Source organism: Hymenobacter glacialis (assembly GCF_001816165.1).
In the GTDB taxonomy this organism is placed as follows: Bacteria; Bacteroidota; Bacteroidia; order Cytophagales; family Hymenobacteraceae; genus Hymenobacter; species Hymenobacter glacialis.
Genome location: NZ_MDZC01000101.1, coordinates 57672 through 115342 on the forward strand (window position 1 = coordinate 57672; position 57671 = coordinate 115342).

General features: G+C 59.1%; 44 protein-coding genes (2 of these 44 cut by a window edge). 22 read left to right on the forward strand and 22 right to left on the reverse strand.

Translation table 11 applies throughout. The features are described from left to right. The 3 genes from BEN48_RS15070 to BEN48_RS15080 form a co-directional block, all read left to right on the forward strand. Positions 1–367: the 3' portion of a 3-oxoacid CoA-transferase subunit B gene (locus BEN48_RS15070; protein WP_070735740.1), read on the forward strand. It extends 293 nt beyond the left edge of the window; only the last 367 of its 660 coding nucleotides appear in the window; its start codon lies off the left edge, out of view; the stop codon is at positions 365–367. A gap of 70 nt (positions 368–437) precedes the next feature. Beyond that, on the forward strand, positions 438–1556 hold the full coding sequence (locus BEN48_RS15075; RefSeq protein WP_070735742.1) for a T9SS type A sorting domain-containing protein: 1119 nt from the start codon (positions 438–440) through the stop codon (positions 1554–1556). A 120-nt stretch (positions 1557–1676) separates the two neighbouring features. Further along, positions 1677–2525 carry a hypothetical protein gene (locus BEN48_RS15080; RefSeq protein WP_070735744.1) on the forward strand — a complete coding sequence of 283 codons (849 nt, stop codon included), beginning with the start codon at positions 1677–1679 and terminating at the stop codon, positions 2523–2525. 14 nt (positions 2526–2539) lie between these two features. On the opposite strand, the gene BEN48_RS15085 is transcribed toward BEN48_RS15080, so the two are convergent. After that, positions 2540–3370 (reverse strand): hypothetical protein, encoded by an 831-nt coding sequence (locus BEN48_RS15085; RefSeq protein WP_070735746.1) that lies wholly within the window; start codon positions 3368–3370, stop codon positions 2540–2542. A 399-nt stretch (positions 3371–3769) separates the two neighbouring features. Between BEN48_RS15085 and BEN48_RS15090 the strand changes: the two genes are divergently transcribed. The 6 genes from BEN48_RS15090 to BEN48_RS19845 all read left to right on the forward strand — a co-directional run bounded on the left by BEN48_RS15090 (position 3770) and on the right by BEN48_RS19845 (position 12230). Next, positions 3770–5308, forward strand: a complete 1539-nt coding sequence (locus BEN48_RS15090; RefSeq protein WP_394330936.1) for a carbon-nitrogen hydrolase family protein — start codon at positions 3770–3772, stop codon at positions 5306–5308. 268 nt (positions 5309–5576) lie between these two features. Further along, the gene (locus BEN48_RS15095) at positions 5577–6197 is read left to right on the forward strand and encodes an energy transducer TonB (protein WP_125932678.1); all 621 of its coding nucleotides are present in this window, start codon (positions 5577–5579) and stop codon (positions 6195–6197) included. Positions 6198–6353: 156 nt separating this feature from the next. Continuing rightward, the gene (locus BEN48_RS15100; RefSeq protein WP_070735751.1) at positions 6354–7067 is read left to right on the forward strand and encodes an SDR family oxidoreductase; all 714 of its coding nucleotides are present in this window, start codon (positions 6354–6356) and stop codon (positions 7065–7067) included. Between the two features lie 465 nt (positions 7068–7532). Continuing rightward, entirely contained in the window at positions 7533–10715 is a 3183-nt protein-coding gene (locus BEN48_RS15105; RefSeq protein ID WP_206599872.1) for a SusC/RagA family TonB-linked outer membrane protein, read from the forward strand. Positions 10716–10728: 13 nt separating this feature from the next. After that, positions 10729–11733: a RagB/SusD family nutrient uptake outer membrane protein gene (locus BEN48_RS15110; RefSeq protein WP_241502289.1), complete on the forward strand. Its 1005-nt coding sequence runs from the start codon at positions 10729–10731 to the stop codon at positions 11731–11733. Continuing rightward, entirely contained in the window at positions 11730–12230 is a 501-nt protein-coding gene (locus BEN48_RS19845; protein ID WP_241502290.1) for a RagB/SusD family nutrient uptake outer membrane protein, read from the forward strand. The genes BEN48_RS15110 and BEN48_RS19845 overlap by 4 nt, the downstream gene beginning before the upstream one ends. 157 nt (positions 12231–12387) lie before the next feature. Here the strand turns inward: BEN48_RS19845 and phhA are convergent, their stop codons facing one another. Further along, positions 12388–13164, reverse strand: a complete 777-nt coding sequence (phhA, locus tag BEN48_RS15115) for a phenylalanine 4-monooxygenase (RefSeq protein WP_070735754.1) — start codon at positions 13162–13164, stop codon at positions 12388–12390. Positions 13165–13637: 473 nt separating this feature from the next. Here phhA and BEN48_RS15120 point away from each other — a divergent pair, with 473 nt between their 5' ends. The 3 genes from BEN48_RS15120 (at position 13638) to BEN48_RS15130 (ending at position 17754) form a co-directional block, all read left to right on the forward strand. Beyond that, a complete protein-coding gene (locus BEN48_RS15120; RefSeq protein ID WP_158010211.1) occupies positions 13638–15647 on the forward strand; it encodes a beta-N-acetylhexosaminidase in 2010 nt (669 codons plus the stop codon). 67 nt (positions 15648–15714) lie between these two features. After that, complete coding sequence (locus BEN48_RS15125) at positions 15715–17085, forward strand: hypothetical protein (protein ID WP_158010212.1); 1371 nt, start codon at positions 15715–15717, stop codon at positions 17083–17085. Between the two features lie 48 nt (positions 17086–17133). Next, a complete protein-coding gene (locus BEN48_RS15130; protein WP_083321104.1) occupies positions 17134–17754 on the forward strand; it encodes a 3'-5' exonuclease in 621 nt (206 codons plus the stop codon). Positions 17755–17972: 218 nt separating this feature from the next. Here the strand turns inward: BEN48_RS15130 and BEN48_RS15135 are convergent, their stop codons facing one another. The 18 genes from BEN48_RS15135 to BEN48_RS15220 form a co-directional block, all read right to left on the reverse strand. Continuing rightward, positions 17973–21785 carry a hypothetical protein gene (locus BEN48_RS15135; RefSeq protein WP_070735759.1) on the reverse strand — a complete coding sequence of 1271 codons (3813 nt, stop codon included), beginning with the start codon at positions 21783–21785 and terminating at the stop codon, positions 17973–17975. 73 nt (positions 21786–21858) lie between these two features. Further along, entirely contained in the window at positions 21859–25713 is a 3855-nt protein-coding gene (locus tag BEN48_RS15140; protein WP_241502291.1) for a sensor histidine kinase, read from the reverse strand. A 636-nt stretch (positions 25714–26349) separates the two neighbouring features. After that, positions 26350–26604, reverse strand: a complete 255-nt coding sequence (locus tag BEN48_RS15145) for a hypothetical protein (protein WP_070735763.1) — start codon at positions 26602–26604, stop codon at positions 26350–26352. Positions 26605–26677: 73 nt separating this feature from the next. Next, entirely contained in the window at positions 26678–27247 is a 570-nt protein-coding gene (locus BEN48_RS15150; RefSeq protein WP_083321105.1) for a DUF420 domain-containing protein, read from the reverse strand. Further along, positions 27231–27905, reverse strand: a complete 675-nt coding sequence (locus BEN48_RS15155; RefSeq protein ID WP_070735765.1) for a thioredoxin domain-containing protein — start codon at positions 27903–27905, stop codon at positions 27231–27233. Before BEN48_RS15155 ends, BEN48_RS15150 begins: the two co-directional genes overlap by 17 nt. Before the next feature lie 3 nt (positions 27906–27908). Beyond that, the gene (locus tag BEN48_RS15160; RefSeq protein WP_070735767.1) at positions 27909–28250 is read right to left on the reverse strand and encodes a cytochrome C oxidase subunit IV family protein; all 342 of its coding nucleotides are present in this window, start codon (positions 28248–28250) and stop codon (positions 27909–27911) included. Positions 28251–28348: 98 nt separating this feature from the next. After that, on the reverse strand, positions 28349–29122 hold the full coding sequence (locus tag BEN48_RS15165; RefSeq protein ID WP_070735769.1) for a cytochrome c oxidase subunit 3: 774 nt from the start codon (positions 29120–29122) through the stop codon (positions 28349–28351). A 22-nt stretch (positions 29123–29144) separates the two neighbouring features. Further along, positions 29145–29732 carry a cytochrome c oxidase subunit 3 gene (locus tag BEN48_RS15170; RefSeq protein WP_070735771.1) on the reverse strand — a complete coding sequence of 196 codons (588 nt, stop codon included), beginning with the start codon at positions 29730–29732 and terminating at the stop codon, positions 29145–29147. Between the two features lie 93 nt (positions 29733–29825). Then, complete coding sequence (gene cyoE / locus BEN48_RS15175; RefSeq protein WP_070735773.1) at positions 29826–30677, reverse strand: heme o synthase; 852 nt, start codon at positions 30675–30677, stop codon at positions 29826–29828. A gap of 66 nt (positions 30678–30743) precedes the next feature. Continuing rightward, positions 30744–31883, reverse strand: a complete 1140-nt coding sequence (locus BEN48_RS15180; RefSeq protein ID WP_070735775.1) for a COX15/CtaA family protein — start codon at positions 31881–31883, stop codon at positions 30744–30746. Between the two features lie 121 nt (positions 31884–32004). Further along, positions 32005–33882, reverse strand: coding sequence for a cytochrome c oxidase subunit I (locus tag BEN48_RS15185; RefSeq protein WP_083321106.1), 1878 nt, complete (start codon positions 33880–33882; stop codon positions 32005–32007). Positions 33883–33914: 32 nt separating this feature from the next. Then, positions 33915–34991: a cytochrome c oxidase subunit II gene (locus BEN48_RS15190; protein WP_070735776.1), complete on the reverse strand. Its 1077-nt coding sequence runs from the start codon at positions 34989–34991 to the stop codon at positions 33915–33917. Between the two features lie 91 nt (positions 34992–35082). Then, positions 35083–36396, reverse strand: coding sequence for a quinol:cytochrome C oxidoreductase (locus BEN48_RS15195; RefSeq protein ID WP_070735778.1), 1314 nt, complete (start codon positions 36394–36396; stop codon positions 35083–35085). Between the two features lie 2 nt (positions 36397–36398). Beyond that, on the reverse strand, positions 36399–37163 hold the full coding sequence (locus BEN48_RS15200) for a c-type cytochrome (protein WP_070735780.1): 765 nt from the start codon (positions 37161–37163) through the stop codon (positions 36399–36401). Continuing rightward, positions 37163–37690 (reverse strand): DUF3341 domain-containing protein, encoded by a 528-nt coding sequence (locus BEN48_RS15205; RefSeq protein WP_070728676.1) that lies wholly within the window; start codon positions 37688–37690, stop codon positions 37163–37165. The genes BEN48_RS15200 and BEN48_RS15205 overlap by 1 nt, the downstream gene beginning before the upstream one ends. Further along, positions 37683–39143: an NrfD/PsrC family molybdoenzyme membrane anchor subunit gene (gene nrfD, locus BEN48_RS15210; RefSeq protein ID WP_239691585.1), complete on the reverse strand. Its 1461-nt coding sequence runs from the start codon at positions 39141–39143 to the stop codon at positions 37683–37685. The genes BEN48_RS15205 and nrfD overlap by 8 nt, the downstream gene beginning before the upstream one ends. A 30-nt stretch (positions 39144–39173) precedes the next feature. Next, positions 39174–42245, reverse strand: a complete 3072-nt coding sequence (locus BEN48_RS15215; RefSeq protein WP_070735782.1) for a TAT-variant-translocated molybdopterin oxidoreductase — start codon at positions 42243–42245, stop codon at positions 39174–39176. A 99-nt stretch (positions 42246–42344) separates the two neighbouring features. Beyond that, on the reverse strand, positions 42345–43694 hold the full coding sequence (locus tag BEN48_RS15220) for a cytochrome c3 family protein (RefSeq protein ID WP_083321107.1): 1350 nt from the start codon (positions 43692–43694) through the stop codon (positions 42345–42347). A 623-nt stretch (positions 43695–44317) separates the two neighbouring features. Between BEN48_RS15220 and rpsF the strand changes: the two genes are divergently transcribed. The 6 genes from rpsF (at position 44318) to priA (ending at position 53276) form a co-directional block, all read left to right on the forward strand. Further along, on the forward strand, positions 44318–44695 hold the full coding sequence (gene rpsF / locus BEN48_RS15225) for a 30S ribosomal protein S6 (RefSeq protein ID WP_070735784.1): 378 nt from the start codon (positions 44318–44320) through the stop codon (positions 44693–44695). Positions 44696–44749: 54 nt separating this feature from the next. After that, positions 44750–44983 carry a 30S ribosomal protein S18 gene (gene rpsR, locus BEN48_RS15230; protein WP_035561439.1) on the forward strand — a complete coding sequence of 78 codons (234 nt, stop codon included), beginning with the start codon at positions 44750–44752 and terminating at the stop codon, positions 44981–44983. 92 nt (positions 44984–45075) lie between these two features. Beyond that, a complete protein-coding gene (rplI, locus tag BEN48_RS15235) occupies positions 45076–45519 on the forward strand; it encodes a 50S ribosomal protein L9 (RefSeq protein WP_070735786.1) in 444 nt (147 codons plus the stop codon). 97 nt (positions 45520–45616) lie between these two features. Continuing rightward, complete coding sequence (locus tag BEN48_RS15240; RefSeq protein WP_070735788.1) at positions 45617–48301, forward strand: GSCFA domain-containing protein; 2685 nt, start codon at positions 45617–45619, stop codon at positions 48299–48301. A gap of 67 nt (positions 48302–48368) precedes the next feature. Continuing rightward, entirely contained in the window at positions 48369–50474 is a 2106-nt protein-coding gene (locus BEN48_RS15245) for a thioredoxin domain-containing protein (protein ID WP_070735790.1), read from the forward strand. 258 nt (positions 50475–50732) lie between these two features. Further along, positions 50733–53276, forward strand: a complete 2544-nt coding sequence (gene priA / locus BEN48_RS15250) for a replication restart helicase PriA (protein ID WP_070735792.1) — start codon at positions 50733–50735, stop codon at positions 53274–53276. A gap of 76 nt (positions 53277–53352) precedes the next feature. Here priA and BEN48_RS15255 read toward each other — a convergent pair whose 3' ends face one another. Further along, positions 53353–53943, reverse strand: coding sequence for a hypothetical protein (locus BEN48_RS15255; protein ID WP_070735793.1), 591 nt, complete (start codon positions 53941–53943; stop codon positions 53353–53355). Between the two features lie 209 nt (positions 53944–54152). On the opposite strand from BEN48_RS15255, the gene BEN48_RS15260 reads away from it, so the two are divergent. From BEN48_RS15260 to BEN48_RS15270, 3 genes are all read left to right on the forward strand, one after another. Next, the gene (locus BEN48_RS15260) at positions 54153–54944 is read left to right on the forward strand and encodes a class I SAM-dependent methyltransferase (protein ID WP_241502292.1); all 792 of its coding nucleotides are present in this window, start codon (positions 54153–54155) and stop codon (positions 54942–54944) included. Between the two features lie 114 nt (positions 54945–55058). Continuing rightward, a complete protein-coding gene (locus BEN48_RS15265; RefSeq protein ID WP_070735796.1) occupies positions 55059–56357 on the forward strand; it encodes an S-adenosylmethionine:tRNA ribosyltransferase-isomerase in 1299 nt (432 codons plus the stop codon). Between the two features lie 79 nt (positions 56358–56436). After that, complete coding sequence (locus tag BEN48_RS15270; protein WP_125932679.1) at positions 56437–56793, forward strand: hypothetical protein; 357 nt, start codon at positions 56437–56439, stop codon at positions 56791–56793. Between the two features lie 228 nt (positions 56794–57021). Here BEN48_RS15270 and BEN48_RS15275 read toward each other — a convergent pair whose 3' ends face one another. Continuing rightward, a complete protein-coding gene (locus BEN48_RS15275; RefSeq protein ID WP_070735800.1) occupies positions 57022–57255 on the reverse strand; it encodes a hypothetical protein in 234 nt (77 codons plus the stop codon). Between the two features lie 136 nt (positions 57256–57391). On the opposite strand from BEN48_RS15275, the gene BEN48_RS15280 reads away from it, so the two are divergent. After that, a protein-coding gene (locus BEN48_RS15280; protein WP_070735802.1) for a hypothetical protein crosses the window boundary here: on the forward strand, positions 57392–57671 show its 5' portion. It continues 188 nt past the right edge of the window; the window shows 280 of its 468 coding nt (coding positions 1–280); its start codon is at positions 57392–57394; the stop codon falls past the right edge of the window.

Genomic DNA, 57671 nt, shown 5'->3' on the forward strand with positions numbered 1-57671 from the left:
GACCATCCTCGGGGCCATGGAAGTATCGGAGCGCGGCGACATTGCCAACTGGAAAATTCCTGGCAAGATGGTGAAGGGCATGGGCGGCGCCATGGACCTGGTGGCCTCCGCCAAGAACATCATCGTGGCCATGCAGCACGTGGCCAAGGATGGCAGCAGCAAGCTCCTCTCCGACTGCACCCTGCCCATCACGGGCCTGCGCTGCGTAAAGAAAATAGTGACCGAGCTGGCCGTGCTCGACGTGACGCCCGATGGCTTTGTGCTGCTGGAGCGGGCCCCCGGCGTAACGGTGGAGCAGATAGTAGCCGCCACGGCCGGCAAGCTGGTAGTTCCCGAAGGCGAAGTGCCCGAAATGCAGGGCGTGTAGCCGCGGCCGCGGGCAGTAGCTAAGGCACGGCGCTTTCTTTAATCCCCCTCTCTTTTAACCGTTTTGCCTTATGTTGCGCCACTCGCTACCGCTACTGTGTCTGCTTGCCCTGTTTGGCACGGCCCGGGCCCAGACGGCGCCGGTCATCACGGCCGCCGATATGCCGGTGCCCGGCGACACCCTGCGACTAAGCCTGGCCAGCCCGGTGCTGCCCGCCACCGCGCCGCCCCTCAGCCGCAACGGCGCCAACCAGACGTGGAACTACGCGGCCCTGCAGCCCCTCACGCAGCGCGTGGAAGCTTACAGCTCGGTAGCGGCCGCCGCTTCGGGGTTGCAGCTGCTGGCGTTCGGTCCATTTGGCGGGGCCAACCGGGCCACGGTGGCGACGCCGCGCACCTTTGATTTTAACGGGGCCACGCTGCCGGTTTCCGATGTCAAGGAGTTTTTCAACCTCTCGGCCAGCGACTTCCGGTCCGTGGGCTTCGGCGTCACGTTCAACGGCGTGGCCCTGCCGGTACTTTACACGGCTGGGCCGGATGTGGTGTACAGCCTGCCCCTGGTCTTCGGCGCCAGCCACACCAGCAATTCTGTGCTGGTGGCGTCGTTGCCGGGCGCCGGCTACCTGAGCCAGCAGCGCCAGCGCCGCAACGCGAACGATGCCTGGGGCACGCTCACCACTCCTTTTGGCACGTTCCAAACGCTGCGGGTGGTCACCACCATCATCGACCACGACAGCGTGGCCGTGGGCACCGGTCCCGGGCAGGGCGCTACCCTGCCCACCCGCCGCGAGTACAAGTGGCTGGCCACTGGCATACACGTGCCAGTACTGAGCATTACCACCATTGAAGTAAATGGCGCGCAGCAAGTGAGCGCCGTGGAATACCGCGACGTGTACCGCCGCCCCACGGCCTTGGCCACGCGCAACCGGGCGCTGGACGCGGGGCTGCGGGTGTATCCCAATCCCTCGGGCGTGGGCACGGCCCTGCAGTTGGCCGTACCAGCCGGCAGCGGTCCGCTCACGGTGGTGGCCACCGACGTAGTGGGCCGGCAGCTACTCCAGCGCCGGTTTTTGGGCAACGAGGGCGTGATGAGCATCAGCGGCGGCGCTTTGGGGGAATTCCGCGGGGTGCTGCTGCTGACGGTGACCACTGCGCAAGGTACCGTCACGCGCCGGGTGGTGCGGGAGTAATTCCGGTATCGGAACAAGGCTTAAATAGCGCCTAGGGCCCGGTGTGCAATTCATTCTCTGATGGCATCAGGTGAGTGGCTGTAGCTTTTGCAGCTTACCATTAGCGGTATACCCAACTTTATGAAAACCATTTTCCTACTCCTGTTTCTCGTTCTGCACTTGCCTGCCTGGAGCAGTCAGATTGTAGTAGGCCTGCGCTCCGAGCAACTGGTGAGCTGGAGCGTGTGGGAAAAGCAAGGCAGCACGCTGAAGCACTACTTATTGCTGTACAATAAGGGGTTGCAGGAAATGGATGTAAAAATCAAGCTACGGCGCTTCTCCTCCCACGGCACCGGGTTTAATGATGTGGCGACGAATAAGACGTTTTTCCACCTCAAGCTGGCGGCCCAACAGCTGGTTCGGCTCGAATACCCGAAAAAATTGCTGGAGTCGGATTTCACGGAGTACTTCGAGAACGGCCAAAGCATTGGACTGCTGCCAGCCAGCACAAACAAGCCGGGCAAAACGGTGCTGAGCGACCAGTACCGCTTTTACACAAGCGAAGGCATGAATGCGATGCCAATGGACTACTGGATGGCCTTTGAATCCATTTGCGCCCGGCCAACGAGCGTGGCCCTCACGGCGGCTCATACATTCTACCCACCCAGCGAAACCCTTAAAGAAGCGTATCACCTGGCAAAAATTTACCCCGTCTGGGCAGACCAGCACCCCCAGGCGGGCAGGCTGGATTCGCTGGTCACGGCGGGTGCCGATGCGTCTATTGTGCGGCTGGATGCGGCTCATTCCCACGCCGTGCTGCCCGTGAGCGCCGAGCCGGCGCCTCCGGGTTTCTCGGTGCTGGCCATCTACATTGAGCGCGTTGAGGACGGCTATTACTACAACGAGGCCCGGCAGCGGGTACCGCACAAAACGGTTGGCGGCAGCCTGGCGCTTATCCCCAGCTTTCCTTCGGGCCCGAGCCGTAAATGAGCCTCGTTAGCGGCCTAATATTTGGGCTGATAGGTGAGCCATAGGCCCACGCCGTGGGTTTCCAGTGCGGCCAGTTCCTTGCTCCTAAACTGGTTGCCTCGGATGCCGAAATCAGCTTCCAGCCGCACAAACACCTCCTGTTTATAGACCGCAACTTCCAACCCTATGGGGATGAAGAGCTGCCATTGGAAATAATTTTTGCCCTTTAAGTAAGGCAGTTGGGTTGTTTTACGCTCCCGCCGCAGCACCTGTCCATTTTGAACAACGAGCGTGGTGCTGTCCCACTGCGGCGTGTAGCCATGCACCACGGCCACGCTCCCCTGCCCGTGCAGGCCGGTGAGAAAGTGCAGCCGGTTGACCAGGCGGAAGCGGCGGTTAAGGCCCAGCGTGGCGCCCACGAACTGCTGCTGCTGCACCAGGGAATACACGTTGGTTTTGTAGGTGAAATCCGTCTGACTGCCGGGCGAGAGCAGGAATTCATCGTTGCCGATTGACAGGCCCGAAAGCTCGATTCTGTTGCTGAGCACCAGCCCCGCTTGCACGGTGTGGTTGCGCCAGAAGCGCGAGGCCGCCGCTGGCCTGTGAAATTCGGCCGTGAGGTAGAGCATGGGCACCCATTGATAGGCTCCTCCCCCACCACTGAGCCGGGTGTAGTCGATGCCGTCCAGAAATTGCTGGTAGGTGTACGGGTCCTGTAAAAACCGCCCCAAGCTGAGGGGAGTACCCAAGGCGGACTCCATTTCAAATAGCCGGTAGCCAATGTTGTAGTTTTTCAGCTTCAGCCCTTGGGCGTTTGCAGGCAGTGCCAGCACCGAGCAGGCGAAAAGAGCGAGTAGAAAGCGCATTCCAGTAGAAGAGACGACCAATTTGAAACAGCGCCGTGCGCATCGCTGCGTCCTGCCTCTGGCCGCACAAGGTAGGACCACCCGTGCCTTTAGTGAAGGTTTACTGAGCCTTTTTGCCTTCAAAACCGTTATGCAGTTTCATTAAGGCCGCTGCTGTTGCAGACGGCCGCATCTTTGCATTTCTGTTTCGACACCTTTATTACCTGATTTATGGCAACTTCTTCCAACGGCAAATCTGCTGCCCCAACTACTGGCAAAACGGCCGCCGGAGGCTCCCACGCCAAAAAAGTGGTCAAGCCCAGCCCGGCGCCGGCAGCCGCTGAGCTCCTTCCCCCTCCCGCCCACCGGCTGGTGCTGCGCACCCTGCGCCGCTCCGACTTCAAGGAGGTAAAGGAAATAATGGACAAGGTGTACTCCAACATGGAGGGCGCCTGGGCCGCCGATGAGTTTGCGGCCCTGCTGCGCAAGTTTCCCGAGGGCCAGATTGGCATCGAGGACAACGGCCGGCTGGTAGCCGCCGCGCTGGCCATCATCGTGGACTACGCCAAGTTTGGCGACAAGCACACGTATGCCAAAATCACCGGCAACGGCAAGTTTGACACCCACAACGACGACGGCGACACGCTCTACGGCGTCGACGTGTTTGTGGACCCCGAGTACCGCAGCCTGCGCCTGGGCCGCCGCCTCTACGACGCCCGCAAGGAGTTGTGCCAGAACCTGAACCTGCGCGCCATGGTGGCCGGTGGCCGCATTCCCGGCTACGCCGCTTATGCCAACGATATGACGCCAGCCAAGTACGTGGAGAAGGTACGCAACAAGGAGCTGCTCGACCCCATCCTCACCTTCCAGCTCAGCAACGAGTTTTACGTCCGCAAAATCATTCGCGGCTACCTGCCCTACGACTCCGAAAGCAAGGCCTACGCCACGCTGCTGGAGTGGATTAACGTGTACTACGAGGAGGAGGAAAAGCTCATCGGCAACCAGAAGTCTAATGTGCGCATCGGCATTGTGCAGTGGCAGATGCGGGCTACCACCAGCCTGGAAGACCTGCTGCAGCAGATTGAGTTTTTCGTGGACACGGTGAGCGGCTACAAGTCGGACTGCGTGATGTTCCCCGAGTTTTTCAACGCCCCGCTCATGGCACTGACGAATGAGGACTCGCCGGCCGTGGCCATTCGGGCCATGGCGGCGTTCACGGAGCCCATCAAGGCCAAGATGATGGAGCTGGCCGTGAGCTACAACATCAACATCGTGGCCGGCTCGATGCCGGTGTACGAGAACGAGAAGCTGCACAACGTGGCCTACCTCTGCCGCCGCGACGGCACCGTGGACGAGCAGTACAAGCTGCACGTGACGCCCGACGAGGCCAGCTACTGGGGCATGCGCGGCGGCGACAAGCTCAAGAGCTTCGACACCGACTTTGGCCGCATCGGCATTCTGGTGTGCTACGACGTGGAGTTCCCGGAGCTGGCCCGCATGCTGAGCGACGAGGGCGTGAAAATCCTGTTTGTGCCCTTCTGGACCGACACCAAGAATGCCTACCAGCGCGTGCGCATCTGCGCCCAGGCCCGCGCCATTGAGAACGAGTGCTACGTGGCCATCACCGGTTCGGTGGGCAACCTGCCGCGCGTGGAGAACATGGACATTCAGTACTCGCAGAGTGCCGTGTTCAGCCCCTCCGACTTTGCCTTCCCGCACGACGCCATCGTGGCCGAGGCCACGCCCAACACGGAAATGACCCTCATTGCCGACCTTGACCTGGACCTGCTCAAGGACTTGAACACCAGCGGCGCCGTGCGCAACCTGCGCGACCGCCGGAAGGACTTGTACTCGCTGGGCTGGACCATTAAGAAAACCGAGCGCGACGACGAGCTGCTGGAGCAGGGCGCCGAACGCCTGCCCCGCAGCAGCCGCCGCAAGGCCATTGCCGCTGGCTAAGGCTCACAACCTGCCAGCCTTTGCCTGTGCCGGCAAAAAAGAACGCCCCGGAGCTGTGCTGCGGGTCGTTCTTTTTTGCATAAACCAACTTCGATAGAAACCCTGATTGAGCGGCTATATTAGCGGCTTGCACTTCTACCCCAACCGGCCGGCTGGCTGCGTTGCCTACCGTTTTTCCGTGAAAACACCCTTCGTTATACTTACCGTTTTTTGCCTGTGGGCAACCAGTAGCCACGCACAGAAAAAGTCTGCCAAAGCGGGCGCTCCCGTGCAGTCTAAACTGGAGAAAGGCACCACCGGACCCGATGGCAACCGGGTGGGAAAATGGAATTTCTACAACCGCAAGGAAGAGTTGGAGCTGACCGTTGACTACGATTCGAGCCGCGTTTCCTTTATGCAAGAAGATACGACGCGTTACCTGGTGCAAGTGGGGGAAGAATGGCAGCCCAAACGCCTGGCGCGGGCGCCGCGCCCGATGGGCAGCGCCGACCATCGCCTGGCAACCCTGCAAGGCGCGTTGCGCTACCCCGTGAGCGCCCTTATGGGGCAGCAGCAAGGCACCATGCTGCTGTCCTACATTGTAGACCCCAACGGCCACACCCGCGATTACGTGGTTGAAAAGAGCGTGAGTACTGCTTGCAACAACGAGGTGTGGCGGGCCTTACAGACGCTGCCCGATAACTGGATACCCGCAATTTACCAAGGCCGCCCGGTGGCCGCGCGCTTCTATTTGACCGTTAAATTTCAGATAATGAGTTCGGCAGAATGGCGCAGATTCAAAGAGGAGTACGAGGGCCGCGGCCAGTCGCCCGCCAGCGCTGCCAAAGTTGCTGCTGCCCCGTCGCCTCACTATGTTCAGGAGGTAGTTATAACTGCTGTTGCTCAATAAAGAGGCAAAGGCCAACCCGATTCAGACAGGTTGGCGTGCTGCTTTTGGGCGCGGCTGCTAGCCGAACCCCGCTTCCGGCTGTTTACACGGGGAGCGGGCTTTTTTGCGTAAACTTCGGCCCCACTACTTCTTTCAGCAACTCCCCCAAACACTCTTATGCGCGTACTCATCACCGGAGCCAACCGGGGCCTGGGCCTCGAACTCGTTTGCCAGTACCTGGAGCGCGGCGACCATGTTTTTGCCGCCAGCCGCCACCCCGCCGATGCCGTTGAGCTGCAGCGGCTGCACCAGCAGTACGCCGACCGCCTCGTGCTGCTGGCGCTCGACGTTACCTCGGCGGCTTCCATTGCGGCCGCGGTGCAAGCGGTGAACAACGCCACCGATGCCCTCGACCTGCTCATCAATAACGCCGGCGTGTACCCCAACGCGGGCTCCGGCGATGCCCACCAGCGCCTGGGCCAGCTCACGCACGAAGATGCCATCGAGACCATGCAGGTGAACGCCATTGGGCCGCTGCTGGTGTCGCAGGCGCTGCTGCCGCTGCTGCGCGCCGGACGCAAGGGCCGCATCATCAGCATGTCGTCGGGCCAGGGCTCCCTCACCTGGAAGGCCACCGGCGACCCCTACCACTACAGCGCCAGCAAGGCCGCCCTGAACATGTACATGCGCAGCCTGGCCGCCGAAATCGGCCACATGGGTCTGATTTCGGTGATTGTGGACCCCGGCTGGATGCGCACCGACATGGGCGGCAACCACGCCACCCAGGAACCTGCCGACTCGGCCCGCGGCATCATTCGCCTGGCCGAGCAGCTGCACGCCGAAGAAAACGGCAGCTTCGTGACCTGGCAGGGTCAGCCCGTGCCCTGGTAAGCCCCGATAGGCACATTTTGGTGCTATCGCCCAATTGATAAAAGAAGCCCGCCCGGTTGAGTAATCACCGGCGGGCTTCTTCGTTTACGGGCCATTTTTTTGCCCGGTGCCAGCGGGGCCACGGGTAGCGCGCGCTCACTTCGGCACCTGCGAGCAGCGGCCCGCTGGCGCTACTGCTGCCCGTGACGCAAACGGTGCTGGGACACGCATGCCCTTCTTATGGCCGGCAATCCATCATCCACTGTATAGGTCCTGATTTTTATACGATAGGTATAATTAAAAAGGAAGTTATTTAATCATCTGATTTATAGTCTTTTGAATAACAATCAGTTAATTTGATATGCATTTATTTTAATTAAATGATGCTGATAGCCTTATTGCGCCATTACATTAGCGCAAATTGTATAAATCATTTTTCATTTACCAGTCAATAACATGAGAGGAAGAATTCTACTGTTTTTGTTGATGGTCTTCGCCGTTATGGCCCACGACCTACAGGCACAGGACAGGACGGTGTCAGGCACCGTGCTGGGCTCTGATGGCACGGCCATACCGGGCGCCACTGTTATTGTGAAGGGCACCAAGCTGGGCGCTTCCACCGACCCCGACGGCAAGTTCTCGCTCTCGGTGCCGACCACGGCCAGCGCGCTGGTGTTTTCCTACGTGGGCTACGACAGCAAGGAAGTGGCCATCGGCAACCAGTCGACCATCAACGTGAGCCTGAAGGTGAACACCACCGGCCTCGACGAAGTGGTGGTGGTGGGCTACGGCACGCAGGCCCGGCGCGACCTCACGGGCAGCGTGGCGTCCATCAGCGGCAAGGAAATAGCCACGGCGCCGGTGCAAAGCTTCGACCAGGCTTTGCAGGGCCGCGCTTCGGGCGTGAACATCACCACCCCCAACGGCGTGCTCAACAACCCGCCCGTGGTGCGGGTGCGCGGCGTGAACTCCATCACCCTGAGCTCGGAGCCGCTGTATGTGATTGACGGCATTCCGGCCTTTAGCGGCAACAGCTCGGCGGTGGGCAGTGTGCCCAACAACCCGCTGGGCAACGTGAACCCAAGCGACATTGAGAGCATTGACGTGCTGAAAGACGCCTCGGCCACGGCCATTTACGGCTCGCGGGCCGCGGGCGGCGTGATACTGGTAACCACCAAAAAGGGCAAGAAAGGCCAGAGCCGGGTTTCGCTCGATTCGTGGGCGGGCTGGTCGCGGCCGGTGCGTCTGTTCGACGTGCTTAACGCCGAGCAGTACATCGGCATCAAGAACGAAGCGGTGCGCAACCTCAACGCCAACCGCATTGCGCTGGGCCAGACCGGGACCAACGTGGAAGGATTTAAGCCTTACCTCGATGCCAGCGGCAACCCCGTGGACACCGATTGGTACGACTACATCTACCGCACGGGCTTTTCTACTTCCAACACGCTCAATTTCTCGGGCGGCACCGAAAAAACCAGCTACTACACCTCCGTGGGCTATACCAACCAAAATGGCATGCTGGAGGAAAACGAGTTTCGGCGCATTTCGGCGCGCCTCAACCTCGACCACAAGCTGTTCCGCAACGTGAGCATTGGCACGCGGGTGGGCTACTCCAACAGCCGCAACCAAGCGCCCAACTCCGGCTCCACGGCCGGTGGCGCGTTTGGCACGGCCGGCCTGGGGCGCCTGCCCCTGGTGCTGCCGCCCAACGTGCCCGCACGCAACCCCGACGGCACTTACAACACCAGCGGCGCCGGCATCGGGCCGGGGTCCAACCTGGAGCCTACCTCCTCCACCGGAGCCCGGCTGGGCATTAATTACTACAACCCGCTGGTGGATTTGGAAAACAACTACTTCACCTCCGAAGGCAACGAGATTCAAGGCAGCGTGTACGCCAGCTGGGAAATTGTGAAGGGCCTGACCGCCCGCACCAGCTACGGCATCAACAACATCCTGTTTGAAGACAAGTCCTTCAACACGCCCCTGGCCGGCGACGGTTTCTCCACGGTGGGCTCGGCGTCCAATTTCAACCGGGTGAACATGCGCTGGAACTGGCAAAACACGGTGCAGTACGACCGCACCCTGGGCGAGAAGCACAACGTGTCGCTGCTGGTAGGCAACGAGCAGCAGCACACCCAAACGGAGCGCTGGGGCGCCACCCGCACCGGCGTGGCCGATGCATTCCTGACCAACTACCAGGGCACCTACACCAACATTGCCGCAGCCGGCAACTTTCAGGGCGAAAACTACCTGCTCTCCTACTTTGGGCGTTTGAACTACGATTTTGGCAAGAAGTACCTGGCCTCGCTCAACTTCCGGCGCGACGGATATTCGGCCTGGGCCAACAAATGGGGCAACTTCTACGGCGCTTCGCTGGGCTACATCCTATCGGAGGAGGAGTTCTGGAAAAATGGGCCCTTGACCTCGGCGGTGAACTTCCTGAAATTTACGGGCAGCTACGGCGAAGTGGGCAACAGCCAGGGCGTGGACGACTTCGCTTCGCTGCTGACTTACGAAAACAACCTGTACGGCGACAACGCCACGCTGTACTTCAGCAACCCCGGCAGCCCGCTGCTTACCTGGGAAACCAGCAAGAAATCCGACCTCGGCCTCACGTTCGGCCTGTTCGGCGACCGGGTGACGGGCGACCTGACCTACTACCGCAACCTGGTAGACGGCCTGATTCTGCGCGTGCCCCAGGCCCCTTCCAAGGGCATTCCCGGCGCCGGCCCCGGCGACGTGGGCAACGTGAACAACAACTCCTACCTGGCCAACGTGGGCTCGATGCGCAACACCGGCATTGAGTTGAACCTGCGGGCCTCGCCCGTGCAAACCACCAACTTCACCTGGACCGTGAGCGGCAACTTCACCACCCTCAAAAACCGGGTGCTGAGCCTGGCTACTGAAGGCCAGCGCATTGGCACAGCCACGTCGCTGGAAACCGTGAACTACACGCAGGTGGGTCGCTCGGTGGGCGAGCTGCTGGCCGTGCCCTCGCTGGGCGTGAACCCGGCCAACGGCCGGCGCATCATTCAGAAAGCCGACGGCACGGTGGCGCAGTACAACCACCTGGGCGGCGGCTGGACGGACCGCGCCACGGGCCTGGCCACCGCCGCGCCCAACCAGCTGGTGGACGGCGTTTACTACGGCCCCACGCTGCCCACCTACTACGGCGGCTTCGACAACACCTTCCGCTACCGCAGCTTCGACCTGGGCGTGTTCATCCAGTATTCGGGCGGCAACTACATCTACAACGGTACCAAAGCCGGCCTGCACGACCAGCGCTTCTGGAACAACGCCGTGGACATTCTGGACCGCTGGACGGAGTCGAACACCAGCGGCTCCTGGCCGCGCGTGGTGTACGGCGACAACGTGTCCAACGGCTCGGCTCTGGTCATGTCGAACAACGTGGAAAAGGGCGACTTCGCCCGCCTGCGCAACGTGGCACTGGGCTACAGCGTGAAGCCCAGCTTCCTGACCACCTACAACATTGCCAGCCTGCGCATTTACGCCCAGGTGCAGAACGCCGCCCTCATCACGGGCTATTCCGGCATCGACCCGGAGATTTCCACCAACTCGGGCACCACGGCCAACACCGGCGCCGGCGTCGACCGCAACTCGGTGGGCCAGGCACGCACCTACACCGTGGGCTTCAACATTGGTTTCTAAACGCGACAGTCCCATGAAATCATCCATCACCAAGATACTGACCACCGGCCTCTGCGCCGCTACGCTGGCATTCGGAACTTTCTCGTGCCAGAACGATTTGCTGGACCCCGTTCCCACCACGCTCTACCCCCAGGATATCGTGTTCGATACCCCGGCCCGCGTGCTGCTGCAAGTCAACAACCTGTACGCCTTTGTGAAAGTGGGCACCTTTTTGGGAGGGCGCGTCCAGGTGTACGGCGACGTGCGCGCCAACGACTTCCTCAACATGCGCAACAACGGCGTGACCGCCCTGGGCGTATGGAACCATACCCTCACCGAGCAGTCGCAGAACGACGTAGTTAATACCTGGGCCGCCGGCTACCTGGCCATCAACCAGATTAACGTGTTTCTGGCGGGTCTGGAAACCAACGCGGCTAAGCTGGGCGCCACACCGTTCCCGGCCAACTACGTTACGACCACGGCCGTGAACTACCAGGCCGAGGCCCGGCTGCTGCGCGCCCTGAGCTACTACTCGCTGCTGCAGCTCTACGCCCGGCCGTTTATCGACGGCAACGGCAGCAAGCCCGGCCTGCCCCTGCGCCTGAAGGCGGAGGTGGATGGTACCGGCAACGACCTGGCCCGCAGCTCGGTGGCCGAAGTGTACGCGCAGATTCTGGCCGACCTGAACTTCGCGGAGCTCAACCTGCCCCTCACGCCAGCCACGGGCGTTTCGGCCGTGACACGGGCGCACCGCAACACGGCCATCGCCCTGAAAACGCGCGTGTACCTGAGCATGGGCCGCTACGACGACGTGATTCGGGAAGCCAACAAGCTGGTGCCCGCCACGGCGCCCTACGTGGCCCCCACCGGCGTGCGCCACGCCCTCAACCCCTCCATTGCGGCCGTATTTGCGGCGCCGCAGGAAACGTCCGAAAGCATCCTGAGCTTTCCCTTCACCGCTCAAAATGCCCCCGGCACCCAGAACCAGCTGGCATTCTACTACCGGCCGCGCCCACGGGCAATGGCGAGTACGCCATGAACTCAGGGGCCGGTGGCATTCTGACCAACCCCGGTTTCCGGGCCACCGACGTGCGGCGCACGGCCCTGACCACGGCCACGGGCAGCACCATTTACCTCAATAAGTATCCGAACGGTGCACCGTACATCGACAAAGCCCCGGTGATTCGCTATTCGGAAGTGCTGCTGAGCCTGGCCGAAGCGCGTTTCCGCACGGTGAGCCCCACCGACCCGCAGGCGGTGGCCTTGCTGAACGCCGTGCTGCAGCGCTCCAACCCCACAACCCCACTGGTGACGTACCCGGTTTCTGCCACCGTCACCGATGCCGTGAACGCGGTACTACTGGAACGCCGCATTGAGTTCCTGGGCGAAGGCATTCGCAACATCGACATCATGCGGCTGAACGCCACCATTCCCGGCAAAGGCACCGTGAGCGAGGTGAAGCCAAGCGACATCCTGTACGTGTGGCCCATTCCAGCCTCCGAGCTGGCTACCAACAAGCTGATGGTTCGCAACTAGGCATTGGCACTGCCAAAATGCGCAAACAAAAAGCGGCTTGCCAGTTTGGCAAGCCGCTTTTTGTTGTAATAGCACGGCGTGGTTCCGAGGAGCTCAGGCCGTACCGGGCGATGTGCAGGCAAATGGCACCCTTGCGGAATGCCTCACCAAACCGGATTTAGCCAATGGCAACCGGCCGCTGGGCCAGCAACCGCAGCAGCTCGGTTTCCAGGGCCGGCACCGAGGCGGCCAGCTGCTCGTAGGATTCGATGATAAAATACACGTCCTGCATGCGGTCTTTCACGTAGGGCGTGGCCAGAATATCGGCTACATCGAAAGCCCGACGAGCTGGCTCGTCGCTCAGGCAAAACCGCGTTTCGCCCGCCGAGGACAAAATCCCGGCACCGTAAATGCGCAGGTTTTCGTCTTCGCGGATGAGGCCAAACTCCACGGTGAACCAGTAGAGGCGCGAGAGCAGCTCCACGGCCAGGGCGTCGTGCAGGTGCTGCAGGGCCAGGGTACCCACGGCCTGCAGGAAGTCGGCAAAAAACCGGTCCGTGAGCAGCGGCACGTGCGCAAACACGTCGTGGAACATGTCGGGCTCTTCCAGGTAATCGAGCTGGGCCGGGGTGCGCAGCCAGGTGGTGGCGGGAAATTGCCGGGAAGCGAGCAGCTCGAAGAAGGTGCGGTCGTCCACGATGCCGGGCACGGCCACCAGGCTCCAGCCCGTGGCCTGGTCCAGCAAGGGGTTCACCTCGGCGAAATCAGGAATTTTACCGGCTTGAAAATCTACGCGCGGCAGGCCTTCGAGAAACCGGCCGGAAGCCACAGCGGGCAGCACCTGCATCTGGCGCTCAAACAAAGTGCGCCATACCCACTGGTCGTCGGCGGTGTAGCGGGCGTAATCCTGAACAGTGTCAACGGCCGTGGCGGAAGCAATGGGCGTGTGGTTCATAAAGAGATAATGGTGATTGGATTTTGTATAAACAAAAAATGCCGGCTTCCGGGTCAGGAAGCGGGCATTTGCAGGGTTGCAAAATGGAGTGCCGGGATTAACCACGCCACACCAGAGCCGCTTCGCACCGGGTTGGTGCGCAGAGGTAATGGCGGTAATAACGGCGGGCTAAGCGAGCGGACATGCAACAAAGATAAGCCGCGCCGTGGGAATTGGCCTTAACCGGCCTGCGGCCAGCGGCACCCTATCTTTCGGGCACCAAACACAAGCCATGCGAAAAGCCGCTGGCTCGGAAATTAACCCCGAAAATAGCAAGTCGGGCGCTCGCACCAGCAGCGGCATAGTATCTGCTTCCTGCTGACTACCCCAGTGATTTGACTGCAGACACCATCAACTAATAATTTAGAATTTAAACCAGGAGGACTGCTATGAGGAGATTGAAACGGAACGGTGCAAGACTATCAGGACTGCTGTTGCTGGTACTAACGTCGTTCGCGAGCCTGGCCCAGCCGTCCCACACGCTCATGCCGGTGCCGGCCGAGATGCGCTGGGGCACCGGCCGCCTCAGCCTGAAGGCGCCGCTCAAGCTGCAGCTTGAAAGCACCGCCGACCCGGCCGTGGCCCCCGCCGCCGCCCGTATGCTCGCCCGCCTGCAGGGCCCGGCCCCCGCCCGGCCAGCGGCCGGCCCGGTGCTGCAAATCCGCTACGGGCGCGTGGGGCAGGCTGAAAAGTTTGAAGAGGAGCGCTACAGCCTGCGCGTGACGCCCATGGGCGTGACCATCGACGCGCCCACCAGCCTGGGGGTGCTGCGGGCGTTTGCCACGCTGGAGCAGCTGGCAACCACCGAAAAGCAGCTGCGCTACCTGCCCGAAGTAGACATTCAGGACCAGCCGCGCTTTGCCTGGCGCGGGCTGCTGATGGACCCGGCGCGGCACTTTTTGCCGGTGGCCGTGATAAAGCGCAACCTCGACGCCATGGCGGCCGTGAAGCTGAACGTGCTGCACTGGCACCTGTCTGACGACCAGGGCTTTCGGGTGGAGAGCAAGGTGCTGCCGCGCCTGCACGAGGTGGGTGGCGCCGATGGCTACTACACTCAGGAAGAAGTAAAAGAAATTATTGCCTACGCGGCGGCGCGGGGCATTCGGGTGCTGCCCGAGTTTGACGTGCCGAGCCACACCACCAGCTGGATTGCAGCTTATCCCCGGCTGGCTTCCAACGACTCGACCTACGGCGTGTACCGCAGCTTTCGCACGTCCAACATTGCCATCGACCCCACCAAGGAAACCACCTATACGTTTCTTGATTCTCTGTTTACGGAGATGACGGCGCTGTTTCCGGACCCGTACTTCCACGTGGGCGGCGATGAGAACGACGGGCGGCAGTGGCGGCGCAGCCCGCGCATTGCGGCCTTCATGCGGGCCAAAGGCATGGTGAAAGCCGACCGCAAAACCGTGGACAAGCACCAGCTGCAAACCTACTTCAACCGCCGGGTGCTGGCCATGCTGCAGCAGCGCAACAAAGTAATGGTGGGCTGGGACGAAATCCTGGGGCCCGACCTGCCCAAGGAAATCATCATCCAGAGCTGGCGCGGCAAAAAGTGGCTGGTGGATGCCGTGAAACAGGGCCACCCGGCCCTGCTCTCAGAAGGCTACTACCTGGACCTGAACTACCCTGCCGCCGCGCACTACCTGCCCGACCCACTGCCCGTCGGCACCACCCTCACGCCCGCGCAGCAAAAGCTGGTACTGGGCGGCGAAGCGGCCATGTGGAGCGAGTTTGCCGATTCGGTGATTGTGGACTCGCGCATCTGGCCCCGCGCCGCCGCCGTGGCCGAGCGCCTGTGGTCGCCGCAGGCCGCCACGCAGGATGTGCCCGACATGTACCGCCGCCTCAACGCCGTGGCCGGGCAGCTGGAAGCCGTGGGCCTGCAGCACCGCCTGGCCCCCGAGCGGCTGCTCAGCCAGATGGCCGGCCCCGCCAACCTGCCTGCCCTGCGCACCCTGGCCGAAGTATTGGAACCGGTGAAAGAGTACAAGCGCCACTTCCAGGGCATGACCTACACTCCCCAAACGCCCCTGAACCGCCTGGTGGACGCTGCCCCGGCCGAGTCGGAAGTGGCCCGGCGCTTCGGCGTGCTCGTGGACAGCGTGCTGGCCAGTGCCGCCACGCCGCCGCGCCCGGTGTACTCGGTGCGCCAGCTGGCCGCCCTGCGGGCGCAGCTACTGCTGTGGCAAACCAACGACGCGCGCCTGCAAACGCTGCTGTTGCTGAACACAGCCTTGCGGGAGTACGCGCCGCTCTCCACCAAGCTGGCGGCTGTGGCCAAGGTGCTGCTGGAACGCCTGAACCAGCTGCAAACCGACCAGACGCCCTCGGCCGCGTGGCTGGCCGGGGCCCGGGCCACGCTCGATGCGGCACAAGCCCCGGCTGGGCAGGCCGAGCTGGCCATTGTGAAGCCCGCCCGGCGGCTGGTGGGCCTCTAGGCTTTTTTAATTTTCAACGGCCCTCGTTTTGCTGCCATATCCCAAGCTGCGCATTTTTTTATTACGGTTGAGCCTGCTGCTGGCGCTGGCGCCCTTTGTGGCACTGATGGCCTACACGCAGCCTTTTTTCGATGACTTCCGCAACGCCTATTGGACGCGGGAGCACGGCCTGTGGGGCGTGCAGCAGTGGCTGTTCCAGACCTGGACCGGGCGCTTCACTTCCACCTTTTTTATGACCGTGCTCAACCCCGTGACCTATGGCTGGCTGGGGGGCGTGAAGGTGGTGGCGGCGGGGTTATTTGTGGGGCTGTGGGCCAGCCTTGCCCATTTGCTGCGGGTGCTATTTGGCACGCTGCTGCGGGTGGCGTTCTCGTGGAGCATGGCGTTTTGGTGCAGCGCGGTGCTGCTGGCCTTGTTTTGCAATGCTGCCCCGGCGCCCTTCTCCTTTCTGTACTGGTTTTGCGGAGCGGTGGCCTATCAGATTCCGTTCATTGGCCTGCTCAATTTCACGGCCCTGGCGGTACTGGCCGGCTGGGGGCCTGCTGAAAAACAGTGGCGCTATGCCGGCTGGGCCTGCGTGCCGCTGCTGCTGGCCCTGGTGGGCAACGAACTGACCTTGTTGCAGGCCCTGCCGGTACTGGCTTTGCTGGGCTATGCCATGCCAGCGGCCGCGCGCCCCAAGTGGTGGCTGTGGGCCGTGGTGGGCGGGGCCGCCGCTGCGCTAGCCCTGGCAGCACCCGGCAACTGGGCCCGTGCGCAGGCCATGGCCCCGCCCACCGACCCGCTCCACGCCTACCGCTGGCTGGTGCTGGGGCCGCGCAGCCTGTACTCGGCCCTGCTCTTTATGGCGCGGCCCATGGTGGCATTCAGCGTAGCGGCGGCGGTGCTGTCGGGGCTGTGGCTGGGCTACCGGCACCGGGGCACGGGCGCGGGCCTGGTGCGACTGTCGCGGCGCGGGTGGCTGCTGGTGCTCGCGGCGTTTGGGGCGCTGAACGGGCTCGGGTTCGTGCTGTTTCGCTACGTGGTGGTGGGGCCACCGCTCACCCGCGCCCAGAACGAAATGCTGCTGGTGTTGCTGCTTTCCGTGGCCGCGTTGGCGTGGCTGGTGGCCCAGCAGCTGCCCCGGCACCCCGGCCGGGCCACGCGCTGTCTCCGCTCCGGAACCCTGGCGGTGGCGCTCATGGCGGGGCTGTTTGGTACCGGGCACGTGCCCGAAGCCTGGCGCGAGCTGCTCACCAGCGCCAAGCCTTTTGATGCCCAGATGAAGGCGCGGTTTGCGGCGTTGCGGGCCGCCCACGCCGCCAGCACTTTTATTGACTTCGACATTGACCTGACGCCCGGCTGTGATGGCACCATTAACGGCGTGATGGAGCGGTATTTCGAGGTGCCGCGGGTGTGCTGCAGTCCTGAGGCTCCATCCCTTCCGGCACCCAAATAAGCACTCCCAGCAGCAGATGTTTCCGGGCGGGTAAGTTATCTTGGCCCTATGCAAGCAGAAATCACCCAGGCCCTGGCGGGACTCAACTTTACGGCCATCGACTTTGAAACCGCCAACGAACGCCGGGCCAGCGCCTGCGCCGTGGGCGTGGTACGGGTGCGCAACGGGCAAATAACTGATACCTACCAAAGCCTGCTGCGGCCCCGCGAGCTGCGCGTGGATTGGCGCAATTTTGAAGTGCATGGCATTGCCGAAAAAGACCTGCACAATGCTCCTACCCTGGCCGACGTGTGGCACGACGTGCTGCCCTACCTGCACCATCAGCCCGTGGTGGCCCACAATTCGGCTTTCGACGTGAGCGTGCTGGAGCACACGCTGCGCGACTTCGGCCTGGCCATTCCGGCCTTCCACTGCCTGTGCTCGGTGAAGCTGAGCAAGCTGCTGTGGCCACAGCTGGAGCGCCACAAGCTCAATTACGTGGCCGCTCACTTCGGCATTCCCCTCAACCACCACGACGCCCTTTCCGACGCCCGGGCCTGCGCCGAAATCACAGTGCACGCCCTGCGCTCGGGGTTGCCGCTGCCGCTGTGCTACAAGCAGCGCGAACTCACGGCCGGGCTGGCTGCCCGCGCCGCCCGCATGGCATTTGCACATGCTCGGGCCAACTAACGCTTCATTGCAACATCCGTTCACCAACGGAGCCCGGTTACCTGCGCAGCATTTTCAACAACACAAAGCGCTATCTGCTAAAGTGAAATTAGAACGTCATGCTGAGCGTAGTCAAGCATCTCTACTGCGTGAGTAATTCATTTACTAATGCGGTAGAGATGCTTCGACTACGCTCAGCATGACGTTCTTGGTGATTACGGTTACTGCTTCGCAACCACTTAAAACAACACGGCTACCTGCATGCGGCCGGTGTGCACAGTGTTCAGCCCGCTGGCTTTGCGGCCGTCGTATGCCACGGTGATGTTGAGGCCATTGCTCAGGCGCTGCTCCACGTTCAGGTTCCAGGTGAAGTTGCTGCCGGGGCGCAGGGCATTCAGGATTTCAATAGCTACTACCGAATTGGGGTCGGTGCCCTTAAACTGCACGTTAGTGAAGCGCGTGCCGGCGGTGAGGGTGCGCTTGTTTACCTGGCTGAGGCGGGTTTCCAGGCCCAGCTCGTCAAACACGCCGGGGTTTAGCTCGGCGTTTTCTATGGCCAGGGTGTTGCGCTTGCGGGTGTGCAGGTAGGTGCCCGTGAGGCGCAGCGCAGGCGTGGGCTGGTAGCTGATTTCGGGCTGCACGGTGTAAATGAGCAGGCGGTAGTTGCGGGTGAGCAGGTAGTCGCTGGTGGCTTCGCGAATGTCGCGCGAGCCCGTGAGGCGCGCCGTGAACGTGCTGGCCAGCGTGCGCCGCACCAGCAGGCTCTGGGTGCTCAGGTTGCGCAGGTCGGAGCCCTGGGCCAGCAGGCTTTTCTGCTGCGTTTGCTGCACCGTGAACTCCGAGCCGAAAATGGGATTGGAACGATTGAAATACAGGGTATTACGCACCAGCTGCGTGAAAGCCAGTAACTGCGGGTCCTCCTTGTCGTAGCTGAAGGGGCTGAGGCGCGAGAGCAGCGACGGGTCGGTGGTGCGCCGGTCTACGGTGATGCTGGTGAGGGTGGCAAAGCGAGAGGCCGCCGCGCGCCAGCCGCCGGCTTCGCGCCAGCCGCGCGGGGCCGCCGTGGTCAGCCGGTAGCTCAGGCGGTTGGTGAAGGCGATGAGGTAGTCGGCCGTGGGCAGGTACACTTTGATGTAGGTGCGGAACTGCGCGTCGGGGGTTTGGGCTTCGAAAAACTCGTCCTTGTCCTGCTGCCCGTTGCCGTTGGCGTCGCCGTTGTAAAAGTGCGTGCCCCGGCCGGCGGGCACGGCCAGAAAGGAGTAGTCGCGCTTCAGCTCGCGGCCCGTGGCCACGCTGTAGCTCAACTCGGAGCGAATTTGGTTTTGCAGCAGGTTGGCGTTGTAAAACACCTGCCCCAGCACCGTGCGGTTGCGGGCCAGGCCCAGCGAATCGAGGTTGCGGTAGGTAGCCAGCAGACGCAAGTCCTGGGTTTTGCCCAGGCGCGAGGCCAGCGTGCCCTGCCAGGTCTGAGCGGTACCGCGCCGGATGAGGTCGCTCTGGGTGGCGTTGGGGGTTTGGTCGCGGCGGTAGCTGTAGTCGAAGCGGTACTGCGTGCGGGCCGAGTCGCGGCTTTGCACGAAGACATTGTGCTCGTCGAAGTAGTTGGCCGAGCGAATGGTGTCGGTGCTGGTGGCGCTCACCAAGTTCTTGTCGAAGCGGTAGGCGTAGCCTGGCACTATTTTGCCGCCCACGTAGCGGCCCGTGGCCTCGCCCCGCGCCCAATCGGACTGAAAACGCCCGGCATCGGCGTTGAGCACAAACAGCGAACCCCGCATTTCCAGGTTGCCCACCTGCTGGGCCGCGTCCAGCCAGTGCTGCAGCCCGCTCACCTCGCCTGACCGGAAGCGCCGGCTGAGCCGGTAGTTCACGCTGTTGTTCTGGTCTTTCACCACGCCCAGGCTGAAGTTGAAGATATTGTCGGCGCGGGGCACCTGGCCGGTGGCGTTGCCCTGCACGGTGCTCACGGCGCTCCAGTTGCGGTCAAACTCAATGTCGCGGTAGCGGTCGATGGGCGCGAAGCGCTTGCCGGTGTACTCGTAGTCGAGGGCCGAGCGCAGGCGGTAGTTGCGCAGCACCCCGCCGGCCAGCCCCGCCGGCAGGGCCCGGTCCTGCACCACGTACCCCATGCGCATGGCCCCGTCCGCATCGTTTTGGGTCGAGAAGCGGTTGCGGTCCAGCCGCGAGCGGGCGGCGTCAAAAAACACCGTGGTGCTGCTGTCTATCTGGTAGCTGATGCCGCCGGACACCATCTGCTTCAGCAGCGGCGTGGGGATGCGGCGCAGCGGCGCGTAGCGGCCCAAACCCGGCCCCAGGTACTTGTACACGCGGCCGTTGCTGGTTTCCTGGCCGGGGTCGTTCGACAGAATATAGTCGGCATTGCCTTGCCCCACGTCCGTGAAGGGCACCTCATACACGGTGCCCAAGGTGTCTGCCCCCACGGCGCGGCTGAAGATGCCGGTGGCGGCATCGAGGCGGTAGAGCACCCGCGTGCGGGTGTATTCCACTACGGTGCCACCCGGCACCACGGTAAATGCCACGTTGCCCGACTCCCGCAGCTGCCGCTGCAGCGTGGTGTCGCTCAGGTTGAGGTTGGGCGCGTTGTTGGGGTTGTCGGCTTCCTGGTACACGTTGGCCCGCACACTCAGCCGGCCCAGCTGCTGGTAGTGGCTGGCCGTGAGCAGCGAGCGGGCGTAGTTGAGGTCAGAATACTCAAAGTCGATGCGAATCCGGGAGTTTCGGGTGATGAGGTGGCGGGGCGTGAACGTGACTTCGGCCAGGTTGTAATCGATGATGTAGTCGGCGTCGAAGCCCCGGGTTTGCAGGCGGCCGTCGAGGTACACCCGCTCCGAGTTGGCCAGCACGATGATGAACTGCTCGCCGTTGGGCCCACTGAGGCGGTACGGCCCCTGCACGTTGTCGATGGGCGGCACCTCAATGCTGGCAAACTTGCCCTTGGCCACGCCGCCCGCCGCCGTGGTGGAAGACTGCCACGCCAGCCCCTTGCGCACGCCCGCGCTGCGCACCGTGGCCCCAGCCACCCGCGCGGTATCGCCCGGCAGCAAGGGCCCCACCAGGCCACTGCTTTGGCGGTTGATGTCCGTGAGCTGGGGCTGGCTGATGGCCGGCGGGTTGAGCGTGGCCGGCGAAGGCCCCGGCAAGCCGCCGGCCCCGCCGTAGGGCACCTGCCCGGCCTGCCCCTGAAACACCGCGTTCGACACCCCGGGCGTAGCGCCCAGCCCCGATACCCCGTAAATAGGCGGCCCAAAATTGGCCTCGGCCGCCGCCCCTTGAATGTTTTTGTAGTAGCGCAGGAAGTAGTCGGGCTTGTTGCGCAGCACCACGTCGCCGGCCGTCATGTTCCAGTTGGGGTTGGTGAGGGTGATGAATATTCTATCAAATTGCTGAAGCTGCTGGGTATTGCCCTCGGGCTGAAAGGGCACATTCTGGTCGCTGATGGCGGCCGTCAGGTTGATGTTTTCCGCCAGCTTCCCTTCCAGCTGCAGGTTGAGGGCCGAATTCACAAACACGTTCTGGGTATTGCCAAAACTGATGCCGCGCGCCAGGTTACCGGTTTTGTTGATGCCCGGCGTGGTGAGAATCTGCTCTTTCACCGAAAAGTCCTCCCGGCTCATCAGCGACCGCCGGAAACTCAGCGTGTCCATCTGGGTCAGGGGCCGCCGGAAACGCGCCGCTGATAGACGCAGCGGCAGCACCCGGTAGCACACCAGCACCGAGTCGGGCAGCGGCGCCCCGGCGGTATCGCGCGGCGCGGCCCGCACCCAGCGGTAGCGGTCGGTACGGCCGTCGTAGGCTACGGCGCGGCCATCGACCACTACCGAAGAAGGCACCACGGTCAGGGTATCGGCAAGGGCGAAGGTGGTGGTGTCGCGGCCTAGCGCAAGCGCCACGTAGCGGCAGCGGAGCGTGCTGGGCGGCGGCGCCTCGCCTTTGGTCGCAGGCTGCACCTGAGCCGCAGCCTGCCCGGTCAGAAAAAACAGCGCCGCAACGAGCAGGCCCGCAAGGGGAAAGCACAGGCGTAAGCGACGAATCATGCAGTAAAGGTCGGGTTTGGCGGGTAACGACGAAGGCGGGGCGTTTCGTGCCACGGCACGCGGGCAGCACCCATTATCCGGCTAGCGGCAGCTCAATGAAGAAGCGGGTGCCCTCCCCTACCTGCGTTTCGAACCACACGCGGCCCCCGGCGCTCTCAATTCCGCGCTTGGCCACGGCCAGGCCAATGCCCGAGCCGGTTTCTTTGGTCGTGAAATTGGGCACGAATATTTTCTCCCGGACATCCTCAGAAATGCCCGCGCCGTTGTCGCAGATGGTCACCATCACCCGCCCCGGCTCCGCCTGCGTCAGCCATACTTCAATGCGGGGCTCGCGGCCTTCCGGCACCGCCTGCCGGGCATTTATCAGCAGGTTGTTGAAGGTGCGCACCAGCAGGCTTTCGTCTGCAAACACCACGTAGCGTCCGGTTTCGGCATCCGGCGGCATATGCAACTCCAGCTCCCCATCGTTAGCATCGGGCTGATGCAGGGCGGCGCAGCGGCGCAGGATGGCCGCCACGTCCAGGCGCTCAGGCCGCATGGCGGGCAGGTTAGTAAAGGTGCTGAAGGACGTGGCAATGTCGCTCAGCACGTCAATCTGGGTAATCAGGGTTTGGGAAATTCGGCCAATGAGCTCCTCGGCATTGGGGCGGCGCTCGGTTATGGCTTTTTGCAGGAACTGCAGGCTCAGCTTCATGGGCGTGAGCGGGTTCTTGATTTCGTGGGCTACCTGCCGGGCCATTTCGCGCCAGGCGGCTTCCTTTTCCTGGGCCGCCAGCTCGCGCTTGCTGGCCTCCAGCTTGGTCACCATGGTGTTGTACTCGCGCACCAGTAGGCCAATCTCGTCGTCGGAGCTGCGGTATTCCAGCAGTTCGTTTTCATCCGTGAGTGTGGTTTGCGTCAGCTTCTCGGTGATGAGCTTGAGGGGGGCGGTGAGCTGACGGGCCGCTACAAACGCCAACCCCAAAAACAGCAGGAACATCAGCGTGAATATGTTCAAAATAGTGGTGAAAAGCTCAGTCAGCTTGGTGTTCAGCTCCTTCTCCGAATCAAAAAATGGAATGCCCACATACCCCAGGATAGGGCCTGTGGGCATGGCCTCGTCGTCGTCGGGGCCGCGCGTGTTGGGGCTGGCTGGCACCGGCGCCGCCGCACTGCGTGGGGCAAAGCTGCCGGGGCTGGTCGTGCCGTTCGGGCCAATAGAATGTCCCGCCAAATCGGTGGCCACAGCTTCCCCTACCCCCGCCCGCACCGGCAGGTACAGCGCATTAAAAGACAGTGAGCCCGCTTTTTCCGTGAGCAAGGCCCGCTGGCGGTTGCGCTCCCGCAGTGCCACCACGGCTTGGGGATTTAGCAGCGGCCCCAGCAAACCTGCCTCAAAAATGAGAGGCTGGCTGCTGGCCAGCAGCTCGCCGTGCACGTCGTAGAGGTTTAGGTCGGTCTCGGTGAGGGCGGCCACGTTCTTGGCCAACGCCGCCAGCGTGGGCCGCGCCGTGGTATCGGACAGCAGGTGGCGCTGGCGGCGCAGGCTTTCCAGGGCCAGCTGACCGCGCCGCTCATAGGTGCGGGTGAGGTCGCGCTGGTACGAGGAAATGAGCTGGCTGGCCGTGGCCACGCTCACTACTAGCAGCGGCACCACAATGCCCACGTTGAGCAGCACCTGAATGCGCGTGCTGAAATTAAGGCGCAGGCGCAGCATGGTTGGGCGGCCGCGCACCACCAGCACCAGGCCCGCCACCAGCAGCCAGAAAAACGAGGACAGCAAAAACTGAAACGAGAAATTGGCCAGCCAGTCGCCGGGCGAGTACGTGGCCGTGGTCACCACCACAATCCGCCCCATGGACCCGTGCACCGCGTAGTGGTGGAAGCCGCGGCTGCTCATTCCCCCCTCATACATGCGGGAGTCGGTCAGCCAGTTCTTAGGCAAACGGTTGGCGTAGTCAAAATCTCCTTCCGTGTACACCAGACTGCCCTGGTTGTAGCCCGCGTAGCTCAGTTCCGTGGCCAGGCTGGGCTGAAAGAACTTCTGGTCGACCAGCAACTCGGGCAGCACGCTGTAGCTGGTAAGCTTTTTGAGGGCAAGCTCGACCCGCACTGCTCCCAGGGCCGGACCAAATCCGTTCACCCGCTGCCCGGGCACCGTGATTTGGGCCACGTAGCGGCGGGAGCTGAAGGGGTTGTCGGAAGTAAGCAGGTATACACCCTGCTGGTTGGTTGGCGTGGCCGTGCGCGCGAGGTCGGCGCGCGCTTCCATCAAGCTGGGCGTGCCGGGCAGCGCGCCCAGGGGCTGGCCGGCCTCGTCATACAGGGTGATGTTGCTCTCGTATTTATCGAAATAATCGCTCAGGTATTGGCGGGCAATGCGCTGCCGCACCGCCTCCGGCTGTCCAAACGCCGCCGATAACGATTGCCGCACAAACGGGTCGCGGGCAATTTTCTGCATCTGCTCGCCCAGCAGAAACTCACCTTGGAAGTCATTATCAACCAGCAGATTGCTGGCCAGGCGCTGCTTATCCACCAGCAGCTGTTTCTCGAAATGCTCGTACAGCGCCAGGGCTCCCGTGGCCGAGGCCAGGGCCAGGAGCAGCACTATCAGCGTGGGGGCCTGGTAGCTATACGTGGTGGGCGCGGCGCTCATGCCCACGGCCCGCACCATGGCCGCAAACACCAGCAATATCCCCACCGCCAGCACCCACGGCAGGCCCCATATCAAGCCCACAGCCAGCACCGGCACGGCTCCCACTAGAGGGCCCAGCAGCAGCACGCGGCCCGGCACATGCTGCAGCAGCGCACCAGCCAGCTGTGTCAGGCCAAAAAAGCCCACCAGCCAGGCAGCAGTGTGCAGCAGCACCGCCAGCGCCAGCAACAGCCAGAACCCCGTTATCTGCAGATTACGCGTGATGTCTAGACTCAGCTGCGAGCTGCCGAACGCGGTGGTATAATACCCAAAAAGCAGAAAGAGCCACCCGCAGAATGCCAACCCCAGCAAGACGGCTGCCAGCGCCTGCTGCATGGGCACGCGGGGCACCCGCACGCGCTCCAACACCCGCAAGTGGCGCCACAGCGCCACCGCGCCGGCCGCCACCAGCAGCGCCAGCAGCGCATCAAGGAGCAAGTCGCCCAACGACGGCGCCCACCACGAAGCTGCGTACTGACGCGGGTCGAAAATCGGTAGTTCAATGAAAGAATACGGGAGACCCAGAAACAGCAGCGCCCCGCGTAGCAGCACAAGGGGCAGCACCAGCGCCGCAATGGCGGCCACCCGTTGCCCGGCCCGCCACCAGCCAAACGCAAGCAGCCACCACCCGGCCCCGTACAGCACACTGCCCAAGGCCAGCAGCGCCATGGGCAGGTATTGCCGCGTCAGCGGATTGGGTCTCAGTCGTTTGATGGAGAACAGATATTTGCCTTCCGCCGTTTCAAAACGGGTTCCGACGGGCCCGGCATCAGCCAACACTTCCAGTTCCAGGCCCCTGAAAAGTGCCTGTTCGCTACCCTCGCGCAGGTAGCGGTTGCTGATGGTATAATGCCGCGCCAAAGGCACGTAGGTGAGAATAAGGTACTGCCCCGCCACCCGCGGCAGCAGCAGGAAATGGCCCGTCGGCGTTTCAACCAGCCGCTCAACGGTGCTGGCAGGTTGGGTTTCGGGGCGCAGAGTGGCGTCGGACCAATAAAGCAGCTGGCCGTTTTCCAGTACGCAGGTAGGGAAAGTGGTTTGCGCCAGCAGCTTGTTGAAGCCATAGTTGCCCCGAGCCAAGCCAGCTGCTACCGAATCGGCATCGGTCCGGGCTGTGGCTTCAGCCTCGCGCACCAGCTGCTGCAGGCCAAGGGTATCCGTGCGTTCCACTGCGCCAGGGGCCAGGGCATAGCGGCTCGCCAGGTAGCCACTCACGAAACACAACGCCGCGGCCAGCAGTAGCAACCAGGGCAAACGAGGCCACGCAAAAGGTCGAACCACAGATTTGCTTGAGTTGTGAAAGAAAAGTAGAAACGGAGCTGCTAACGGAAGCAACTCACCAAGGCCGTTAACTCCGCCCAGCGAACCCCGAAGAAACGGCAGAATTAACGGTTGGGCCTAAACCGGAGTTAGCGAAACAACATGGTCGGCCCCAACATGCTCCGCAAAATCCACGCCTAACAAAAAATGCTGCCCTTTGGCAGCACCTTCCACTCTCCTCTTACTTGGTTGTTGCGACTTGGAGTAACGTGGGTCAAAATGCGTGCCTCCAAAAACGTAGAGCATCACGGACCGGGCCTATCAGAACATAAGCGGGGTGAAAACCACTACCGCCAAAGTCACAGCGGTTGCACAACCCCCAGCTCCTGGTCGCTGCCCAGAAAGTAGAGCTATCTGCCCAAGGCAGCCACAATCACCGTCGCGAAGGTGCAGCTGATATAAATGCTCCCGCACAAAACCCCACCTCGGACTTCAAAACCAAGCCGCAGACAGCGCAGCGTTCCGGCGCCCCATCAAATTGCCGCAGGCTCAGAGCCTACTGCCAAAAAGCTAACCTCAGCGGCAACGCGGACAGCACGACACAAATACCGGCAATGCGATGACCGCGACCTACTTTTTAGCGCCCTTGGGGTGCGTACGGCGATACCAGAAATAACCCACCGCGCCCATCAGGATGTACGGCACGGTCATCATGTACACGATGCCCTTGTTCAACCCAGCCACTTCGTAGTCGTCACGCTCCTGGCGCGCCGACTCCACCTGCGACTTACACATCACGCACTGAGCGCTAGCTCCCAACGGCGCCAAGCTCAACAGAACGCCCAACAACAAGGCAAAAGTGGCGGCAAAAAAGGTCTTTTTCATAGTATACAAAACACTGTAGCTGAGGCAAAGTTTCCGGGAAAATCCCTCTTGTTAGCTTCGCCAGCAAATTCACTTAGGTATAGTACGGCGAAATCATGAGGTATACGATGACGCCCGTAACCGAAACGTATAGCCACACCGGGAAAGTCCAGCGGGCAATGGCCTTGTGTTTGGTGTACTGGCCGGTAAGGGCAAAATACAGCGTAAAGAGCACAAGGCCCACCGTTACCACGGCCAAAACAATGTGCGTGAGCAGCAGAAAGAAATACACGTAGCGCACCGTACCCTCGCCCCCAAACGAGGTGCTGGCCACCTGCGAATGGTAGGCCACGTACGAAAGCAGAAACAAGCCCCCCAGCGCAAAAGCAGTGCCCATCATGGCGCGGTGGCGCAGCACCTGCTTCTTACGAATAAAATAATAGCCCGCCACCAGGCACACCGCCGTGAGGGAGTTGAGCACGGCATTTACCGCCGGCAAGAACTTCACCTCAGCTCCCGGGATGCGGAACAGGTCAGGGAACGAAAACAATACCGCCACCAGCAGTGGAACCACCACGCCCAGCGTACCTAGTATTATTTTGTAGCGCGTGTAGTCGCCGGGAGCCAGCACCGGAGGGTGCAGTTTGTCAGTTGGGGTGTTCATAGTCGTAAAGCTGCACGGTAACTTCCGTGAGTAAGCGGTCAATTTCGCGCCCGTCGGTGCCATCGTAAATGCCCCGCACCCGGCGTTTGTTGTCAACCAACAACAGGCGGCCGGCCGGGATGTTGGCCGTGAACACAGCCCCCGGCAAGCGCGTTGGGTCGGCGGTAAGACGGAATTCGTGTAGCGCCAGTCGTTTCACCGAATCTGGAGGCCCTGTGAGGAAAAACCACTTGCCCGCAATGGTGCCGTATTGCTCCGCCAAACGGGTGAGAGAAGCTGCTTTCGCCGAATCCGCATTCAACACGAACGTGGCAAGGCGAACCCGCGGCTCCTTCCTAAACTTCTCCTGCACCCGTAGCATGGCCCGCGCCACGCGCACACTGGCCTCGTCCTCGCCATAAAACTGAGCAATGTAAAGGCCACTGCCCAGCTCCGTGCTACTCACTTCGCGCCCGGTAGATGAAGGAAAGCGGAACGGTGCAACCTGGTGGAAAACAGTATCGCGCCGCCACTTACCGCCAACCTGCGTGGAATCCACACGGTCGGGCAGGTAAGTGGGCAGCGCGTAACGGTTGGTTCCGAAGCGGAACAGAAACAGAAATGCCAGTACCGGCAATAACAGCAGCAGCCCCAGCAACAGGGTTTGGCGGGGCCGCATTTGTTATTTAAACATGTTTTGCAGTACCTCTCCTACGTAGGAGCCTTCGGTAATCAAAGCCACCAACAGCCACACGAGCAGCGACATTGGCACCAGAATGGTCCAGATGAGCCCTTTGGTCTCGTGCTTGAGGTGCATAAATTCAGCCACAATGAAGAATGCCTTCATAATGGTAAGAATAATAAAGATGCTGTTGCGCAGCGTGCTGGGCTCCATCAGGAACACAAACACAAATTCTACAGCCGTAATGCCGACCAGAACGAAGAAGGTCTTCCAAATCCAAGCGGTATTCGGCTTGGCAATTTCCCCTTGCTGGAGATTTTCGTCAGTTGCGTGAGCAGCCATAATCAGATAGTAAAGAGGCGGTGAAAGCGGTGGGTTAGCGAAGCGGGTACGGCAGCAAAAAGCACACCGTCCGCTTCGCCCTTAGATCACCAGTTAAATTAAACGAGGTAGAAGAAGGTGAATACAAACACCCACACTAGGTCTACAAAGTGCCAGTAAAGGCCGATTTTCTCAATCATCTCGTAGTGGCCACGCTTGTGGAACGTGCCGTTGGAGGTGGCAATGAAGCACCACACCAACAGGCAGACGCCCGAGAGCACGTGGGTACCGTGGAAGCCCGTAATAAAGAAGAACAGGTCGGCAAATAGCACCGGGCCGTATTCGTTAGCCGCCAGATTGGCCCCGAAGAAGGTAGTGCCATCGGCCATCAACATGCCCTTTTCGGAACCATGGATGAAGTGGCTCCACTCCCAGGCCTGGCTCAACAGGAACGTAGTGCCAAACAGGATGGTCCATAGCAACCACTTCTGCACATCATTCTTGTCCATGCGGTGGCCTGCTTCAACAGCCAACACCATGGTCACGGAGCTCAAGATAAGAATCATGGTCATCAAAGCCACAAAACCCAGGGGCACGTCCATGCCGTGCAGGCCCGGGAAGGCGTTGAATACCCGGTCCGGAACAGGCCACCAGCGCGTGCTGAATACAAATTCCTCGGCTTTGCCCACGAATACTTCGTGCTTGTGACGGATGAGACCGTAGGTCGTCAGGAAGGCGGCGAAGGTAAATGCGTCAGAAAGCAGGAAGAACCACATCATCAGCTTGCCGTAGCTCGCCTTAAAGGGTTCGTTGCCGCCATCCCAGGTGCCGGTGCGTGGAGCGTCTTGGGTAGCGGAAGCAGCGGGGGGCTGCAAAGTGGTCGGTTGGGACATAGCGGACAGCGTAACGTCAGTTTTAATGGTTCAAAAGTAAGAACAAATACAGGTACAGCCAAAGCCCGCCCAGAAAGTGCCAGTATAAGGTGGCATTTCCAATGGAAAGCAAGGCGCGCGAATGCACCTGATAGTTAAGGGCTCGCTTCAGCACAACGGTCACAAAAACAAGTCCCGTAACCAAGTGAAAAGCGTGCACACCCATCAGCACGTATAAGAACGAACCGGACGGATTGGCGTCAGCACCCCCAAAGAAAGTGTTTCCGTCTACCAAATCGCCGAAGCTAACGTACTGACCTACTAGGAAAGCGAGGCCCAAAGCCAGCGTAATCCCAATACCGGTTTTCATGCGCCCGATTTCGTCTTTGCGCGCGGCCGCGTAAGACCACTGCATGCTGGCGCTGCTTAAAGCAATAAGAATGGTATTCACCAACAGCGATACTGGCAGGTCAAACTCGCGCCAGTTGCCTTCGTCGCGCCGCACGATGTAGCCGCTGGTGAAAGCCGCAAACATCATTACAATGCTGAAAATAAGCAAAACGAGCAACACACGCTTGGGATGCCAGCCGAGACCTACTTCGTTTTCAGGTAATAATTCAGAAGGGTTCATAGAGATGAAAACGCCCGCTTGCGCTGACGCAGATTATTGATAAAAATAGGCAAACCCATTCGTCTGAGTGGGTTTATTTATAACAACAAACGGCTACATTTTGTCCAGTACTAACGCAATTTGTACAATGGGCAAATACAGGAACGAGGCAAACATGATACGCAAAGCCGACTTGCGCGACTGTGTACGCATCAGGTGAAAAGTGAGCAGCAGAAACAGTACGCCACACACCACGGCCACCAGCGCCGACACCCGTCCCGAGATATTGAACACCAGCGGCATTAAACTAAGCGGGATTAGCAGCAGGGTATACGTCATTATCTGGAAGGCCGTGCGCAGGTCCCGGTTGCCGGGAGAAGGCAGCATTTTGAAGCCAGCACGCTTGTAATCCTCGTCGGCTACCCAGGCAATGGCCCAGAAGTGCGGAAACTGCCACATAAACTGAATGCCAAAAAGGACCCACGCCTCCACACCAATGTAGCCGGTGGCAGCTACCCAGCCTATGAGGGGCGGCAACCCACCCGGAATGGCCCCCACTGCCACGCAAATAGGCGAAATGGTCTTAAGCGGGGTGTAAATGAAGCCGTATAGAATGAGCGAAAGCAACGACAGTGCCGCCGTAAGCGGGTTGAACAGGTAGGCCAGCAGCCCAAGGCCCGAAACGCCCAATAGCACACAAAATATCCAGCCTTCCGTAGGCGTAATGATGCCCAGTGGTAAGGGCCGTTGGGCCGTTCGCGTCATCAGTTTGTCCAGTTCGCGTTCGTGAATCTGGTTGATGATGTTAGCCGAGCCAGTAACCAACAAGCCGCCCAGCATGACGAGCAGCGCGCGGCTCCAGCTGAAATCATGCGCCCCCAACATGTAGCCAATTGCGCTCGAAAACGCAACGGTGAGCGAAAGCCGGAATTTGAGCAGCTGAAAATAGGCGCGGGCCTTAACCATTAATCCTTCTGATAGTTTGCACGTTGGCCCCAAAAGCCATAGCCTGAGCCCCGCGGGGCCACAAAGTTACGCAACAACCCGCCGGGCGGCATCTGCGGGCTCAATAGTTTGTGAGGTTTTTCGAGCGCGGGCAACTGCCAACAATGCCAAAAACTGCACGCCAAACAACACCGTGGCCAGCGTGAGGTGGATAGGCTGCACCGCAGCAGGCAGGGAAAAATAGGCAAGCACAAAGCCCGCCAGAATTTCCAGGCCCACTACGCTCAACGTAGCTGCTGCAAGCTGGCTAAGCCGCTTACTGCCCAGCTGCCACAGTTCGTAGCACACATAAATATTCAATAAGAGCACCACTGCTGATACCGTGCGGTGAATGTTGAAGGTATTGCCCAGTTGGGCTACCCAGTTTTCCCGCGCGATGTCTTGAGCCGCTATCATATCAATCTGCTCTCTAACCTCCGTACCGAGAATTATCTGCCAGAACGTAAGCAGCAGCGCCGCCCATAATGCCCATTGCAAGGCGGCACCAGGCACTTTCACGCCAAATAAGGACGCCTCCCGTCCCCCATTCGGTGCCGTGGCCATGCTGAGCTTATCGAGGCGCCATTGAGCCCGGTCCACAGCATACAACAGCATAGCAACAATGACGAGTGCCAAAGCCATGTGAATAGTAACCATCACGGGCAGCAAATTGGTTGAAACCACCAGTGACCCAAGGTAGCCCTGAACGCCAGTAAGCAAAAAAGACCCAAATGCGAGCCAAAAGACAGGTCGGTCGCGTCGCCAGTAAGGCAGCGCAAAAACCACAGTTAAAAACACAAACACCCCAATTAGTGCACCCAACAGTCGATTGATGTACTCAATCCACGTTTTCACAGCGTTGAAATCCGTCTCGATGTATTGAGTAGGATGCGCAAAAATATCCCCCGCTACCTGTGCAAAGCCCATGCGCTCCAGCGTGCGCGCCAGCTTTTGATTTTTTGCGACCCGTTGGGCTGTGTAAATCTCCTTATAATCAGCCGGCAACTCACTGGCTTCGGTGGGCGGAATCCACTGGCCGAAGCATTTGGGCCAGTCTGGACAGCCCATGCCACTACCCGTGCTACGCACAATACCGCCCACAAGTATGAGCAAGTAAACGGCAACAACAGTCAGGACCCCTACCAATCGAAAACGGCGCACTGCAGGACTTATCTGTAAGCTATTCATCTTATTATAAACAACCAGTCGGTGTCAAAAGTCTCGCTGAATTTCAAAAAGACGAAGACTTATTAAAGAAAAAGGGCCGCCGGTGAGGCGGCCCTTTTTGGGACTTTGTACTATTTACAGCTTACTCAACAGCATCCTGCTCGTAGGGCAGGTTTGAAGACTGCGTTTTAGAGTAAGGCACGTTCTGCGGAATGAAGTCCACATCGGAGCCGGGCTTGCTGTAGTCGTAAGGCCAACGGTACACAGCGGGAATCTCGCCGGGCCAGTTGCCGTGACCGGGGTTAATAGGGGTCGTCCATTCCAGCGTGGTCGAGTTCCAAGGATTCTGGGTAGCACGACGGCCGCGGAAGATGCTGTAGAAGAAGTTGAAGATGAACACAAACTGCGCAAAGAATGCCAGAATTGCCGCAATCGAAATAAACCGGTTCATATCAGCAAACTGCGAGAAAGCATCAAAGCCAGTCCAGGCGTAGTAACGACGGGGGAAACCGGCAATGCCTACGTAGTGCATGGGCATAAACACCAGGTACACACCGGCGAAGGTCAACCAGAAGTGGATGTAGCCCAACTTCTCGTCCATCATACGGCCAAACATCTTGGGGAACCAGTGGTACACGCCAGCGAACAAACCGAAGAATGCCGAGCTACCCATTACCAGGTGGAAGTGAGCTACCACGAAGTACGTGTTGTGCATTTGGATGTCCAGGGTAGCGTTGCCGAGGATAATACCCGTCAGACCACCTGAAATGAACAACGATACAAAACCAATGGAGAACAGCATAGCCGCTGTGAAGCGAATGTTGCCACGCCAGAGGGTAGCCAGCCAGTTGAACACCTTAACACCTGAAGGCACCGCAATAATCAGTGTCAGGAACATGAAGACCGAACCAAGGAAGGGGTTCATGCCCGTCACGAACATATGGTGAGCCCACACAACGAACGAAAGGAGCGAAATACCAATCAGCGAACCAATCATAGCACGGTAACCGAAGATTGGCTTACGAGCATTGGTAGCCAATACTTCCGACACCATGCCCATGGCAGGCATAATTACAATGTATACCTCGGGGTGGCCCAGGAACCAGAACAAGTGCTGGAACAACACGGGCGAACCACCCTGGTTGCTGAGCGCCTGGCCAGCAATGTAGATGTCCGAGAGAAAGAAAGAAGTACCGAACGAGCGGTCGAAAATGAGCAACAATGCCGCCGAGAACAATACTGGGAAAGACAGGATACCCAGAATAGCCGTGAGGAAGAACGCCCAGATGGTGAGGGGAAGCTTGCTCATGCTCATGCCACGGGTACGCATGTTGATAACCGTAGTCACATAGTTTACGCCACCTAGCAGCTGCGAAACAATGAACAAGGCCATGCTCACCAGCCACAGCGTCATACCGGCACCCGAACCGGGAATGGCCTGGGGCAAAGCGCTCAATGGGGGATAAATTGTCCAGCCAGCAGCAGCAGGACCGGTCTCGATGAACAGCGACGCAAACATGACGATGCTCGACAGGAAGAAGAACCAGTACGAAAGCATGTTCATGAAGCCAGATGCCATGTCACGGGCACCTACCTGCAGGGGAATCAGGAAGTTCGAAAAAGTACCGCTCAAACCAGCAGTCAGCACGAAAAATACCATAATGGTACCGTGCATTGTCACCAAGGCAAGATAGAACTCAGGGTTCAGCTTACCAGCAACAATCCACTTGCCAAGGAAAGGCGCGAGCCACTCCATGGAACTCTCAGGCCAGCCCAACTGCAAACGGAACAAGCTCGACAGTGTGCCACCGAGGATGGCCCAAATCATGCCCGTAATCAGAAATTGCTTGGCAATTACTTTATGGTCTTGGCTGAATACGTATTTCCACAGCCAGTGCTGGTCATGGTGCTCATGGTCGTCGTGATGCAGATGGTCACCGTGCTCAGTGGCGGGGACGCCTGCGGTACCAATGCCACCTTGCGTTTGCACGCCGGGCGACAGATTGGGCTTAGCTGCCATGTCTGACATAAAAGGATACCGTTTAGTAAGGATTAATAAGAAGCTGCCAAAGGAGCAGGCGCTGTCTCTTTGGCTTCAGCGGCAGGTGCTGTTGCTTCAGAAACCAGCGTCTTGGACTTCAGTTTCAAAGCAGCCAACACTTCCGGGTTTTTCTGCGAAAAAGATTGCTGAGCAGCGTACCAGTTCTGGTAATCGTCTGGCTCGTCAACTACCAGATTCGCCTTCATTGCGAAGTGGCTGCCACCGCAAATCTGATTGCAAGCCAGTTCGTAGTTGAAATTGGGGTTGCCCAGTTTCGCACGCATCTCGTCGGTGGTCATCGTCGGCGTGAACCAGAAGCGGGTAGGCATGCCTGGCACAGCGTACATCTGCACCCGGAAGTGAGGCATGTACACGGCGTGCAGAACGTCGCGCGACCGAATCTTTATAAGAACGGGAACACCCTTAGGCACATGGATTTCATTGGTCGTGAAGTCGTCAAGGCCAGCTTTGTCGCTGAGGTCAAAACCGAATTCATTTACGGCATCAATCATGCGGTAGTTGACTACCCCAAGCTTCATGTCGCGGCCAGGATAACGAACAAGCCAGTTAAACTGCTTGCCCATCAATTCCACAACAACCGAATCCTTAGGTGCAGGACCCGTGATGCGCGTCCAGGCTTTCCAACCAGCAAAAATCAGGGCAGCCATAACAATGGCTGGAATCACCGTCCAGATAACTTCAATCTTGTTGTTGTGCGAGAAGAAGTAAGCACGACGGCCTTCTTTGTATTGATACCGGTAAGAATACCAGAACAGCAGGGCCTGGGTAATAGCGAATGCCACACCAATCACCGCCATGGTAATCCAGAACATGCGTTCCATTTCATGGCCATGCACGGAAGCAATAGGCGGATTCATCTTGCTAAAGTTTTCAACAAAAGAATACGCGAACCAAGCGCCACCGAACACTAGGAATACCAGCATCAAAATAGCGTTTACGCTATTGCTCATGCCAATGTCTCGGGTAAACGTGCCTGAGAAAATAGATGTGAAAATCTGCAAGCGAAACAGCAGGCCAAACACGACCAGCAGCAACAGCAGCACAAGCAAAATAGTAAGAGCCGTCATTGAGTTTTTAGTAGTATGTACTAAGTATTAAAGTACCGGCAAAGCGTCATTTATAAAAGATGAGCACTTCGCCGGCAATTCACAATACAGTTTAAGTAGTGTGGTGGACACTCTCGTCCAAAAAGGGGTGATTGACCGGAACGAGCGAGGCAGAAGCCAAGCGACGTGAGAAGACAATCAGGAAAGCACCGAGGAAAATTGCGGCTACTCCTATCTCTATCAAGAACCCGCTTTCCCCCTTCAAAGTGCCCGGCATGAACATCAAATAAAAGTCTGACCAATGGCCAACCAGGATGGCAATGCAGACGATTTTCATGATAATCATCTGACGCTTTGCATCCCGGGTCATCAGGCCCAAGAATGGGAATACAAAGTTGATAACCAGGTTGAAAAAGAAGATGCCCGTGTAACGACCTTCGAAGCCTCCAAGGCGCTGGTTGTAGTAAACAGCTTCTTCAGGAAGGTTGGCATACCAAATCAGCATGAATTGCGAAAACCACACGTAGGTCCAGAAGATGCTGAAACCGAACATGAGCTTGCCCAGGTCGTGCATGTGGTTTGAAGTTAAAGCCTTCAAGTACCCTGCTTGTTTCAGGAAAATAGCAGTAAGTGCAATGGCAGCAATGCCCGATACCCACCAAGAAGCGAATACGTACCAGCCGAACATGGTGCTAAACCAATGCGTGTCAACCGACATAACCCAATCCCAGGCTGCCATCGAAGACGTAACAGCGTAAAGAACAAGGAACAAGGCCGAGGCATTGATGCTCTTGTGAAACCATACAGTGCCCCCCAAACGGTCTTCAGCCAGCGACAGCTGCCGTAACTTCCAGCTGAAGTATGCCCAGATTGCAAGATAAATGACCGTGCGAATTAGGTAGAAAGGGATGTTTAGGAAACCGCTCTTACCCGCAATGATGGCGTCGTAGTTAGGATTGCCCTTCTCCATGATGCCTTCGTGCGTCCAATGGAAGATGTCATGACGGCCAATTAAGAACACCACAAAAAGGATGACGGCACCAGGAATCACCCAAGCACTCAGCGCCTCGGCAATACGCTTTACCATCACCGACCAACCGGCATAAGCCACGTAATTGATGGCCAGGAACACTGTTCCGATGGTTGAAACGCCTAAGAAGAAAATATTACTGTGCCACAGGCTAACCAATAGGCGTTTCAACCACACGGGGTTGCCTTCGTGGTGAGCCGAAGCAGCACCGGCGTGCCCGGCGGCTTCTCCTGCGGCTGCGTGCTCCTCAGCACCCCAGCCCATTATGGCCGCCAGCAAACCGATGATGAGAACCACCACGCCAGCAACGATGATGGTGATAAATGTCTTACGGGCGCCATCCGTAACAACGAGCTGTTCAGCCGTGGCGCTATCTTGGTGCGTCAGAGTTGCCATAGTTATTTGTTGCCGGGGAAATAAGTGACGCCGGAACCGTTTGGAGCGATAGTTCCGCCTTGGCCGGGAGTTGCAGAACCTTTGCCTGCCTGAGCCTGAAGAACTGGGGCCTGGGTGGCACGGTCCGTCATTTCAGTAGAATCATTTGCAGTTGTCGTAGGACCTTTTGCAATGAGCTTGCTCAAGCCATCTGGGCCTTCGCCACGCTGCAATACGCGGACATACATGGCAATCTTCCAACGCTCCTCAGGGTTCACAATGGAACCATGGGGCATCATGCGGTTACGGCCCCACTGAATGACGTGGTAAATGTGGCCGTCGTTCATGGTCTTGTAAGCACCCGCCGTGTAGTTGGGCACGCCCTTGAACTTAGCGCCTACCGGGCCGTCACCGGCACCAGTTTCACCGTGGCAATGCGAGCAAATGCGCGTGTAAAGCACCTTGCCTTCTTCCAAATTTGCTTTGGTGTAAGGGTAAGGGTTGCGCAGCATACGCTCAGCAATCCCAACACTGTCTTTGGGAATGTGATTGTAGTAATCGAGCTTGCCAACCGGAACGGTAGCAATTGGAGGCGTCCGCTCGTTGATGCCAAAGGCATTGACTTTGTTAAAATTGGTCTGCCTGAGGGGGTCGTAAGCAAGAGGCTCGTACATTTCTGGCGCGTATTGCACGCCAGGGTCGTCCTGCCGGGGCGTACAAGCCGGAGCAAGGCCCAAGGACAATAGCAGCGCCGAAACGCGCAGGGTAAGGTTCAGCGGGTGCTTCATTACTTGGTGGTCATTTCTTTTTGGTTGACTTCTGAAGCGCCGTTGTCGCGCAGCAGTTGAGTCAGCCGAGGAAATTGCGAACTGGTTTCATCCAATTCGATGGCCATTACGAATTTGTCGTCGGTGGAGCGCACATCCATTACCGGCACCTTGGGACGAGGGTACAGCCCTGTGATGGTAAAAAAGGTGATAGCCATGCCGTGACAGGTAAAGAAAACCGTCAATTCGAAAGCCACTGGAATAAAGGCAGGCAGTGCAATATGCGGCTTACCACCAATAATCATGGGCCAGTCGAAGCCCAGCATGTAAATCTGCATCCAGAGGGCAAAGGCCAAGCCCGTCATGCCGAAAAAGAAGGCGGCAATGGGAAGGCGCGAGCGTTCGATGCCAAGGGCATCGTCGATTCCGTGAACAGGATAGGGCGAAAACACGTCGTGGACTTTCACGCCGGCGGCGCGAACATTCTCTACGGCGTGCAGCAGCACGTCTTCGTCTTCGAAGATGCCGAGGGCATAGCGCTTAGTCATGCTTGTTGTAGTTTACGGGTGCCGAAGCAGGTGCCCCGTGAATGGCAGGTTGTGGAGCGGGAGTCGCGTGAGCAGCTTTCTGCGGATTGTAAGTCGGGCCGTTGTCCACGGTGTACTTCAGGATGGTTTTCACCTCGGCCATGTTGATAACCGGGAAGAACTTAGCGAAGAGCAGGAACAGGGTGAAGAACAACCCCAGAGTACCCAGGTACAAGCCGATGTCGATGATAGAGGGCGAGAACATGGCCCAGCTCGACGGCAGGTAGTCGCGGTGCAGCGAGGTCACGATGATTACAAAACGCTCGAACCACATGCCGATGTTTACAATAATCGACAGTACGAAAGTCAGGGGAATGCTGTAGCGTACACGGCGTAACCATACCAGCTGGGGGGTAATCACGTTACAGGTCATCATGGCTGCATAAGCCCACCAGTATGGACCGGTCGCCCGGTTGATGAAGGCGTACTGCTCAAATTCAACCTGTGAATACCAGGCAATGAAAAACTCTGTAATGTAAGCCACACCCACAATAGAGCCAGTCACCATCATGATTTTGTTCATGAGAGCAATGTGCTCCAGGGTGATGTAATCTTCGAGGCGGAAAACAACCCTAGTAATCAGCATCAGCGTGAGTACCATGGCGAAGCCCGAGAAGATAGCACCCGCCACAAAGTAGGGAGGGAAGATGGTGGTGTGCCAGCCCGGCACAACCGAGGTAGCAAAGTCCATTGATACAATGGTGTGTACCGAAAGCACCAGTGGGGTGGAAACGCCGGCCAGAATCAGCGACACGGTCTCATAGCGCGACCAAGCTTTAGCCGAACCGGTCCAGCCAAAGCTCAGCATCGAGTAGCTGAACTTGGCAATCGTGCCCTTAGCACGGTCCCGGATGGTGGCGAAGTCAGGAATCAGACCGATGTACCAGAATACCAGCGATACCGTGAAGTAAGTAGAGATAGCAAACACGTCCCAGAGCAGGGGCGAGTTGAAGTTTGCCCACAGCGAACCAAACGTGTTCTGGAAGGGGAATACCCAGTAAGCGAGCCAGGGACGGCCCATGTGCAGTACCGGGAACATAGCAGCGCAGATTACGGCGAAAATCGTCATAGCTTCTGCTGCCCGGTTAATGGAAGACCGCCACTTCTGGCGGAACAACAGCAGCACAGCCGAAATCAGCGTGCCTGCGTGACCGATACCAACCCACCACACGAAGTTGGTAATGTCCCAGGCCCAGTTAACGGTTTTGTTGAGGCCCCATTCTCCGATACCGAACCACACCGTGCGATAAACGGAATAGAAGAATATACCGAGAAAAAACAGCGCCACACTCAGGGCAGCCATCCAACGGATGTTGGGCTTGGCCTCTACCTGATAGCAGATGTCTTGCGTTACGTCGTGTAGCGTCTTACCCCCGGTTACGAGCGGCTCGCGTACGGCTGATACGTGCTGCATAATCTTATATGTTTGTGATTATTAAGCTTCTTAAGATTTCGCCTCCTCGTGCTGCATGGACTCTGACTCCTCTTTAGCAAAGAACTCCGATTCCGCATTCCGAATCTTGGTCAGATATGTCACGTTCGGCTGCACGTTGATGGACTCCAGAGCGTGGAAAGCACGCTCGCCATCTTCGCGCCGCAACAGTTGGCTGAGGCGGCTGTTCGGGTCGCGCATGTCGCCGAATACGATAGCCTCCGTGGGGCACGACTGAGCACAGGCCGAAACAATTTCGCCGTCCATAGGGCGACGCTTCTGCTTCTTTGCCTCGAGCTTACCGAGCTGAATGCGCTGGATGCAGAACGAGCATTTCTCCATCACACCGCGAGCCCGAACAGTTACGTCAGGATTCAGCACCATGCGGCCGAGGTCGGTGAACATGTGGCCGTTAACGGTCTCGAACTTCTCGTTGGAGTAGTAGGAGAACCAGTTGAAGCGGCGGACTTTGTAGGGGCAGTTGTTGGCGCAATAGCGGGTACCAATGCAACGGTTGTACGTCATCTGGTTCAGGCCTTCCGAACTGTGCGTGGTAGCCAGTACCGGGCACACCGTTTCGCAGGGAGCGTGGTTGCACTGCTGGCACATCATCGGCTGGAAAATAACCTGCGGGTTGTCCGAAGGGTCTTCCATTGCGGTGTAAGTGCCTACTTTACCTACCGTCTCAAACTCGTCCTTGTGGTGGTCGGAGCTGTAGTAGCGGTCAATGCGCATCCAGTGCATTTCGCGGCGGTTGATAACCTCCTGCTTGCCTACTACGGCAATGTTGTTTTCGGTCTGGCACCCAATCACGCACGAGCCACAGCCAATGCACGAGTTGAGGTCCACCGCCATGCCCCAGTGGTGGTTGTTGTACTGATAGTCCTGCCACAGCGAAACCTTGCTGGGCTTCTCCAAACCATCAGGAGTCATTACTTTCTCGTACTCAGTTACCTCTTTCGGGTTCTTGATGTACTGGGCCAGCGTGTTTTCCTGCACCACCGACTTGCGGTCCATGATGGTGTGGTGCGTCTGCGTCTGGGCAATGGGCGACTTAGCTTCGGTTTTGGCCAGCGTCACCACGGTGTTGTACATCATGCCGTTTGCAGTTGCCATGGCGAGAGGAGCAGCATTGGCACCAACCTGGTCACCGGCTTTGCCAGCCAGCGTGCGGCCGTAGCCCAACGCAATGCTCACAGTACCATTGGTCTGACCTGGCTGTATCAGCACGGGCAACTCAATGGAGTAGCCGTTGGCAGTCACCTTGATGACGTCCCCCTGCTCCCACTGATTGTCAACAGCCATCTTGCGAGGCACGGCCACGTAGTTGCCCCAGGTTGCTTTCGAAACCGGGTCTGGCAACTCTTGTAGGAAGGGGTTGTTGGATTCGCAACCAGCAGCTCCCAAGCCTACTTTCTCGTACAATACAGCTTCAATTGCATTGGCTGCAGGCTTTCCAGCGCCACCAATTTGCGCAACTGCAGCGGCAGGGCTCATTGCCGCCGCCGTCATGGCGGGAGCAGCAGCCAGCGCGGTGCCGGTGGCAACGCCATCATGCACAGCCTTGTCCCAAGCCGCATCGGTTGGAGTCACGCCACGCCATGCGGCACGCAGGTACTGGTAGTAGCCGGTGTTGTTGCCAGCCCAGCGCAGCAGGGTTTCCTGCCCCTGACGGGTTGCGAAAAGCGGCGTGATAACGGGCTGACCCAAGCTGAGGAAACCACGCTTAGGCTCGAAGTCATTCCACGACTCCAGCCAGTGGCTGTCGGGAGCGGCGTACTGGCAAAGCATGCCGGTCTCATCCAGCCGGTCGTTGAGGGAGATGGTAAGTGGCACTTTGGCAATGCCTGACTTTACTTTCGCACCAAGAGGGTGATTATAAACCGGGTTGGCATTATAGAAAATGACTGCGCCAACGCTTCCGTTGTTCATGTCATTAACCAAGGCAGTCATGCGGGCATCATCGCCCTGACGGACATTGGAAGGAGCAGCCAAATCAACCGTAGTACCCACGTTGCCGAGGGCCTGGTTGATAGCAGCCACCAGTGCCTGCACAGCCGGGTCGTTAGAACCCGATACCACGAGGCTGGCGCCACGGTTGGCGTTCAGGTCCCGCGCGGCCTGGGTCAGTTTATCATTTTTGTAAGCAGAGGCGCCACCAGCACCGGTTACAGCGTTGTAGAGGGCTACCGCAGCGGCACCCATCTCCGAAGGCTTAACCGGAACGCGAATGTCGGCGTTGGAGCCGGTCAGCGTCATGGCAGTTTCGAACTGGTAGTGGCGCGACATGGAGCGCTTGTCCCGGCTAATCTTGCGGGTCATAGCGTACTGACGGCTATATTCCACAGGAGAAATCCAGGTACCTAGGAAGTCAGCCCCAAGGCTCACAATAATGTTAGCGCGGCTGAAGTTATAGCTGGGTACAACACCGCCGTTAGCCTGCAGCAGGCCCGTTACCGATTGCGCGTCGTACATGACGTGCGTGGTATTGGGGTAGCGGGCAGCAAACTCAGCAATAGCCTTTTTGGTGGTGGGGCTGATGATGGTAGGCGAAACAATGGCAATACGACCCGTGGTAGCCGCCAGCTTGGCGCGAACTGCCTGGTCGAGCACAGCAGGTTCTACCTGCTGGTGGCCATTGCCTGATTTTACTGCGAAATGCTGCAGACGACCGCCATCATACAGGCTGAGCACGGCAGCTTGTGCCCGTGCCGAAAGGCCCCCGTTGGTAATTGGCGACTCCGGGTTGCCTTCCAGCTTAATTGGCCGGCCGTCGCGGCTTTTCACCAGCACGGCATTATAGTCGGCGCCGTTGAAGTAGGTGGAAGCGTAGAAGTTCGAGATGGCGGGGTCCACCTCCTCGGGCTTGTTGAGGTATGGAATAGCCTTGCGAACAGGAGTCTCGCAGGAGGCCAACGTGGCCGCAGCCACACCAAAACCCATTAGTTTGAGGAAGTCGCGACGAGGAGCCGACGTAGCATCCGTGCTCGCATGGCTTTCCTTCACCGGCATGAACTCAGCAAAAGCTGATTGCATGAACTCCGGAGCGTTTTCTAGTTCCTCAATTCCTTTCCAGTACTTCATTTGGGAGGGTAATCAGTAGTCAGTATTGGGTAGTCAGTCGGTTGCAACAAGTAGTCTACATACTGACTACCCAGTACCGACTACAATAGAATCAAATTATTAGTAGTGGCACTTCGAGCACTCAGTGCCGCCGTTCGACGACACGGTGAAGGGAGCACCTGCGTTCTTGGTGTCGTGCAGCTTCACGAGGTTGTCGTAGTACTTGTTGTCTTTGGCGTTCACTGGCATCTCGCGGTGGCAGTTGATGCACCAGCCCATGGTGAGGGCCGAATACTGGTACACAACCTCCATGTTCTGGATAGGGCCGTGGCAGGTCTGGCACTGCAAGCCCGCCACCTGGGTGTGCTGCGAGTGGTTGAAATAAGCCAGGTCGGGCAGGTTGTGAATGCGTACCCACTGAATGGGCTGCTTGCGCTCGATGGCGCGGTAAATCTTCTTGATTTCGGGCGACTCGGTTTTGATCTGCGAGTGGCAGTTCATACAGATGTTGGCCGAAGGGATGTTGGCTGATTTGCTCTTGTATACCGAAGTGTGGCAGTAGGCGCAGTTAATCTGGTGCTCGCCGGCGTGCAGCTTGTGCGAGAAAGCAATGGGCTGGGTAGGCTGGTAGCCCTGCGTGAGGCCAACGGCCATCACAGTTTGCACACCTTCATAAAGCAAAACCAGGGCGAAAACGACACCAACAATACCACGCAGCACGGGCGAGCGGTACATCTTACCCCAATCGAAGCGCTGCTCCAGAATTTCAACGTCACGGCCGTCAAGGTCTTTGCGGCCGCGCAGCACGTCCTTCATCAGGTTGCCGATGATTACTAGCGTTACCACCAATACGATGAGCACCACAACCAGCACAATCAACAGGATGTCAACGTATTTGCCAGCACCGGCGTCGGCACCGCCAGCTTCGGCCTGGCCATCGGCAGCAGCTGCATTACCAGCAGTCACTCCTGCAGTAGCTACTGCTTTGCCTTCCTCAGCAGTTACCCAAGCCAAGATGGAAGTTACCTCCGAATCAGACAGGGCAAATGAGGGCATTTGCTGCTTATTGTACTTGTTGTAGATGGCTACAGCGTACTCGTCGCCGCTGGCCACCACTTTGCTGGAGTTCTTAATCCACGGAATCAGCCAGGAAATGGTGCGCCGCTTGGTGATGCCGGCCAGTGCGGGGCCAACTATCACCTCGTTCACGGCGTGGCACTGGGCGCAGTTCGTTTTGAAGAGGGCATCACCGGCTGCAATGGCGGCGGCGTCGCCCCCGCTGGCTCCACCATCTGCCGCAGCAGTGACGGTTGCAGCATTGGCGCCATCGGTGGCGCCGGGCACCACGCCTTCTTTTTTGACGGTAGTTGTAGCTCCCGCGTCTTGAGCGGCAGCCTGTTGGGTGCCGGCAAACGTGAGGAACAGAGCCAGCAACAGATGAGGTAAGGAACGAAGTCGAATGCTATTCATAAGAAAATAGACGGTAAAACGAAACGCTAGGGCATTTCAAGGCCACAAATGTAGGTCAGGATTCGCAGGCGGCAAAAAGTGAAATGCAATTTCTGGGCATTGGAGGCAGCCTTATTCAAGCCAATTATGCTCCTCCTCTCCCCTACTTGCGACTAAACGCCTCATGGGCAACCTAATCACAACTTTTTTGGGCACCTTACATTTCACGTATAGCCCTTTTACAAGATAACGACTTGAATTACAACCAGTGTTGCGCCCTTTTGTTGGCTACAAACCTCTGCAATACGCAAAATCAATGACAACTGGTTATGGCTGTTTTTGTGGGATTAATAGGAAGCCCTTTTGACCAGGCATTAGCACGACTTTGAGTGGCCAATATAACGCTGCATTATGCAGTATTGCTTCAGCTTATGAGGTGAAATTGCTTCAGCTTATGAGGTGAATGGAGCGATGGGCGCGGGGTTGCTGTTCAATTCAGGGTCATCTCATCAATTATCGCCCTCCTCTACACGGCAAGGCCTATTATACTAAGGATGGGCCTAGGGTGCTTGGCAATCTAGCGGAAAGTCAGTACCTTTGCGCCCCAATCAAATTTTTTCACCACTATATTTCACCCCGTCGTAATGGAAGTAAGAAATTACGAGACGGTCTTCATCGTAACTCCCGTGTTGAACGAGAGCCAGGTGCAAGAGACGGTCGAGAAGTTCACCCAGGTGCTTAAGGAAAATAGCGCCGCCATTTTGTCCACTGAAGCCTGGGGCCTGCGCAAGCTGGCTTACCCGATTCAGAAGAAAACCACAGGCTACTATTTCTGCCTGTCGTACACTGGACAAGGTAACATCGTTGACGTACTCGAGCTGGCGTTCCGCCGCGACGAGCGCATCATCCGGTTTTTGTCCACCGTGCTCGATAAGCACGCCGTGGATTACAACACCCGTCGCCGCAATGGCGAGATGAACCTGCAAAAGGCTGCAAAAGAAACCGAAGCAGTAGCCCAATAACCCAGTAGTAACATGGCATCTCCCGCATACAACCGGAACAATGACCGGTCGGCTATGAACAAGCCGCAGGACACCCGCAAGAAATACTGCCGCTTCAAGAAGAACGGCATTAAGTACGTGGACTACAAAGACCCGAACTTCCTGCTGAAGTTTGTGAACGAGCAGGGCCGCGTGCTGCCCCGGCGCCTCACCGGCACCAGCCTGAAGTTTCAGCGCAAAGTGACCCAGGCCATCGCGAAGGCCCGCCACTTGGCTCTGATGCCTTACGTAGCCGACGCTTTGAAATAAATTATGAGTTATAAGTTTTGAGTTTTGAGTTGCTCTACGGGCAATTCTTAGCTCATAACTCATAATTCAGAACTCATCATTCTGAACAAGACATGGAAATCATCCTCAAAGACGACGTTAAGAACCTCGGCTACAAGAACGACATCGTGACCGTGAAATCGGGCTACGGTCGCAACTTCTTGTTGCCGCAGGGTTTGGCCATGCTGGCTGACAAAACCAACAAGAAAATCACGGCTGAGAACGTGCGCCAGGCGGCCCACAAAGCTGACAAAATCAAGGGCGACGCACAGGCTATTGCTGACCAGATTGGTGACGCATTCCTCGAAATTCGCGCTAAAGTGGGCGAAAGCGGCAAAATCTTTGGTCGCGTAACTACCCTGCAATTGGCCGAAGCGCTGAAGGCAAAAGGTATCGACGTGGACCGCAAGCGTTTGTCGTTTGACCAGGAGCCTGCGGCTGCTGGCGACTACACTGCGACGGCTAACTTCCACAAGGAAGTGAAACACACGATTAATTTCCGCGTTGTAGCTGAGTAGTTAGTGCTCAACCATCAATGAAAGAGCCCTGCCTTCTGGTGGGGCTTTTTTATTACCCTTCGGCTCGAAATAGCGGGCAAGGGCTATTTTTGCTTCGATGTTTAGAACCGAATTATCCATTGCTCCGGCCACCGACCAACTTGCGCGCACGGCGCGGGTCCTCACGCTGGGCTCCTGCTTTGCCGACAGCATCGGTGCGCGCCTGACTGCCGTCAAAGTAACGGCGCTGGTAAACCCTTTTGGTACCGTGTTTCAGCCACTGGCGCTGGCCAAGCTGCTTCGCGCCGCGGCCGGCGAGGAAGTAGACTGGCAGCAGCACGTGTTGCAAGCCCGGGGCCGCTGGCAGAGCTACGACCTGCACGGCAGCATCGGGGCTGATTCGCCGGTGGAACTGCTGCAGTACATTCAGGAGCTGGTGCGCCGCACGGGCGAGTTTCTGCGGCAGGCCGATGTGGTGCTCCTCACGCTGGGCACGGCCTGGGCCTACCGGCTCCGCGAGACCGGCGAGCTGGTGAACAACTGCCACAAGCAGTCGGCCGACCTGTTTGTGAAGGAGTTGCTCACGCCTGATGAAATCATCAATGGCTTGGCGGAAACCCATGCGTACCTGCGGCGCATCAATCCCAATGTGCGGTTTGTGCTCACAGTGAGCCCGGTACGTCACCTAAAAGACACGCTGCCCTTGAATTCGGTGAGCAAGTCGGTGCTGCGCGTGGCCACCCACATTGTGAGCGACCTGCTGCCGGGAGTGGCGTACTTCCCCGCCTACGAGGTGCTGATGGATGACCTGCGCGACTACCGCTTCTATGCGTCCGACATGTTGCATCCAACTGAAGTAGCGGAAGATTATATCTGGGACAAGTTTGCCCGTACCTATTTCGACGCTGACTTTGGCCGGTTCCGCAAGGAGTGGGCTTCGGTGCAGCAGTCGTTGGGCCACCGGCCGCTGCACGAGGGAGCTCCGGAGCACCGTGAGTTCCTGGAAAACACACTGCAAAAACTGGAGCAGCTGAGCCTGCGCAAGGTGGAAGTAGCCGCGGAGTTGAACATGGTACGCGCCAAAATTTCGTCGTTGCCGGTGCCCAAGCAGCCCGAGCCGGTGGATATGATGGAAGACGACGAGGAGCGCATCGACATTGGCGAGGGTTCGGTGGCGCGTGAGGCGCAGGCGACCCCGCGCGAAGCTGTGCCAGCCAGCCCCAATGCCGGCAACCGCCCGCCCCGCTTGTCGCCCGAAGAATTCCGGGCTCAGCGGGGTGACCGGTCGGGTAGGCCGGAGCGTGGCCGCCGGGATGGCCGCGGCAAGGGCCAGTCGCAAGTCCCTACTGAAAACGAACAGTTTCAGACAGCGAACACTGCAACCAATGCATTTGGTGAGGTTGATGCCCTCCTGAACCCTATCCTGCTGGCTCCCGGTGCCTTAGGTGTTGCCGAGCAATCGTTGGAAATGACCGCTCTACCGGCTGCCGCCAATCTGGGTGGCTCGCTTGGTGACGAGGAACCGGGCAAAAAGAAAAAGCGGCGCTCGCGTGGCGGTGCCAAGCGGACGGCACGCAAGAACGCGCTTCGGCTTGCTTCAGGGGAGCTTACGGCTGATGAAACTGACTCTGAGAATACCACGGGCGCAGATACTGCAGTAAGCGGCTCAAACGAAACAGTAGAAGCCACTCAAATGCGTCAGGAAGGCCGCAAGGCTTCGGTCATCACGAAATCGCAACCAGTAAAGCGCGGCGGACGCGGCAACGAATCGGGCCGGGTACCCCGGGTGGCGCTATATACGCCTACCACTGATGCCTCAATTGAGGAGAATGCCGGTGCTCCTGCAGATGCGGCAGCTTCGGCACCTGAGGATGTTGATACCGGTACCGGGCAACTGCCAACGGCTGCTGCCACAGCAGAAGCAGGAAATAATGGGCCTGTTACCTCACCCAACAGCCGCAACCGAGGCAGGAGAAATACTGCTTCGGCTGTTACCCCTGAGGCTGGTGGTGGCCAAGACCTAGCTGCGCCGTCCCAACCGGAACCCAGCCCGGCAACTGGCAACGCTGAACAGCTATCCAACCAACCCGCGCCTGACGTGCGTGCAGGCCGCAACCCTAATGCAAACGCCTCGCAGGCTGCCAAGCCCGTTGCCGAGGCAGTTGCCACGGCTTCTGATTCTGATGTGACAGATGCTCCCGTTGCTGCTCCGGCGCGGCGTACCAGCCGGCCGAAGCGGGCCGTGAGCCAAGCGCGCGCCGAAAAACCAGCGGTTGATACGCACGTGATTCCGGTACCTGATTCGCCGCAGCTGCGCACACAAGTAGCAGCAGGCCGAATGACCGGTTCGTCGGCTACGCTGATTGAGCGAGTGCCTGAGGCTGCTGCCCCAATCAAGAAGGCGGCTGCAACTACAAAAGAGGCTGCACCTAGGGCAAAAGCACCTAAAGCTGCTGTGCTGCCAGTACCCATTCCTGCTTCAGAGGAGAGCAAGCCAAAGCCGGTGAAGAAAGCGGCACCGGTGGCTAAAGCCAAGGCAGCACCCAAGACTAAAGCAGAGGCTAAGCCCAAAGCGACACCAGTGGCCAAAGCCAAAGCAGAAGCGAAGCCCAAAGCGGCACCGGTAGCCAAAACCAAAGTAGCGTCTAAGCCCGAAGTGGCACCACTGGCCAAAGCCAAGGCAGCGGCTAAGCCCAAAGCGGCAGCAGCGAAACCAGCGGCTAAACCGGCGCCCAAAAAGGCGGCAGCCAAGCCAGTGGCAGCGAAACCAAAAGCACCGCGCAAGCCAGCAAAACCAGCTTAAACAACACCAAACCCGGCCTACGAAGCCGGGTTTGGTGTTTTAGGTCCGCTCACCTATCTTGTTTGCTATGGCCACCCCTGCACTTCCCATCAATCGGCTTGCTCAGGAAACGAGCCCCTATCTGCAACAGCACGCCCACAATCCGGTGGACTGGTACCCGTGGGATGCCGAGGCCCTGACACGGGCAAGGACTGAGCAGAAGCCCATTTTGGTGAGTATTGGGTACGCGGCCTGCCACTGGTGCCACGTTATGGAACGGGAATCGTTTGAAAACACGGCGGTGGCCGCGTTGATGAACCGCTATTTTGTGTGCATCAAGGTAGACCGGGAGGAAAGGCCCGACGTGGACCAGATTTACATGGATGCCCTGCATGCCATGGGCTTGCGGGGCGGGTGGCCGCTCAACGTTTTTCTGACGGCAGAGGCCAAGCCGTTTTATGGAGGCACGTATTTCCCTCCGGGCAACTGGATGAAGCTGCTTGAGAACATCGGCCAAGCGTACGCGGGCGAGCATCGGGTAGCGCTGGAGCAGTCGGCGGAGCGGTTTATGCAGGTGATTGGGACCAGCGAATTGCAGAAGCACAGCGGCCGCCCCACTCCCCCGCCGCCACTAAATGCAGCGGCTGCGGGCCTGCAGACGAGCAATATGGAAGATGCCAACCCAGCTGGTGTTTCGGAGGATGAGTTCAGGCATCTGGTCTACACCCTGGGGGCGCAATTTGACCGGGAGCGCGGCGGCCTTCATGGAGCTCCTAAGTTCCCAATGCCCAGCGTGTGGCGCTTTTTGCTGCGGGCGCACGCCGTTAGCGGCAGTCAGGCGCTGCTGGACCAAACCGTGCTCTCGCTGCGCGAGATGGCCTGGGGCGGCATTTACGACCAGGTCCATGGTGGCTTCGCCCGCTATTCGGTGGATGCAGAGTGGCTGGCGCCTCATTTCGAGAAAATGCTCTACGACAACGGCCAACTGGTGAGTCTCTACAGCGAGGCGTTTCAGGTGACGCAGGACGCGCTTTTCCGGGAGGTGGTGTACGACACCGTCGAATTTGTACGTTTGGAGCTGACCAATGCGGAGGGCGGCTTTTATTCTTCACTTGATGCAGACAGCGAAGGGACAGAAGGGCTGTTTTACACCTTTACCAACGCAGAATTGCGTGACATTCTGGGCGACGAGGAGCCGCTGTTTTCAGCCTACTACAACTGCACGGCGGCCGGCAACTGGGAGCACGGCCGCAACATTCTGCATCGGCGGCAGACCGATGAAGCCTTCGCCGCCGCCCATGAGCTGGCGCCGGACGCAGTGCCCGGGATGGTAGCGGAGTGGAAGCAGAAAATAATGGCTGTGCGTGCCACCCGAATCCGCCCCGGCCTCGACAACAAGGTGCTGACCGGCTGGAACGCCCTCATGCTGCAGGGCCTCACCGATGCCTACCGAGCCTTTGCCGAACCCGAGTTTCTGGTGGTGGCCGAGCGGAACGCCCGCTACATTGAAGCCCACCTGCGCGACGGCGAGCGCCTCTACCGCACCAGCAAAAACGGCCGGCCCAGCATCAATGGCTTTCTGGAGGATTATGCCCTCGTTATTCAGGCATACATCAGCCTCTATGAAGTCAGCTTTGTGGAAAAATGGCTACGTGAGGCCGAGACGCTGACCGGCTACGTGCTCCGCAACTTTTTTGACCCGGCCGAGACCCAGTTTTTCTACACCGACAGCAACGCCGAACCGCTTATTGCCCGCAAAAAAGAACTGCTTGACAACGTCATCCCCGCTTCCAACTCGGTGATGGCGCATAACCTACACCGTCTGGGACGTCACCTCGAAAACAACCAGTACGTAAGCCTGGCAGCCGATATGCTGGCCCAGGTACGGCACCTGGTGGCAAAAGAGCCGCAGCACTTCAGCAACTGGGCCTCATTATATGCCGCGCTGCTGCGGCCAGGCGCCGAGGTTGCCGTCATCGGACCGGATGCCGAAGTTTTCCGCGAGGAACTTAACCGCTCGTTTTTGTTTGATACCATTGTGGCGGGCTCGGAAACCCGCTCGGAGCTGCCTCTGCTCAAGCTGCTGAAACCCGCCCCCCAAGGCGAAACTGCCGTGCACGTCTGCCGGAATCAAGCCTGTCTGGCACCGGTGTATAGCGTTGCCGAAGCCCTGATGGCGCTGGCCGCAGTTTAGCGCGAAGCGCGTAACTGCTGGCTGACAGATGAGGCGAGTTTGTAACTCGCTGCCGCAGAGTGGCAATTTCTACCCACGCCGGCTGTACTGACTTGGTACCGGCCCGGTTCCGCATGGTGGCTGCGCCGCCGTGAGTCGCAGACTTACGCCACCCTCGGCCAGCAGTTACGCACTTCGCACTGGGGCGCGGCCAGCGCTGGCTGCGCTCCGGCGCCAGCCCTGTTATCTTTACTATTCGCCCCCTACCCCGCTGCTGTTTTGAGTTTCACGCTTGACTTTATTTCGCCCGCCGTTGCTCCGGCAGCCGACCGGGTGACGCTGTTTGCCGACGTTATTCTGCCCCTGCCGCTGCCCCGGCTCTACACGTACCGCGTGCCGTATGAGCTCAACGACAACGTGGTAGTGGGGGGCCGGGTGATTGTGCAGTTTGGGGCCAAAAAGACACTCAGCTGCATTGTGGCAGCCGTGCACGAGCAGGCGCCCAAGGAATACCAGGCCAAGTACATCCTCGAATTCATTGACGATGCGCCCGTGGTGACGCAGCCGCAACTGAAGCTGTTTCGCTGGATGGCCGACTACTACATGTGCACCATTGGCGAAGTGATAAACGCGGCCCTGCCCTCGGCGCTGAAGTTGAGCTCGGAGTCGCGGATACAGCTGCACCCGCGCTTTTCGCGCGAGGAAAACGAGTACCCGCTCAGCCAGCAGGAAGAACTGATTGTGGATGCCCTGGGCACCACCGAAGACGGCAAAGCCCTGACTTTTACCGAAGTGGGTGAGCTATTGGGCATCACCTCCTTCCACAAGGTGATAAAGTCGCTGATGCACAAGGACGTCATCTTCCTCTTTGAGCACACAGCCGACAAGTATTCGCCCAAAGTGGTGAAGAAGGTCCGCTTGGCGCATCATTTTGTGTCGGAGGCTTCCATCGAGCAGCTCTTCAACACCCTTTCCAGCAAGCCCAAGCAGCTGGATGTGCTGATGAAGTACCTGCAGCGCGTGCCGGTGCACCAGAACGAGCATTCCAACCAAAACGGCATTGAGAAAGCCGCTCTCACCAGCAGCCCTCACCTATCGGCTTCGGCGGTGAACACGCTCATCAAAAACGGCGTGCTGGAGCAGTTTGATGTGATTGTGTCGCGCTTTCCATTGGAAGACGAGCCCACGGCGCAGCTGCATTTTACCCTCACTGAAGCCCAAACCACGGCGCGCGATGAGATTATGGCACATTTCGGCGAGCGGGAAATAACCCTACTACACGGCGTGACCGGCGCCGGCAAAACCGAGATTTACATCGACCTCATTCGCAAGGCGCTGGAGAGCGGCGGGCAGGTGCTGTACCTGCTGCCCGAAATTGCCCTCACGGCCCAGATTGTGACGCGGCTGCTGCGCGTGTTTGGCTCGCGGCTGGGGGTGTACCATTCCAAGTTCTCGGACAATGAGCGGGTGGAAGTGTGGAATGGCGTGCTCTCGGGCCGGTTTCAGGTGGTGGTGGGTGTGCGCTCGGCGGTATTTCTGCCGTTTGATAACCTCTCGCTGATTATCGTGGACGAAGAGCACGAATCGAGCTACAAGCAGTACGAGCCCGCCCCGCGCTACAACGCCCGCGAAGTGGCTCTGATGATAGCCAACTTCCAGGGTGCCAAAACGCTGCTGGGCTCGGCCACGCCGGCCGTGGAAACCTACTACCAGGCCAAGCAGGGCCGCTACGGGCTGGTGAGCCTCACCAAGCGCTTTGGCGAGGCGGGCATGCCCGACATTGAGCTGGTGGACACCCGCAAGGCCCGCGAGCAGAAAACCATGCACAACCACTTCACCGCCGACCTGCTGGGCGAGGTAGAACGCACCCTGGGCCGCCAGGAGCAGGTGATACTCTTTCAGAACCGGCGCGGCTACGCGCCCGTGGTGGCCTGCCAGGACTGCGGTTGGATACCCAAGTGCACCAACTGCGCCGTGAGCCTAAGCTACCACAAGCACAGCCACGAGCTGCGCTGCCATTACTGCGGCTACCACGACAGCATGGTGAGCAAGTGCCCTGCCTGCGGTTCCCGCGCCGTGAAAACGCAGGGCTTCGGTACCGAGAAGATTGAGGACGACCTGAAAATCATGCTGCCGCAGGCCAACATCCAGCGGATGGACCTGGACACGACCCGCGCCAAAAACAGCTACCAGCAAATCATCGGCGACTTTGAGAAGCAGAACACCAACGTGCTGGTGGGTACCCAGATGGTGACCAAAGGCCTGGACTTCGCCAACGTGAGCCTCGTGGGCATCATCAACGCCGACAGCATCATTCACTACCCCGATTTTCGGGCGCACGAGCGGGCCTACCAGATGTTTGTGCAGGTGAGCGGCCGGGCCGGGCGCAAAGGCAAAAAGGGCAAGGTCATCATCCAGACTTCTGACCCCACGCAGGTCATTTTCGACAAGGTGATTCGCAACGATTACGCGGAGTTTTACAACTACGAAATTATGCAGCGGCAGGAACACGGCTACCCACCTTTCATGCGTATCATCAAAATGACCGTGAAACACATGGAGCAGGGCCTGGGCGAGCAGGCCGCCATTTTGCTCACGCAGGAGCTGGTAGACCGCCTGGGCCGCGCGGCCGTGCTGGGCCCGGAAGCGCCGTACATCTTCCGCATTCGCAACTTCTACCTCCAGGAAATCACCATCAAGCTCGACCGCGCCCACACCGCCTTGAAATGGGCCAAGGAGCAAATCTGCGCCGCCATGGACGTGGTGAAGGACCAGAAGGAGTTCAAGCAAGCCCGCCTAGTGGCCGACGTGGACCCGATGTAACCTCCGTTTCAGCTCAAAAAAAGGACCCGTTCGATTTCCGAACGGGTCCTTTTTTGTTTTCTTTTTACCGTTGCTCCTACAAGGAATCAAGCAGCCACAGCACGATAAATATCACACCGATAAGTGCAATTATTGAACCTATCAGGGTGTTGAAAATACCAACCAGCAAGCCAACCAGCAACAGGATGAGGCCTGTACGAAGGTTACCGCTGATAGCAGCGGTTTCCGACGTAGAAGCGGTATTGTTGTGCTGGCGCATGGCACCCGACTTCTGAATGAGCTTGTCCATCTTCCGGGTCACTTTGCTCAGGGCGATGCGCTGGGCCAAGTTGGTCTTGGGAGCGGGCGTGGCAACGACCGAAGCTGCCGCAACGGTGCTGGCTGCTGCTACAGCAGCCGCTACTTCTTTGGTAGCAGCCTGGGGCGTGGCAGTGGTGGCTACGGCAGCCGGAGCTTCCTGTGGAGCAATGGCCTCAGCGGCAACCGGGGCCGTGGCAACGGCAGTGGTTGGAGCCTGGGTCGGCACGGGCGTGGCTACGCGGGTTACGCCGTGGTAAGACGAGCCCTTGGGCAGCATGGCGTATTCGGCACGGTTGCAGCTACCCAACGTAAGGGCGCAGGCAGCTACCGCAATGAACTTAGCAAAGGGAGGAAAGATGTTTTTCATGGGTAAGTGGTGTATGAAAATGGAGAAATATTCGTTCTACGGCCAAATGTACACGTTGGTGGTTTTTAGTTGAGCAATTTCTTATTCAAACATGAGATTATTGATTTTACATCTTATTGCCAAAGCGTTGTAGTTGAGCTTTCCTTCTGCTGAACGACAGACAGGCAATTGCTGTTGGCCGTACCGTGTGTGCTTACTTGCGAATTGATATGAGGTATTGTATTTCGAATTGGCAACGGGCGCTGTGCCTGATGGGGGCAAGCTGCGGCGCGGCCGGGCTGCTGCTGGGCTGCACCCAGCTTCCCGCCGAAACCACTCCTTCGCTGGCCGCTGCTCAGTTCCTGCAGGCTGACACCAGCGGCTACGTCATGGCTCCGCCCCGCGACCCAAATGGCATTGGGACCTACTACCTGGGGCGCCAGATTGCCCACGTAATGGGCCACGAAGGCGCCGACTGGCTGGAGCGCAACGGCCGCCAACAGGAAGAAGGCACCGATTTGCTGGTGAAAGAGCTTCGGCTCAAACCCACCGACGTGGTGGCTGACATTGGGGCGGGCACGGGCTTCTTCTCTTTTCGAATGGCCGAAAAAGTCCCCCAGGGGCAGGTATTAGCGGTCGATATTCAGCCCGAAATGATTGCCTCCCTCCAGGAGAACAAGCGCAGATTCAACGTCACCAACGTGCGGCCGGTGCTGGGCACCACCACCAACCCCGCGCTCCCCGCCGACGGCGTGGACCTGGTGTTGATTGTGGACGCCTACCACGAGTTTGACCACCCCCGGGAGATGGGGCGGGCCATTCGGCAGGCGTTGCGCCCCGGCAGCGGCCGCCTGGCTCTGGTAGAGTACCGCGCCGAAGACCCCGGTGTGCCCATCAAGCGCATCCACAAAATGAGCGTGGAGCAGGCCCGCAAAGAAATGGCCGCCGTGGGCCTCGAATTCGTGGAAGCCATTGAAACGCTTCCCCAGCAGCACCTGCTGATGTTCCGCCGGCCCAAGTAGCAGACCGAGCGGCACAGCCAAAGTATGCCGGAGCCTGGTTGCTTGGGGGCTGGCTACTCGGTAAAGCGGGGTTCATGGTGGGCAGGGTGGTCTTTCTGTCCGACCTTTGCGCCCATGAATGCCCCTCACCCCCGCGACCTTTCCATTCACGATTTCTCGTACCCGCTGCCGCCCGACCGCATTGCGCCGGAGCCTCTGCCCGACCGCGCCGCCAGCCGCCTGCTGGTGAGCCGCAACGGGCAGCTCACAGACCAACGCTTCCGCGACCTGCCGAACGAGCTGCCAGCGGGTGCCCTGCTGATATTTAACGATACCCGCGTGGTGCGGGCCCGCTTGCTGGCCCGGCGCCCCACCGGCGGGCAGGTAGAGCTGTTTTGCCTGGAGCCGGTGGCCCCGCATCGCAGCCTGGAAATGGCGCTGCAGCAAACCGGTAGCTGCACCTGGCGCTGCCTGGTGGGCAACGGCCGCCGCTGGAAAGAAGGCCCCGTGCTCCTGGAGTTTGAAACCGCCGACGGGCAGCCCGCCACCCTTTGGGCCGAACGCCAGGTCCAGGAAGCCGGCACCGCGCTCATTGATTTTAGATGGGAGCCGGCGGAGCTGCCTTTTGCGGAAGTACTGCGGGCGGGCGGCCACCTTCCCCTTCCTCCCTACCTCGGGCGCCCGGACACCGCCACCGATGCCCTGCGCTACCAAACCGTGTACGCGGTCGCCGAGGGGGCCGTGGCGGCGCCCACTGCCGGCCTGCACTTCACGCCCGAGCTGCTGGCCGAGCTGGCGCAACAGGGCTTTTCAACGGGGCACATTACCCTGCACGTGGGTGCGGGCACCTTCCAGCCGGTGAAGGCCGGCCGCATGGCCGACCATCCTATGCATACCGAACCAATTATTGTGACGGCAGCGCTGTTGCGGCAATTGCTAAGCCACCGGCCCCAACCGGTGCTGGCCGTGGGCACCACCAGCCTGCGCACCCTCGAAAGCCTGTATTGGCTGGGAGTGGGCTTGCTTAAGCCTGCCACCGTGGCAGCCGGTGAGGTGGCTGGCCAACCGGAGCTGCTGGTTACCCAGTGGCAGCCGTACGATATGGCCGCTGCTGCCGATAACATCAGCGCGGAAGTGGCGCTGGAAGCCCTGCTCAAGCACCTGGAGGCCAATGGAACCGATACGCTGCAGGCCAGCACCCGGCTGCTCATTGCACCAGGCTACCGCTTCCGGCTCATCGATGGCCTCATCACGAACTTCCACCAGCCCGAAAGCACGTTGTTGCTGCTGGTGGCAGCCCTGCTGGGGCCCGGCTGGCGCACGGTGTACTACCACGCCCTAACGCACGAATACCGCTTCCTAAGCTATGGAGACAGCTCGCTGCTACTGCCGGGCACGGCAGAGGTTAGCGCAAATAGTACGGAACGCTGCTGATAACCTCTGGGTTGAACCTGCGTACAAGCCGTACTTTCTTCAAATTATATAGTATCACCCATTTATTATCCACCCAATCATGAAAAAGTCTCTCATGTTGCTCGCTGGTCTGGCACTTGCCACCACCGCTGCCAACGCTCAGGAAGTTACCCCTGCTACGCCCAAAACCGAAGTTGAAGTGCGTGACAACGGCACTGTGAAAACCACTACCATCACTGGCAAGACCAACGTTGGCGCGGCCCTTGAAAACACCAAAGACGCGGCTGGCAATGTGGCTCGCAAGAGCGCCCGCGCAGCGAAGCGTGCCGCTAAAAAAACGGCTAACCTTGCGGAGCGTGGGGCCAAAAAGACCAAGCGCGCTGTGAAAAAAGGTTCTCAGGAAGCCAGCTCGGCGGTGAAGGAAGGCACCCAGAAACTGGAGCAGAAGACCGAGTAGACTGCCCCAACGCATTGTGTCAACTCGCTAGTAACAAAAAATCCCCAGCCTGACGGTTGGGGATTTTTTGTTAACAGTAAATCGCCCAAAAGTAAACTGATGTACCTCTGGCAGTCATGCCGAGCCTGTCGAAGCATCTCTATCGCGCAGGCAATCAATTTTACTGCTGCGGTAGAGATGCTTCGACAGGCTCAGCATGACGTTCTTTTAACCATGGCCATTATTGGCTCACTTGCCTGGGGTTTCGTGCAGCTCGTGGCGCACTCGTTCCAGCACTCCTCTGCCGAATAGACTCATGCCCGCGTTCAGGACCACCAGGGCCGCTGTACCCGCTGCTACCCATTGGGAGGTTGGCGCTTTCTCGTCTTTCATGTGGCCGGCCCATTGCACCATGCAAGCGCCCGCGCCAATGGTAGTGAGGCCGAGTGGGGCAAACAGCAGCCATTTATTTTTGTGTGTCATAGGAAGGAGTAGATGAAATGATGCGGGAGGAAAGGCACCTGTACCGGCGCAGCATGCGTTCGGCGCGTACCTTTCGGCTTTCTGCTTACGCACCTCACCCCGACGTGTTACGACGGCCGCACCCGGCCCTTTTCCCATGAGTCCTTACGAACAGCTGCTGCACCTCGCCTTCACCGCCCCCAACGATGTGAAGTATTACCTCACTCCCACCACCCTGCGGGCCCACGACCAGCTCCGCAGCGCGGCACCGGCCGACAAGCCTTTCCGCTTCGAGCAGGTGCGGCTGGGCCTAGCTATGAGCATTCTCAAGCTGGTATCGGAGCTGGGCGACCACGACGAGAGCCGGCAGGTGCTCGACGTGCTGCACCGGGCCCTGAGCGAGGCCCGCTCGCCCGAGGACATTGACCGCATCATTG

Excerpts from the sequence above, each read along its gene's own strand:
- BEN48_RS15240 (WP_070735788.1), top strand. The coding sequence starts at position 45,617 with ATGTTTAGAACCGAATTATCCATTGCTCCGGCCACCGACCAACTTGCG.
- BEN48_RS15185 (WP_083321106.1), bottom strand. The coding sequence starts at position 33,882 with ATGGCAGCTAAGCCCAATCTGTCGCCCGGCGTGCAAACGCAAGGTGGC.
- BEN48_RS15075 (WP_070735742.1), top strand. The coding sequence starts at position 438 with ATGTTGCGCCACTCGCTACCGCTACTGTGTCTGCTTGCCCTGTTTGGC.
- BEN48_RS15100 (WP_070735751.1), top strand. The coding sequence starts at position 6,354 with ATGCGCGTACTCATCACCGGAGCCAACCGGGGCCTGGGCCTCGAACTC.
- rpsR (WP_035561439.1), top strand. The coding sequence starts at position 44,750 with ATGAACAAGCCGCAGGACACCCGCAAGAAATACTGCCGCTTCAAGAAG.
- BEN48_RS15165 (WP_070735769.1), bottom strand. The coding sequence starts at position 29,122 with ATGTCCCAACCGACCACTTTGCAGCCCCCCGCTGCTTCCGCTACCCAA.
- BEN48_RS15160 (WP_070735767.1), bottom strand. The coding sequence starts at position 28,250 with ATGGCTGCTCACGCAACTGACGAAAATCTCCAGCAAGGGGAAATTGCC.
- BEN48_RS15135 (WP_070735759.1), bottom strand. The coding sequence starts at position 21,785 with ATGATTCGTCGCTTACGCCTGTGCTTTCCCCTTGCGGGCCTGCTCGTT.
- BEN48_RS15205 (WP_070728676.1), bottom strand. The coding sequence starts at position 37,690 with ATGACTAAGCGCTATGCCCTCGGCATCTTCGAAGACGAAGACGTGCTG.
- BEN48_RS15155 (WP_070735765.1), bottom strand. The coding sequence starts at position 27,905 with ATGCGGCCCCGCCAAACCCTGTTGCTGGGGCTGCTGCTGTTATTGCCG.
- BEN48_RS19845 (WP_241502290.1), top strand. The coding sequence starts at position 11,730 with ATGAACTCAGGGGCCGGTGGCATTCTGACCAACCCCGGTTTCCGGGCC.
- BEN48_RS15090 (WP_394330936.1), top strand. The coding sequence starts at position 3,770 with ATGGACAAGGTGTACTCCAACATGGAGGGCGCCTGGGCCGCCGATGAG.
- BEN48_RS15200 (WP_070735780.1), bottom strand. The coding sequence starts at position 37,163 with ATGAAGCACCCGCTGAACCTTACCCTGCGCGTTTCGGCGCTGCTATTG.
- BEN48_RS15150 (WP_083321105.1), bottom strand. The coding sequence starts at position 27,247 with ATGAACACCCCAACTGACAAACTGCACCCTCCGGTGCTGGCTCCCGGC.
- BEN48_RS15190 (WP_070735776.1), bottom strand. The coding sequence starts at position 34,991 with ATGACGGCTCTTACTATTTTGCTTGTGCTGCTGTTGCTGCTGGTCGTG.
- BEN48_RS15255 (WP_070735793.1), bottom strand. The coding sequence starts at position 53,943 with ATGAAAAACATCTTTCCTCCCTTTGCTAAGTTCATTGCGGTAGCTGCC.
- cyoE (WP_070735773.1), bottom strand. The coding sequence starts at position 30,677 with ATGGTTAAGGCCCGCGCCTATTTTCAGCTGCTCAAATTCCGGCTTTCG.
- nrfD (WP_239691585.1), bottom strand. The coding sequence starts at position 39,143 with ATGCAGCACGTATCAGCCGTACGCGAGCCGCTCGTAACCGGGGGTAAG.
- BEN48_RS15275 (WP_070735800.1), bottom strand. The coding sequence starts at position 57,255 with ATGACACACAAAAATAAATGGCTGCTGTTTGCCCCACTCGGCCTCACT.
- BEN48_RS15080 (WP_070735744.1), top strand. The coding sequence starts at position 1,677 with ATGAAAACCATTTTCCTACTCCTGTTTCTCGTTCTGCACTTGCCTGCC.
- BEN48_RS15105 (WP_206599872.1), top strand. The coding sequence starts at position 7,533 with ATGGTCTTCGCCGTTATGGCCCACGACCTACAGGCACAGGACAGGACG.
- phhA (WP_070735754.1), bottom strand. The coding sequence starts at position 13,164 with ATGAACCACACGCCCATTGCTTCCGCCACGGCCGTTGACACTGTTCAG.
- BEN48_RS15215 (WP_070735782.1), bottom strand. The coding sequence starts at position 42,245 with ATGAAGTACTGGAAAGGAATTGAGGAACTAGAAAACGCTCCGGAGTTC.
- BEN48_RS15220 (WP_083321107.1), bottom strand. The coding sequence starts at position 43,694 with ATGAATAGCATTCGACTTCGTTCCTTACCTCATCTGTTGCTGGCTCTG.
- BEN48_RS15130 (WP_083321104.1), top strand. The coding sequence starts at position 17,134 with ATGCAAGCAGAAATCACCCAGGCCCTGGCGGGACTCAACTTTACGGCC.
- BEN48_RS15085 (WP_070735746.1), bottom strand. The coding sequence starts at position 3,370 with ATGCGCTTTCTACTCGCTCTTTTCGCCTGCTCGGTGCTGGCACTGCCT.
- rpsF (WP_070735784.1), top strand. The coding sequence starts at position 44,318 with ATGGAAGTAAGAAATTACGAGACGGTCTTCATCGTAACTCCCGTGTTG.
- BEN48_RS15195 (WP_070735778.1), bottom strand. The coding sequence starts at position 36,396 with ATGGCAACTCTGACGCACCAAGATAGCGCCACGGCTGAACAGCTCGTT.
- BEN48_RS15145 (WP_070735763.1), bottom strand. The coding sequence starts at position 26,604 with ATGAAAAAGACCTTTTTTGCCGCCACTTTTGCCTTGTTGTTGGGCGTT.
- BEN48_RS15270 (WP_125932679.1), top strand. The coding sequence starts at position 56,437 with ATGAAAAAGTCTCTCATGTTGCTCGCTGGTCTGGCACTTGCCACCACC.
- BEN48_RS15180 (WP_070735775.1), bottom strand. The coding sequence starts at position 31,883 with ATGAATAGCTTACAGATAAGTCCTGCAGTGCGCCGTTTTCGATTGGTA.
- BEN48_RS15245 (WP_070735790.1), top strand. The coding sequence starts at position 48,369 with ATGGCCACCCCTGCACTTCCCATCAATCGGCTTGCTCAGGAAACGAGC.
- BEN48_RS15110 (WP_241502289.1), top strand. The coding sequence starts at position 10,729 with ATGAAATCATCCATCACCAAGATACTGACCACCGGCCTCTGCGCCGCT.
- rplI (WP_070735786.1), top strand. The coding sequence starts at position 45,076 with ATGGAAATCATCCTCAAAGACGACGTTAAGAACCTCGGCTACAAGAAC.
- BEN48_RS15170 (WP_070735771.1), bottom strand. The coding sequence starts at position 29,732 with ATGAACCCTTCTGAATTATTACCTGAAAACGAAGTAGGTCTCGGCTGG.
- BEN48_RS15265 (WP_070735796.1), top strand. The coding sequence starts at position 55,059 with ATGAATGCCCCTCACCCCCGCGACCTTTCCATTCACGATTTCTCGTAC.
- BEN48_RS15260 (WP_241502292.1), top strand. The coding sequence starts at position 54,153 with ATGAGGTATTGTATTTCGAATTGGCAACGGGCGCTGTGCCTGATGGGG.